Here is a 57,671-nt window from a genome sequence, read left to right as displayed (position 1 = left end):
GCCTTTCGCCCAGCCCGTCGTTCCGCCGCCCTCGTGGCCGCGGGACGGCGGGCTGGCGCGTTTCCGGGGCACCGCGCTCGCACATCCGTGCCGTACGGACCGGTAATGCGGTACGGGCGCGGAGGCCCGGCGCGATAAGGTCGGTATCCGAGCAGAAAAGACCACAGTTAGGGAGCGGTGCAGCGTGTCCGGTGGAGAGGTGGCCGGGATCCTCGTGGCCGTCTTCTGGGCCATTCTGGTGTCCTTCATCGCCCTGGTGCTGGTGCGGCTCGCGCAGACGCTCAAGGCGGCCACCAAGCTGGTCGCCGACGTCACCGAGCAGGCCGTGCCGCTCCTCGCCGACGCCTCGGCGACCGTCCGCTCCGCGCACACCCAGCTCGCCCGCGTCGACTCGATCGCCGCGGACGTCCAGGAGGTCACGGCGAACGCCTCGGCGCTCTCCTCGACCGTCTCCTCCGCCTTCGGCGGCCCGCTGGTCAAGGTCGCCGCCTTCGGCTACGGCGTCCGGCGGGCGATGGGCCGCAAGGCCGCTCCCGAGCCGAAGGGCTCCGTCTTCGTCGGCAAGGCCGTCGGCAGCCCCCTGCCGTCCGCCCGCGCCGGCCGCCGCACCCGTGGGAAGGGTTGACCCCAGGAATGTTCCGCCGCACCTTCTGGTTCACGACCGGTGTAGCAGCCGGTGTCTGGGCCACCACCAAGGTCAACCGGAAGCTCGCCAAGCTCACCCCGGAGAGCCTGGCCCTGCAGGCCGCGGACCGCGCGGTCATCGCCGGGCGCAGGGTCAAGCTCTTCGCGCTGGACGTCCGTGACGGAATGGCGCACCGGGAAGCGGCGCTCAAGGACGCGCTCGGCCTCAGCGCCGCGCCGCCCGCCCCCGAGCACCGCGCGGTCCCCGGGCAGCGCCACCTCGTCGCCCTCGACCAGCACCACACCTACAACTCGCTCACCCGGAAAGAGGACCACTGATGGAGTCGGCTGAAATCCGCAGGCGCTGGCTGCGCTTCTTCGAGGAGCGTGGGCACACCGTCGTGCCGTCGGCGTCGCTCATCGCGGACGACCCGACCCTGCTCCTGGTCCCCGCGGGCATGGTCCCCTTCAAGCCGTACTTCCTCGGCGAGGTCAAGCCGCCGTTCTCGCGCGCCACCAGCGTGCAGAAGTGTGTCCGCACGCCGGACATCGAGGAGGTCGGCAAGACCACCCGGCACGGCACGTTCTTCCAGATGTGCGGCAACTTCTCCTTCGGCGATTACTTCAAGGAAGGCGCCATCAAGCTCGCCTGGGAGCTGCTGACGACTCCCGTGGCGGACGGCGGCTTCGGCCTGGAGCCGGAGAAGCTGTGGATCACCGTCTACCTCGAGGACGACGAGGCCGAGCGCATCTGGCGTGACGTCGTCGGCGTGCCCGCCGAGCGGATCCAGCGGCTGGGCAAGAAGGACAACTACTGGTCCATGGGCGTCCCCGGCCCGTGCGGCCCCTGCTCCGAGATCAACTACGACCGGGGTCCGGAGTTCGGCGCCGAGGGCGGCCCGGCCGTCAACGACGAGCGCTACGTGGAGATCTGGAACCTGGTCTTCATGCAGTACGAGCGCGGTGCCGGCGACGGCAAGGAGGACTTCCCGATCCTCGGGGACCTGCCGTCCAAGAACATCGACACCGGTCTCGGCCTCGAGCGCCTCGCCATGATCCTGCAGGGCGTGCAGAACATGTACGAGACCGACACCCTGCGCGTCGTCATGGACAAGGCCACCGAGCTGACCGGCGTCCGCTACGGCGCCGCCAAGGGCACCGACGTCTCGCTGCGCGTGGTCGCCGACCACATGCGCACGTCCACGATGCTCATCGGCGACGGCGTCACCCCCGGCAACGAGGGCCGCGGCTACGTCCTGCGCCGCATCATGCGCCGCGCCATCCGCAACATGCGCCTGATGGGCGCCACCGGCCCCGTCGTGGCCGAGCTGCTCGACGTCGTCATCAAGACGATGGGGCAGCAGTACCCGGAGCTGGAGAGCGACCGCAAGCGCATCGAGACGGTCGCCCTCGCCGAAGAGGCCGCCTTCCTCAAGGCCCTCAAGGGCGGCACCAACATCCTCGACACCGCCGTGACCGAGACCAAGGCCGCCGGCGGCACGGTCCTCGCCGGCGAGAAGGCGTTCCTGCTCCACGACACCTGGGGCTTCCCGATCGACCTCACCCTGGAGATGGCCGCCGAACAGGGCCTGTCCGTGGACGAGGACGGCTTCCGCCGCCTGATGAAGGAGCAGCGGGAGCGAGCCAAGGCCGACGCCAAGGCCAAGAAGACCGGCCACGCCGACCTGTCCGCCTACCGCGAGGTCGCCGACACCGCGGGCGAGACCGAGTTCACCGGCTACACCCGCAACGAGAACGAGTCCACGATCGTCGGTCTCCTCGTCGACGGCCTGCCCTCGCCGGCCGCCACCGAGGGCGACGACGTCGAGGTCATCCTGGACCGCACCCCCTTCTACGCCGAGGGCGGCGGCCAGCTCGCCGACACCGGCCGCATCAAGCTCGACACCGGTGCCGTGATCGAGGTCCGCGACGTGCAGAAGCCCGTTCCGGGCGTGCACGTCCACAAGGGCGTCGTCCAGGTCGGCGAGGTCACCGTGGGCGCCTCCGCCTACGCCTCGATCGACGTCAAGCGCCGCCGCGCCATCGCCCGCGCCCACTCGGCCACGCACCTCACCCACCAGGCCCTGCGCGACGCGCTCGGCCCGACGGCCGCCCAGGCCGGCTCGGAGAACTCGCCGGGCCGCTTCCGCTTCGACTTCGGCTCGCCGGCCGCCGTTCCCGGCACGGTGCTGACCGACGTCGAGCAGCGCATCAACGAGGTCCTCTCCCGGGAGCTCGACGTGCAGGCCGAGGTGATGAGCCTGGACGAGGCCAAGAAGGCCGGAGCCATCGCCGAGTTCGGCGAGAAGTACGGCGAGCGCGTGCGCGTCGTCACCATCGGCGACTTCTCCAAGGAGCTGTGCGGCGGCACGCACGTCGGCAACACCGCCCAGCTGGGCCTGGTGAAGCTGCTGGGCGAGTCGTCCATCGGCTCGGGCGTGCGCCGTGTCGAGGCCCTGGTCGGCGTCGACGCCTACAACTTCCTGGCCAAGGAGCACACGGTCGTCGCCCAGCTCCAGGAGCTCGTCAAGGGCCGCCCGGAGGAGCTGCCGGAGAAGATCTCCGGGATGCTCGCCAAGCTCAAGGACGCCGAGAAGGAGATCGAGCGCTTCCGCGCCGAGAAGGTCCTCCAGGCCGCCGCGGGCCTGGCCGAGGGCGCCAAGGACGTGCACGGCACGGCCCTGGTCACCGGCCGCGTCCCGGACGGCACCGGCGCCGACGACCTGCGCAAGCTCGTCCTCGACGTGCGCAGCCGCATCAACGGCGGCCGCCCGGCCGTCGTGGCCCTGTTCACCGTGGCCAATGGCCGCCCGCTGACGGTCATCGCCACCAACGAGGCCGCCCGCGAGCGCGGTCTCAAGGCCGGCGACCTGGTCCGTACGGCCGCCAAGACCCTCGGCGGCGGCGGTGGCGGCAAGCCGGACGTCGCCCAGGGCGGCGGCCAGAACCCCGAGGCCGTCGACGAGGCCATGGCCGCCGTCGAGCGCCTCGTGGCCGAGGCGGCCTGACCCGTGCGCCGAGGAAGACGCATCTCCGTCGACGTCGGGGACGCCCGGATCGGGGTCGCCTCGTGCGACCCCGACGGGATCCTCGCCACCCCGGTGGAGACCGTGCCCGGCCGTGACATCCCCAAGGCCCACAAGCGGCTCGTGGAGATCGTCGCGGAGTACGAGCCGATCGAGGTCGTCGTCGGCCTGCCCCGTTCCCTCAAAGGAGGGGAGGGGCCGGCCGCGGCCAAGGTGCGCACCTTCGCCAAGGAGATGGCGCGCCGCGTGGCGCCCGTCCCGGTGCGCCTGGTCGACGAGCGCATGACGACGGTCACCGCGACGCAGGGGCTGCGCGCCTCGGGCGTCAGTTCCAAGAAGGGCCGGTCCGTGGTGGACCAGGCGGCCGCGGTCGTCATCCTGCAGAACGCCCTGGAGACCGAGAAGGTCTCCGGCAGGCCCCCGGGCGAGACCGTCGAAGTGGTCATCTGATCGCAGTACGGTAACGTTCCGCGCTGAACATGGCAGCCGTCCGGCCGCCCGTCCTCGACGGCGGCCGGACGACTGGGAACCGCGCTCCTCCCGAGCGCCCACCTGCTGCCGCTGCGCGGCTCTAGGGGATCGATGACTGAGTACGGCCGGGGCTCCGGCTCCCAACCGTGGCATCCTGACGACCCGCTGTACGGGGACCAGGGCTACAGCGGCGGACAGCAGCAGCACCCGCAGCAGTCGCAGCAGCCCCAGTACGGTCACGGCCAGCAGCAGTATGGCTGGGACCCCGCCCAGGGCGGGCAGCAGCAGTACGGGCAGCAGGGCGGCGGCACGTACGGCGGCGGGCAGTCCGACTACTACGGCGCGTCCGACGGCTATCAGCAGCAGCCGCAGCATCCCCAGCAGCCGCATCCCCAGCAGCCGCAGCATCCTCAGCACCAGGTGCCTCAGCAGCCGCACGGCCAGCAAGGGCACCAGCAGTCCCAGCAGCAGATGCATCAGACGCAACAGCAGCAGCAGGCGCAGCACGCCGGGTCGTACCAGCCGCAGCAGGAGTGGTCCGAGCCCGACGAGGAGAAGATCTCCCTCTTCGACGACCTGCCTCCCGCCACGGCCCGCCCCGGCGAGCACGACGGCGAGCCCGGCCTGCCCGGGGACGAGGACGACGACGAGCCGCGCGAGGAGCCCTCCCGCGGCCGCGACCGGCGCGGCAAGAAGCCCAAGAAGCCCAAGAAGCGCCGCAGCGGCACCGCCTGCCTGGTGGTCGCCGTGGTGCTCCTCGGCGTCGTGGGCGGTGGCGGCTACTTCGCCTACGACTACTGGCAGACCCACTTCGGCGCGGCGCCGGACTACGAGGGCCAGGGCGACGGCCAGGTCCAGGTCGAGATCCCCAAGGGGGCCAGCCTGACCGAGATGGGCCGGGTCCTGGAGAAGGCCGGCGTCGTCAAGAGCGTCGGCGCCTTCACCGACGCCGCCGCCAAGAAGGCCATCCAGCCGGGCACGTACACGCTCCACAAGCAGATGTCCGGCGCGGCGGCCGTCGAGATGATGACCAACGCCGGCAACTTCCTGACCATCGCCGAGGGCCGGCGGGCCGTCCAGGTCTACGGTGCCATCGACCAGAAGCTGGGCCTTCCGGCGGGCACCACCAAGGACGTCGCCAAGAACCAGGCGAAGAACCTCGGGCTGCCCTCGTGGGCCAACACCGACCCCAAGATCAGGGACCCGCTGGAGGGCTTCCTCTATCCCTCGCAGTACAGCGCCGGCAAGGGCACCAAGCCGGAGACCATCCTCAAGCAGATGGTCGCCCGGGCCAACGAGAACTACGCCAAGCAGGACCTGGAGGGCAAGGCGCGCGAGCTGGGCCTCAAGTCCCCGCTCCAGATGATCACCGTGGCCAGCCTGGTCAACGCCGAGGGCATGACGCACGACGACTTCCGCAAGATGGCGCGGGTCATCTACAACCGCCTCAAGCCCACGAACATCGAGACGAACGGCAAGCTCGAGTTCGACTCGACGTACAACTACACGAAGAACCAGAGCAAGCTGGACCTCAGCCCCAAGCAGCTCCGGGCGCTCGACGACCCGTACAACACGTACTTCTACAAGGGCCTGCCTCCGGGCCCCATCGGCAACCCGGGCGAACAGGCCCTCAAGGCGGCCATGGATCCGGAGCCGGGGGACTGGTACTACTTCGTCTCCATCAACGAGAAGACGACGTTCACCAAGAACCTGCAAGAGCACCAGAAGCTCGTGGACGAGTTCAACAAGAGCCGGAAGCAGTGATGAGCCACGCCCCGGAGCGCCGCCGCGCGGCCGTCCTCGGTTCCCCGATCGCCCACTCGCTCTCCCCGGTCCTGCACCGCGCCGCGTACGCGGAGCTGGGCCTGGGGGAGTGGACGTACGACCGGTTCGAGGTGGACGAGGCCGCGCTGCCGGCCTTCCTCGACAAGCTGGACGAGACCTGGGCCGGGCTGTCCCTGACCATGCCGCTCAAGCGGGCGGTGATGCCGCTGCTGGACGAGGTCAGCAGCACGGCCGCGTCGGTCGAGGCCGTCAACACCGTCGTGTTCACGGAGGACGGCCGCCGCCTCGGGGACAACACCGACATCCCCGGCATCGCCGCGGCCCTGCGCGAGCGCGGCGTGACCGGGACCGCCTCCGCCGCCGTGCTGGGTGCGGGCGCCACCGCGTCCTCCGCCCTGGCCGCCCTGGCCGGGATCTGCACGGGCGAGGTCGTCGTGTACGTGCGCAGCGCGGCCCGCGCGGCCGAGATGCGCGAGTGGGGCGAGCGGCTCGGCGTCGCCGTCCGCACCGAGGACTGGTCCCGCGCCGCCGAGGCGCTCACCGCCCCGCTGGTCGTGGCCACCACTCCCGCGGGGGCCACCGACGCCCTCGCGGAGGCCGTACCGGACCGCCCCGGCGCCCTCTTCGACGTGCTCTACGAGCCGTGGCCCACGCCCCTGGCCGCGGCCTGGTCCGCGCGCGGCGGCACGGTTCTCGGCGGCCTGGACCTCCTGGTCCACCAGGCGGTTCTCCAGGTCGAGCAGATGACCGGTCGTCCGCGGGCGCCGCTGGCCGCGATGCGCGCGGCGGGCGAGGCCGCCCTGGCCGCCCGCGGCTGACGGCACCCGTCCGGGTGACCACGACCTGACTCAGTCCGTTCCACAACGCGGACCGGAGCGCGGGCGGGACCGCGCGGCATGGGAGGATCAGAAGCGGCGGGCCGGGGCCGCGCACCCGGTCGCCGCACGATCCAAGGCGCGCGAGCATGAGGAGTCCCGTTGAGCAGGTTGCGCTGGCTGACTGCCGGTGAGTCGCATGGTCCGGCACTCGTGGCGACGCTGGAGGGCCTGCCCGCCGGTGTCCCCGTCACCACGGACATGGTGGCGGACCACCTGGCCCGCCGGCGGCTCGGCTACGGCCGCGGCGCGCGCATGAAGTTCGAGCGGGACGAGGTCACCTTCCTCGGCGGCGTGCGCCACGGCCTGACGATGGGCTCCCCGGTCGCGGTCATGGTGGGCAACACCGAGTGGCCCAAGTGGGAGAAGGTCATGGCGGCCGATCCGGTGGACCCGGAGGAGCTGGCGGCGATGGCCCGCAACGCCCCGCTGACCCGCCCCCGCCCCGGCCACGCCGACCTCGCGGGCATGCAGAAGTACGGGATCGACGAGGCCCGCCCGATCCTGGAGCGCGCCTCCGCGCGCGAGACCGCCGCCCGCGTCGCCCTCGGCGCCGTCGCCCGCTCCTACCTCAAGGAGACGACGGGCATCGAGATCGTCTCCCACGTCATCGAGCTGGCCGCGGCCAAGGCCCCGCTCGGCGTCTACCCCACGCCCTCCGACGTCGAGAAGCTCGACGCCGACCCGGTCCGCTGCCTGGACGAGGCGGCGAGCAAGGCGATGGTCGCCGAGATCGACCAGGCCCACAAGGACGGCGACACGCTCGGCGGCGTCGTCGAGGTCCTGGCCTACGGCGTCCCCGTCGGCCTGGGCTCGCACGTGCACTGGGACCGCCGCCTGGACGCCCGCCTCGCCGCCGCCCTGATGGGCATTCAGGCGATCAAGGGCGTCGAGGTCGGCGACGGCTTCGAGCTGGCCCGGGTGCCGGGCTCGCAGGCCCACGACGAGATCGTCTCCACCGAGGACGGCATCCGCCGCACCTCCGGCCGCTCCGGCGGCACCGAGGGCGGCCTGTCCACGGGCGAGCTGCTGCGCGTCCGCGCGGCCATGAAGCCGATCGCCACCGTGCCGCGCGCCCTGCGCACCGTCGACGTGGCCACCGGCGAGGCCGCCCAGGCCCACCACCAGCGCTCCGACGTCTGCGCGGTCCCGGCCGCCGGCATCGTCGCCGAGGCGATGGTCGCCCTCGTCCTGGCCGACGCGGTGGCGGAGAAGTTCGGCGGCGACAACGTCGCCGAGACCCGCCGCAACGTCCAGGGCTACCTCGAGAACCTGGCCATCAAGTGACCGCGCCCGCCGTCGTGCTGGTGGGCCCGCCGGGAGCCGGCAAGTCCACCATCGGCGCCCTGCTCGCCCAGCGGCTGGGCACCGGCTACCGCGACACCGACGCCGACATCGAGCGGACCGCCGGCAAGCCCATCCCGGAGATCTTCATCGACGAGGGCGAGCCGCACTTCCGCGAGCTGGAGCGGCAGGCGGTGCGCGCCGCCGTCGCCGGGCACCCCGGCGTGCTCTCCCTCGGCGGCGGCGCGATCATGGACGAGGGGACCCGGGCCCTCCTCGCGGGGCTGCCGGTGGTCTTCCTCGACGTCGAGCTCGCCGACGCCGTCCGGCGCGTCGGCCTCGACGCCCCGCGCCCGTTGCTCGCGGTCAACCCGCGGCAGCGCTGGCGCGAGCTGATGGAGGCCCGCCGCCCGCTCTACACCGAGGTCGCCCGCGCCACCGTCACCACCGGCGGCCGCACGCCGGACGAGGTCGCCGACGCCGTGCTGGAGGCCCTGCACCTGGCCCCGGTGCCCGGCGACCGTACACAGGACACCACGCAGTGAGGAACGCATGACCGACGCCCCCACCCGCATCCAGGTCGCCGGCAGCGCGGGCACCGACCCGTACGAGGTCCTGGTCGGGCGCCAGCTGCTGGGCGAGCTGCCCGGCCTCATCGGCCCCAAGGCCAAGCGGGTCGCCGTGCTCCACCCGGAGGCCCTCGCCGAGACCGGCCAGGCGATCCGCGAGGATCTGGCCTCCCAGGGCTACGAGGCCATCGCGATCCAGCTGCCCAACGCCGAGGAGTCCAAGACCGTCGAGGTCGCGGCCTACTGCTGGAAGGCGCTGGGCCAGACCAGCTTCACCCGCACCGACGTCATCGTCGGCGTGGGCGGCGGCGCCACCACGGACCTCGCCGGCTTCGTCGCCGCCACCTGGCTGCGCGGCGTGCGCTGGATCCCTGTGCCCACCACGGTGCTGGCCATGGTCGACGCCGCCGTCGGCGGCAAGACCGGCATCAACACCGCCGAGGGCAAGAACCTCGTCGGCGCCTTCCACCCGCCCGCCGGCGTCCTGTGCGACCTGGCCGCGCTGGACTCGCTGCCGGTCCACGACTACGTCAGCGGCCTCGCCGAGGTCATCAAGGCGGGCTTCATCGCGGATCCGGCCATCCTCGACCTCATCGAGGCCGACCCCGAGGCCGCCCGCACCCCCGCCGGGCCGCACACCGCCGAGCTGATCGAGCGCGCGATCCGGGTCAAGGCCGATGTGGTCTCCTCCGACCTCAAGGAGTCGGGCCTGCGCGAGATCCTCAACTACGGCCACACCCTCGCCCACGCCATCGAGAAGAACGAGCGCTACAACTGGCGGCACGGCGCGGCCGTCGCCGTCGGCATGGTCTTCGCCGCCGAGCTCGGCCGCATCGCCGGCCGCCTCGACGACGCGACCGCCGACCGGCACCGCGCGATCCTCACCTCCGTGGGCCTGCCCGTCACCTACCGCGGAGACCAGTGGCCCAAGCTGGTGGAGACCATGAAGGTCGACAAGAAGACCCGCGGCGACCGGCTGCGCTTCATCGTCCTGGACGGCCTGGCCAAGCCGACGGTCCTGGAGGGCCCCGACCCGGCGATGCTGCTCGCGGCGCACGCCGAGATCGCGGCGTGAGCGCCGTGCCGGAGCAGCCGCGGAAGGTCCTGGTCCTCAACGGCCCCAACCTGGGCCGGCTCGGCTCGCGCGAGCCCGACGTCTACGGCTCGACGTCCTACAAGGGCCTGGTGGAGGCGTGCGCCCGGCTCGGCGCGGAGCTCGGCTTCGCCGTGGACGTGCGGGAGACCAACGACGAGGGCGAGATGGTCCGCTGGCTGCACGAGGCGGCCGACGGCGCCCTCCCGGTCGTCATCAACCCCGGCGCCTTCACGCACTACTCGTACGCCATGCGCGACGCGGCCGCCCAGCGCACCGCGCCGCTGATCGAGGTGCACATCTCCAACCCGTACGCGCGCGAGGAGTTCCGCCACACCTCCGTGATCGCGGCCGTCGCCAGCGGCACCGTCGCGGGCTTCGGCATCGGCTCCTACCGGCTCGCGCTGCGGGCCCTGGCCGAGGAACTCGCGGGCTGACGCGGCCGTTGCCCCTGCAGGGGCAACGGGGACGGGGCTCGGGTACTCTCCCGTCTGGCCGACGCCCGGTGGCGTGAGCTGAGGGCCTCTCAGCTCACGCCACCGGGCGCCCCTGACGCCCGCGCCCTTACGAGACGGAGTGCCACCGGATGCAGTACCCCGCGGGACCGCCGCTGCCGCCGGCCCACCCCCCGATGCCGGGCACGCCCCCGCCGCCCGCCGCGCAGACCGGTCATCCCGCCGCGCAGACCGGCCATTTCGTGCTTCCGCAGGGCGCACCCGTGCCGGGCCCCGCGCCCGCCGCGCAGCCCGTCGATCCCGCCCACGCCCCGGTCGCGGTGATCCTCATCGGCCCGGCCGGCGCCGGGAAGACGACCGTGGCCCGGCACTGGGCGGACACCCGCCGCGTGCCCACCGCCCACATCAGCCTGGACGACGTCCGCGAGTGGGTGCGCTCGGGCTTCGCCGACCCGCAGTCCGGCTGGAACGACCACTCCGAGGCGCAGTACCGGCTGGCCCGCCGCACCTGCGGCTTCGCCGCCCGCAACTTCCTCGCCAACGGCATCTCCTGCATCCTCGACGACGCCGTCTTCCCCGACCGGCCCGCCGTCGGCCTCGGCGGCTGGAAGCGCCACGTGGGCCCCGGCCTGCTCCCCGTCGTCCTGCTGCCCGGCCTGGAGGTCGTCCTGGAGCGCAACGCCGAGCGCTCGGGCAACCGCCGCCTCGGCGACGATGAGGTGGCCCGGATCCACGGCAGGATGGCCGGCTGGTACGGCTCCGGCCTGCCCATCATCGACAACTCCCAGCAGGACGTCACCACCACCGCCCGCCTCCTCGACGAGGTCGTCGCCCGCTCGCTGGCCAGCCCGCCCAGCTGGTGACCGCCCGCCCGCCGGCCGGCCCCTGGCCGGGCGGGCGGGCGCCGGTGCCCGGTCGGACGCGCTGGGACGGCCGCCCGCGCCACCCCGCCGTAGGCTCAGAGACATGTCCGAGGTGTACGCGGCGCGCCGCGACCGGCTGCGCGAGCGCTGCCACGCGGCCGGCAGCGAGGCCGCCCTGGTCTCCGGGAACGCCAACGTCCGCTATCTGGCCGGCACCGCCCCGGCCGGGGCGGTCCTGCTCGTCTGCCCCGGCCGGGACGTCCTGGTGTGTCCCTGCGACCCCTGCGGCGGCGAGGCCTCCGGCCCCCGGGCCGCCGAGGACCTCCAGGTCGTCGTACTGGCCGAGGCGGACGGCGACCCGGCCGTCGCCGCCGCCGAGCACGCCGCGGCCGCGGGCAGGAGCTCGCTCGCCGTGGAGGAGCACCACCTGACGGTCTCCCGCCACCGCACCCTGCGGTCCGTCGCGCCCCGGCTGCGCCTGACCGACCTCGGCCCGGCCGTGGAGCAGCAGCGGCTCGTCAAGGACGACGAGGAGATCTCCTCCCTGCGGATCGCCGCGGAGATCGCCGACCAGGCCCTGGGGGAGCTCCTGGAGTCGATCCTGGTCGGGCGCACCGAGCGGCACCTGGCCCTGGAGCTGGAGCGCCGGCTGGTGGACCACGGCGCGACGGGCCCGGCCTTCCCCACCTCGGTGGGCGCGGGCCCGAACTCGGGGCTGGCCGGGCACCTGCCGGGCGACCGCCGGGTGGAGGAGGGAGATTTCCTCAGCGTGTGCGTGGGCGCCGACTACCGCGGCTACCGCAGCGAGATCGGCCGGACGTTCGTGATCGGCACCAGCCCGGCGGACTGGCAGATCGAGCTCTACGACCAGGTGTTCGCCGCCCAGCGGGCCGGCCGGGAGGCGCTCGCGCCGGGCACTCCGTACCGGGAAGTGGACCGCGCGGCGCGCCTGGTGCTGGAGGCCGCGGGGCACGGCGAGCGGGTCGGGCCGGGCATCGGACACGGCGTGGGACTCGAAAACGACGAGGACCCTCGGCTGACACCTTCGGCAATGGGTAAACTGGACGCTTGCGTGCCGGTCACCGTAGATCCGGGGGTACACCTCCCGGGCCGCGGCGGAGTCCGGATCGATGACACGCTCGTCGTCCGCCCCGAGGCGGACGGCGGACCCGAGCTACTCACCATCACGACCAAAGAGCTGCTCGCGCTCTAGCGGGGCGCACCGCACTTTCTGGTTCCACCAGTCCAGGAGATACCGCAACCGTGGCATCCACGAACGACCTCAAGAACGGCATGGTGCTCAAGCTCGACGGGGGCCAGCTCTGGTCCGTCGTCGAGTTCCAGCACGTCAAGCCCGGCAAGGGCCCCGCCTTCGTCCGTACGAAGCTGAAGAACGTGCTCTCCGGCAAGGTCGTCGACAAGACCTTCAACGCCGGCGTGAAGGTCGAGACGGCCACCGTCGACCGCCGCGACATGCAGTTCTCCTACATGGACGGCGAGTACTTCGTCTTCATGGACATGCAGACCTACGACCAGCTGATGGTCGACCGCAAGGCCGTGGGCGACGCCGCCAACTTCCTGCTGGAGGGCTTCACCGCCACCGTGGCCACGCACGAGGGCGAGGTGCTCTACGTCGAGCTGCCGGCCGCCGTCGAGCTGACCATCGACCACACCGACCCGGGCGTCCAGGGCGACCGCTCCACCGGTGGCACCAAGCCCGCCAAGCTGGAGACGGGCTACGAGATCCAGGTCCCGCTCTTCGTCACCACCGGCGAGAAGATCAAGGTCGACACGCGCACCGGCGATTACCTCGGCCGGGTGAACAGCTAACCGTGGCTGCCCGCAGCAAGGCCCGCAAGCGCGCCTTCCAGATCCTCTTCGAGGCCGACCAGCGCGGCGTCACCGTGCAGAACGTGCTCGCGGACTGGATCCGGCACTCGCGGTCCGACGACCGCCAGCCGCCGGTGAACGAGTACACGATGGAGCTGGTCGAGGGGTACGCGGAGCACGTCTCCCGCATCGACGAGCTGATCTCCACCTACGCGGTCGACTGGGACCTGGACCGGATGCCGGTCGTGGACCGGAACATCGTGCGGCTCGGTGCCTACGAGCTGATCTGGGAGGACGGCACTCCGGACGCGGTGGCGATCGACGAGGCGGTGCAGCTCGCCAAGGAGTTCTCCACGGACGACTCGCCGGCCTTCGTCAACGGTCTGCTCGGCCGCTTCAAGGAGCTCAAGCCGAGCCTTAGGCGCGACGAGAAGTAAGCCGCAGAACGCAAACCGCCCGGGGGCGGGAAACCGCAAGGTTTCCCGCCCCCGGGCGGTTTGCAAGGCCGGACCCTGTGTCAGGCGTCCTCGTGCTGGACCGCGCGGCGCGCGTCCGCGTCGAGCACGCCCCAGCTGATCAGCTGCTCGGTGAGCACCGAGGGCGACTGGTCGTAGATGACGGCAAGGGTCCGCAGGTCGTCCTGGCGGATCGAGAGGACCTTGCCGTTGTAGTCACCGCGCTGGCTCTGGATGGTGGCCGCGTAACGCTGGAGCGGGCCGGCCTTCTCGGCCGGCACGTGGGCCAGGCGCTCAAGGTCCAGAACCAGCTTCGGCGGCGGCTCGGCGGCGCCGCCCGGCGTGGTGCCGGGCAGCAGCTCCTGCACGGGAACCCCGTAGAAGTCGGCCAGCTCGGCCAGGCGCTGCACGGTCACGGCACGGTCGCCGCGCTCGTACGAACCCACTACGACGGCCTTCCAGCGGCCCTGGGACTTCTCCTCCACGCCGTGAAGGGAGAGGCCCTGCTGGGTGCGGATGGCGCGGAGCTTGGCCCCGAGCTGTTTGGCGTATTCGCTGGACATAAAGCTCCCCGGACGCTGTATCGACGTGCGACGGCGTCTTCTGCGACTGCCGCGTGTCTGGTAACTCACTGTGAGGTTACGCAGCGTAATCTGACTTCGTCAAGCCGAATGGTCCATACCGTCCTCCAGCAGGGGTGACGGTGAGCTCCCGGCGCCGGGCCTGGTACGGTGAGGGAGTAATTCCGACGTCCTTTAATGTCCGTCCCGTGAGGCGGAGAAGGAGGTCCGTTTCATATGGACGCCATTCCCAGCGCGCGTCCCGTGCTCGAAGCACCGGACATCGCCCGGGTTCTCACCCGTATCGCTCACGAGATCGTCGAGCGCGCCAAGGGCGCAGACGACGTCGTGCTCCTCGGCATCCCCACCCGCGGCGTCTTCCTCGCCCGCCGGCTGGCCGCCAAGCTCGAGGAGATCACCGGAGGCAAGACCCCGGTCGGCTCCCTCGACATCACCATGTACCGCGACGACCTGCGGCTCCGCCCGGCGCGCGCGCTCGCCCGCACGGAGATCCCCGGCGAGGGCATCGACGGCAGGCTCGTGATCCTCGTCGACGACGTGCTCTTCTCCGGCCGCACGATCCGCGCCGCGCTCGACGCGATGAACGACCTCGGCCGCCCCCGTGCCGTCCAGCTCGCGGTCCTCGTCGACCGCGGTCACCGCGAACTCCCCATCCGTGCCGACTACGTCGGCAAGAACCTCCCGACGTCGCTGCGGGAGACGGTCAAGGTCCACCTCACCGAGGAGGACGGCCGCGACAGCGTGCTCCTCGGCGTGGGCACGACCGCCCCGGCCGACGGGCAGTAGCACCCTCCTCCGCGGACCCGGCGAGCTGCCCGGGACCGTGCCGCCGCATGCCCGGCCCCAGCCTTCGCACACCTCCTTAACCCACGGAGAACCGGATGAAGCGCCACCTCATCTCGGCCGCCGACCTCACCCGCGACGACGCCGTCCTGATCCTCGACACCGCCGAGGAGATGGCCCGGGTCGCGGACCGGCCGATCAAGAAACTGCCCACCCTGCGCGGCCGCACCGTCGTCAACCTCTTCTTCGAGGACTCGACGCGCACCCGCATCTCCTTCGAGGCCGCCGCCAAGCGCCTGTCCGCCGACGTCATCAACTTCTCCGCCAAGGGCTCCTCGGTCTCCAAGGGCGAGTCGCTGAAGGACACCGCGCTGACCCTGGAGGCCATGGGCGCGGACGCCGTCGTCATCCGCCACCACGCCTCCGGCGCCCCCTACCGGCTGGCGAACTCCGGCTGGATCGACGGGGCCGTCGTCAACGCCGGCGACGGCACCCACGAGCACCCCACCCAGGCCCTGCTGGACGCCTTCACCATGCGCCGCCGCCTGGTCGGCCGGGACGCCGGGATCGGCCAGGACCTCTCCGGGCGCCGCATCACGATCGTCGGCGACGTGCTGCACAGCCGCGTGGCCCGCTCCAACGTCCACCTGCTGACCACCCTCGGCGCCGAGGTCACCCTCGTCGCCCCGCCCACGCTGGTGCCCGTCGGCGTCGGGAGCTGGCCCTGCGAGGTCTCCTACGACCTCGACGCCGTGCTGCCGAAGTCCGACGCCGTGATGATGCTGCGCGTGCAGCGCGAGCGCATGAACGCCGCGTTCTTCCCGACCGAGCGCGAGTACTCGCGCCGCTACGGCCTGGACGGCGACCGCATGGCGAAGATGCCCGAGCACGCCGTCGTGATGCACCCCGGCCCGATGAACCGCGGCATGGAGATCACCGCCGAGGTCGCCGACTCCGACCGCTGCACGGCCGTCGAGCAGGTCGCCAACGGCGTCAGCACGCGCATGGCCGTCCTCTACCTGCTGCTCGGCGGTTCCGAGCCCGCCGTCACCACCGCCCGCACCGAGGAGAACAACTGATGTCCAAGATCCTGATCCGTGGTGCGAAGGTCCTCGGCGGAGAGCCGCAGGACGTGCTGATCGACGGCGAGACCATCGCCGAGGTCGGAGCGGACCTGACCGCCCCCGAGGGCGCCCAGGTCATCGAGGCCGACGGCAAGATCCTGCTGCCCGGCCTGGTGGACCTCCACACCCACCTGCGCGAGCCCGGCCGCGAGGACTCCGAGACCGTCCTGACCGGCACCCGCGCCGCCGCGAGCGGCGGCTTCACCGCCGTCTTCGCCATGGCCAACACCTTCCCCGTCGCCGACACCGCCGGCGTCGTCGAGCAGGTCTGGCGCCTGGGCAAGGAGTCCGGCTACTGCGACGTGCAGCCGATCGGCGCCGTCACCGTGGGCCTGGAGGGCAAGCAGCTCTCCGAGCTCGGTGCCATGCACGACTCCGCCGCCGGCGTCACCGTCTTCTCCGACGACGGCAAGTGCGTCGACGACGCCGTGATCATGCGCCGTGCCCTGGAGTACGTGAAGGCCTTCGGCGGCGTCGTCGCCCAGCACGCCCAGGAGCCCCGGCTCACCGAGGGTGCCCAGATGAACGAGGGCATCGTCTCCGCCGAGCTCGGCCTGGGCGGCTGGCCCGCCGTCGCCGAGGAGTCGATCATCGCCCGCGACGTCCTGCTCGCCGAGCACGTCGGCTCCCGGGTGCACATCTGCCACCTGTCCACGGCCGGCTCCGTCGAGATCGTCCGCTGGGCCAAGTCCCGCGGCATCGACGTCACCGCCGAGGTCACCCCGCACCACCTGCTCCTGACCGACGAGCTCGTCCGCTCGTACAACCCGGTCTACAAGGTGAACCCGCCGCTGCGCACCGAGCGCGACGTCCTGGCGCTGCGCGAGGCCCTGGCCGACGGCACGATCGACATCGTCGCCACCGACCACGCCCCGCACCCGCACGAGGACAAGGACTGCGAGTGGGCCGCGGCCGCCATGGGCATGGTGGGCCTGGAGACCGCGCTGTCCGTCGTCCAGCAGACGATGGTCGAGACCGGGCTGCTGGACTGGGCCGGCGTCGCCGAGCGCATGTCCTTCAAGCCCGCCCGCATCGGCAGCCTCGAAGGCCACGGCCGCCCGATCGCCGCCGGTGAGCCCGCCAACCTCACCCTGGTCGATTCCGCTTACCGTGGTGTCGTGGACCCCGCGGGCTTCGCCTCCCGCAGCCGCAACACCCCCTACGAGGGCCGCGAGCTGCCGGGTCGCGTCACCCACACCTTCCTGCGGGGCCGGGCAACGGTCGTGGACGGGAAACTCGCGTGACATCAGCACCATCTGCACTGATCAACCTGGCGGCCGAGCAGAAGTCTGCCGACGTCACCGACTGGGCCGCGCGCATGGGCTGGGTCGTGGGGCTGCTGCTCTTCATCGCGCTGCTCTACTGGCTGATGCGCGAGGGCTGGAAGTGGCGCGGCACGCTCCAGGGCGACCTGCCCGAGCTCCCCGCCGCCCCCGCTGACCAGGGCGAGCCCACCCTGACGATGACGGGCCGCTACCACGGCTCCACCACGGCCGGCCAGTGGCTCGACCGCATCGTCGCCCGCGGCCTCGGCACCCGCAGCCGCGCCGAGCTCACCCTGACGGAGCAGGGCGTCACCGTCCTGCGCCCGGGCGCCCAGGACTTCTTCATCCCCGCCGACCGGGTGCGCGGCGCCCGGCTCGACAAGGGCATCGCCGGCAAGGTCCTCACCGAGGGCGGCCTGCTGGTGATCACCTGGGTGCACGGGGACCGCGAGATCGATTCCGGTTTCCGCTCCGACCAGGCGGCCGAGCACGCAGCCTGGGCCGAGGCCCTCACCCACCTGCACCACCTGAACAGCGACACGGAAGGCGCACGATGACGACCTCCACTAGGGGGACTGCCAAGATCCCCGCCGTACTCGTCCTGGAGGACGGCCGGGTCTTCCGCGGCCGGGCCTACGGGGCCGTGGGGGAGACCTTCGGCGAGGCCGTGTTCTCCACCGGCATGACCGGCTACCAGGAGACCCTGACCGACCCCTCGTACCACCGCCAGGTCGTGGTGATGACCGCCCCGCACGTGGGCAACACCGGCGTCAACGACGAGGACCCCGAGTCCGCGCGCATCTGGGTCGCCGGCTACGTGGTGCGCGACCCCGCCCGCATCCCGTCCAACTGGCGCTCGCGCCGCTCCCTGGACGAGGAGCTGGCCAAGCAGGGCGTCGTCGGCATCTGCGGCATCGACACCCGCGCCCTCACCCGCCACCTGCGCGAGCGCGGCGCCATGCGCGTCGGCATCTTCTCCGGGCACTCCCTGCCCGACGAGGGCACCATGCTCGCCGAGGTGCGCCAGGCCCCCGAGATGACGGGCGCCGACCTCTCCGCCGAGGTCGCCACCAAGGAGACCTACGTGGTCCCCGCGATCGGCGAGAAGCGCTTCACCGTCGCCGCGATCGACCTGGGCATCAAGGGCATGACCCCGCACCGGATGGCCGAGCGCGGCATCGAGGTGCACGTCCTGCCCGCCACGGCCACCGCCGAGGACGTCTACGCCGTCAAGCCCGACGGCGTGTTCTTCTCCAACGGCCCGGGCGACCCGAGCACCGCCGACCACCCCGTCGCCGTCATGCGCGAGGTCCTCTCCCGCAAGACGCCGCTGTTCGGCATCTGCTTCGGCAACCAGATCCTCGGCCGCGCGCTCGGCTTCGGCACGTACAAGCTGAAGTACGGCCACCGCGGCATCAACCAGCCCGTGCAGGACCGCACGACCGGCAAGGTCGAGGTCACCGCGCACAACCACGGCTTCGCCGTCGACGCCCCGCTCGACCGGGCGACCGACACGCCGTACGGCCGGGTGGAGGTCTCCCACGTGTGTCTGAACGACGACGTGGTGGAAGGCCTCCAGCTGCTCGACCAGCCGGCATTCAGCGTCCAGTACCACCCCGAGGCAGCCGCAGGCCCGCACGACGCCGCGTACCTGTTCGACCGCTTCGTCTCCCTGATGGAGGGCCAGCGTGCCTAAGCGCACCGACATCCAGTCCGTTCTGGTCATCGGCTCCGGCCCGATCGTCATCGGCCAGGCCGCGGAGTTCGACTACTCCGGCACCCAGGCCTGCCGCGTGCTGAAGTCCGAGGGCCTGCGGGTCATCCTCGTCAACTCCAACCCGGCCACGATCATGACCGACCCGGAGATCGCCGACGCCACGTACGTCGAGCCGATCACCCCCGAGTTCGTCGAGAAGATCATCGCCAAGGAGCGCCCCGACGCCCTCCTGCCCACCCTCGGCGGCCAGACCGCGCTCAACACCGCGATCTCCATGCACGAGAACGGCGTGCTGGAGAAGTACGGCGTGGAGCTCATCGGCGCCAACGTCGAGGCGATCCACAAGGGCGAGGACCGCGACCTGTTCAAGGGCGTCGTCGAGGCCGTCCGCGCCAAGATCGGCCACGGCGAGTCCGCCCGCTCGGTCATCTGCCACACCATGGACGAGGTCCTCGCGGGCGTCGAGACGCTCGGCGGCTACCCCGTCGTCGTCCGCCCCTCCTTCACCATGGGCGGCGCCGGCTCCGGCTTCGCCCACGACGAGGAGGAGCTGCGCCGCATCGCCGGCCAGGGCCTCACGCTCTCCCCGACCACCGAGGTGCTCCTGGAGGAGTCCATCCTCGGCTGGAAGGAGTACGAGCTGGAGCTGATGCGCGACAAGAACGACAACGTCGTGGTCGTCTGCTCCATCGAGAACTTCGACCCCATGGGTGTGCACACCGGTGACTCCATCACCGTCGCCCCGGCGATGACGCTCACCGACCGCGAGTACCAGATCCTCCGCGACGTCGGCATCGCGATCATCCGCGAGGTCGGCGTCGACACCGGCGGCTGCAACATCCAGTTCGCGGTCAACCCCGAGGACGGCCGGGTCATCGTCATCGAGATGAACCCGCGCGTCTCGCGCTCCTCCGCGCTCGCCTCCAAGGCCACCGGCTTCCCGATCGCCAAGATCGCCGCCAGGCTCGCCGTCGGCTACACGCTGGACGAGATCCCCAACGACATCACCGAGAAGACCCCGGCGTCCTTCGAGCCCACGCTCGACTACGTCGTGGTCAAGGCGCCCCGCTTCGCCTTCGAGAAGTTCCCGGCCGCCGACGCCACCCTCACCACCACCATGAAGTCGGTGGGCGAGGCCATGGCCATCGGCCGCAACTTCACCGAGGCGCTGCAGAAGGCCCTGCGCTCGCTGGAGAAGAAGGGCTCGCAGTTCGACTTCGTCTCCTCGCCCGGCGACAAGGCGGAGCTGCTGGCGAAGGCCGTCGTCCCCACGGACGGCCGCATCAACACGGTCATGGCGGCCATCCGCGCCGGGGCCACCGCCGAGGAGGTCTTCGACGCCACGAAGATCGACCCGTGGTTCGTCGACCAGCTCTTCCTGATCCACGAGATCGCTACCGAGATCGCCGACGCCGTCCGGCTGGAGCCCGAGCTGCTGGCCGAGGCCAAGCGGCACGGCTTCTCCGACGCCCAGATCGGTGAGATCCGCGGCCTGCCCGAGGCCGTCGTCCGCGAGGTCCGGCACGCCCTCGGCGTCCGCCCGGCCTACAAGACGGTCGACACCTGCGCCGCCGAGTTCGCCGCGAAGACCCCGTACTTCTACTCCTCCTACGACGAGGAGACCGAGGTCGCCCGCCGCGAGAAGCCCGCGGTGATCATCCTGGGGTCGGGCCCGAACCGCATCGGCCAGGGCATCGAGTTCGACTACTCCTGCGTCCACGCCTCGTTCGCGCTCAGCGCCGCGGGCTACGAGACCGTGATGGTCAACTGCAACCCCGAGACCGTCTCCACCGACTACGACACCTCCGACCGGCTCTACTTCGAGCCGCTCACCCTGGAGGACGTCCTGGAGATCGTCCACGCTGAGCAGGAGGCCGGCCCCGTCGCGGGCGTCGTCGTCCAGCTCGGCGGCCAGACCCCGCTGGGCCTCGCCCAGGCGCTCAAGGACAACGGCGTGCCGATCGTCGGCACCTCGCCCGAGGCCATCGACCTCGCCGAGGAGCGCGGCGCCTTCGGCCGCGTGCTCACCGAGGCCGGCCTGCCCGCGCCCAAGTACGGCACCGCCTTCTCCTTCGAGGAGGCCAAGGGCATCGCCGCCGAGATCGGCTACCCGGTCATGGTCCGCCCGTCCTACGTGCTCGGCGGCCGCGGTATGGAGATCGTCTACGACGACCCCTCCCTCGGCGAGTACCTGGAGCGCCACGCAGGGCTGATCTCCGAGCACCCGGTCCTCATCGACCGCTTCCTCGACGACGCCATCGAGATCGACGTCGACGCGCTCTACGACGGCCACGAGCTCTACCTGGGCGGCGTCATGGAGCACATCGAGGAGGCCGGCATCCACTCCGGCGACTCCGCCTGCGCCCTGCCCCCGATCACCCTCGGCGGCTTCGACATCAAGCGGCTGCGCGCCTCCACCGAGGCCATCGCCAAGGGCGTCGGCGTCCGCGGCCTGATCAACATCCAGTTCGCCATGGCCGGGGACATCCTCTACGTCCTGGAGGCCAACCCGCGCGCCTCCCGCACGGTCCCCTTCACCTCGAAGGCGACCGCCGTGCCGCTCGCCAAGGCCGCCGCCCGGATCTCGCTGGGCGCGACCATCGCCGAGCTGCGCGCCGAGGGCATGCTGCCCAAGGAGGGCGACGGCGGCACGCTGCCGCTGGACGCGCCGATCTCCGTCAAGGAGGCCGTGATGCCGTGGTCGCGCTTCCGCGACGCCTCCGGCCGCGGCGTGGACACCGTCCTCGGCCCGGAGATGCGCTCCACCGGCGAGGTCATGGGCATCGACTCCGTCTTCGGCACGGCCTACGCGAAGTCGCAGGCCGGCGCCTACGGCGCGCTGCCCACCAAGGGCCGGGCGTTCGTCTCGGTGGCCAACCGCGACAAGCGCTCGATGATCTTCCCGGCGCGCGAGCTGGTCGCCCACGGCTTCGAGCTGCTGGCCACCTCCGGCACCGCCGAGGTGCTGCGGCGCAACGGCATCAACGCCACCGCCGTGCGCAAGCAGAGCGAGGGCGAGGGCCCGAACGGCGAGAAGACGATCGTCCAGCTCATCCACGACGGCCAGGTCGACCTGATCGTCAACACCCCGTACGGCACCGGCGGCCGCCTCGACGGCTACGAGATCCGTACGGCCGCGGTCGCCCGCGCGGTGCCGTGCCTGACCACGGTCCAGGCCCTCGCGGCCGCCGTCCAGGGCATCGAGGCGCTCACCCGCGGTGACGTGGGGGTGCGCTCCCTCCAGGAGCACGCGGAGCACCTGACCGCGGCGCGCGAGGCCTAAGAGTGCCGGGCCGAGGGGGACACCGGAAGGTGTCCCCCTCGGCATGCGACCCGTCCGCCCCTCTCGCCCCGGAAGGCCCGCCATGTACCGCCTCTTCTTCGACCTGATCTTCAAGCGCATGGACCCCGAGAAGGCCCACCACCTGGCCTTCGCCTGGATCCGTGCCGCGGCCCGCGTGCCGGTCCTGCGCACCTTCGTCGCGGCCGTCCTCGCGCCCCGCCACAAGGAGCTGCGCACCGAGGCGCTCGGCCTGCGCATGCACGGCCCCTTCGGGCTCGCCGCCGGCTTCGACAAGAACGCCGCCGCCATCGACGGCATGAGCATGCTCGGCTTCGACCACGTCGAGATCGGCACGGTCACCGCGCAGCCGCAGCCCGGCAACCCCAAGAAGCGCCTCTTCCGCCTCGTGGCGGACCGCGCGCTGATCAACCGCATGGGCTTCAACAACGACGGTTCGGCGGCCGTGGCGGAGCGCCTGGCGGCCCGCAAGGAGGTCTTCAGGACCACCGTGGGCGTCAACATCGGCAAGACCAAGGTCGTGCCGGAGGAGGAGGCCGTCGCCGACTACGTCACCTCCACCGAGCGCCTCGCCGCCCACGCCGACTATCTCGTCGTCAACGTCTCCTCGCCCAACACGCCCGGCCTGCGCAACCTCCAGGCCACGGAGGCGCTGCGCCCGCTGCTCGCCGCCGTCCGCGAGGCCGCCGACCGCACGGTCACCTCGCGCCGCGTGCCGCTGCTGGTGAAGATCGCCCCCGACCTCGCCGACGAGGACGTCGACGCCGTCGCCGACCTGGCCGTCGAGCTCGGCCTGGACGGCATCATCGCCACCAACACGACGATCGCCCGCGAGGGGCTCGGTCTGCGCACCCCGAAGCGCACCGTCGAGGCCATCGGCGCCGGCGGCCTGTCCGGCGCCCCGCTCAAGGCCCGCTCGCTGGAGGTCCTGAGCCGCCTGTACGCCCGCGTGGGCGACCGGATCACCCTCGTCGGTGTCGGGGGCATCGAGACCGCCGACGACGCCTGGGAGCGCATCCTGGCGGGCGCGACGCTGATCCAGGGCTACAGCGCGTTCATCTACGAGGGCCCGTTCTGGTGCCGCAAGATCCACCAGGGCCTGGCCGCAAAGCTCGCGGCAAGCCCGTACAAGACCCTCGCCGAGGCGGTGGGCGCCGCTACTCGCTGACCGCGGCTGGTTGTGGGCAGTCGTTCCGCAGGGCGGAACGGGTGGGCACAACCCGACGACGGCCCGCACCCGACCCGGAAAGGGAAACCCATGACTACCGAAACCTTCGGCGCGCGTCTGCGCCGTGCCATGGACCAGCGCGGCCCCCTCTGCGTCGGCATCGACCCCCACGCCTCCCTCCTCGCCGACTGGGGCCTCCCCGACACCATCGACGGCCTGGAGCGCTTCACCCGCACCGTCGTGGAGGCGCTCGCCGACCGCGTAGCCGTCCTCAAGCCCCAGTCCGCCTTCTTCGAGCGCTTCGGCTCCCGCGGCATCGCCGTCCTGGAGCAGGCCGTCGCCGACTCCCGCGAGGCCGGCGCGCTGGTCCTGATGGACGCCAAGCGCGGCGACATCGGCTCCACGATGGCCGCCTACGCCGCCACCTACCTCGACCCCGCCTCCCCGCTCTTCTCCGACGCCGTGACCGTGAGCCCCTACCTCGGCTACGGATCGCTGCGCCCGGCGCTGGAGCTGGCGCGCGAGAGCGGCACCGGCGTGTTCGTCCTGGCGCTCACCTCGAACCCGGAGGGCGCCGAGGTGCAGCACGCCGTGCGCGCCGACGGCGCGAGCGTCGCCGCGACCATGCTGGACCACCTGCGGGCCGAGAACGCGGACGCCGCGCCCATGGGCTCCTTCGGCGCGGTCGTCGGCGCCACCCTGGGCGGCAGCCTCGGCGCGGCCCGCGCGGATCTGGACATCAACGGCCCGCTGCTCGCGCCCGGCATCGGCGCCCAGGGCGCGACCGCGGCCGACCTGCCGAAGGTCTTCGGCGCGGCCGTGCGCGACGTGGTGCCGAACGTGAGCCGCGGCGTGCTCCGGCACGGGCCGGACGCCACGGCGCTGCGGGCGAGCGCCGAGCGGTTCGCCGCCGAGGTGCGGGAGGCCGTGAGCGCCGCGGACCCGGCGGCGGGGTAGCCGCCGGGGGCCCGCCGCGCGGCCGGTGGTGCCGGCGTCCGCCGCGGAAGCGTCAAAATTGTTGGTCTATATGTCCGGAAAAGTCCTGGTCGAGCGAGTCTGACCAGGACTTTTCGCTTGTTCTCGCTGACTGGAGCGGAATCGGCCGCTAGTCTCCGACGAGAGCGAACGTGCAAGCGCGTTGCTCGTTGCTCATCCAGGTGTGGGCCTACTAGGTTCCTCACCGGTCCGTTATCCGACAGTTCGATATCCGAGGTGACGTAGGCGTGGCTCTTCCGCCCCTTACCCCTGAACAGCGCGCTGCCGCGCTCGAAAAGGCCGCCGCGGCTCGCCGGGAGCGCGCCGAGGTCAAGAATCGGCTCAAGCACTCCGGAGCCTCGCTGCACGATGTCATCGCGCAGGGCCAGACGAACGAAGTGATCGGCAAGATGAAGGTCAGCGCACTCCTGGAGAGCCTGCCGGGCGTGGGCAAGGTCCGCGCCAAGCAGATCATGGAGCGGCTCGGGATCTCCGAGAGCCGTCGTGTGCGCGGGCTCGGCTCGAACCAGATCGCATCCTTGGAGCGTGAGTTCGGCGGCAAGGCCGCCTGACGTTCCCAGGCACTCCCGCGAACCGGGATAATCGCTGCATGAGTACTGCAGTCTCCCGGGGGACGTCCCCCGTATCCCCGGCCAGACAACCGCGGCTGACCGTGCTCTCCGGCCCATCCGGGGTCGGCAAGAGCACGGTCGTCGCCCATATGCGCAAGGCGCACCCCGAGGTGTGGCTCTCGGTCTCGGCCACCACCCGCAAGCCGCGCCCCGGCGAGCAGGACGGTGTCCAGTACTTCTTCGTGGACGACGAGGAGTTCGACAAGCTCATCGCCAACGGTGAGCTGCTGGAGTGGGCCGAGTTCGCCGGCAACCGCTACGGCACGCCGCGCCGGGCGGTCCTCGACCGCCTGGAGGCCGGTGAGCCGGTGCTGCTGGAGATCGACCTCCAGGGCGCCCGGCAGGTCCGCGAGACCATGCCGGACGCTCAGCTGGTCTTCCTGGCGCCGCCGAGCTGGGACGAGCTGGTCCGCCGGCTCACCGGCCGGGGCACCGAGTCCCCCGAGGTGATCGAGCGCCGCCTCGCGGCGGCCAAGGTCGAGCTCGCCGCCGAGTCGGAGTTCGACGTCACGCTGGTCAACACCTCCGTCGAGGACGTTGCGCGTGAGCTGCTAGCCTTGCTCCGTTGACCATCTTTCTTCACCCCCCTTCGGAAGGCAGAGAGTGTCCTCTTCCATCACCGCGCCCGAGGGCATCATCAACCCGCCGATTGATGAGCTGCTCGAGGCCACCGACTCGAAGTACAGCCTGGTGATCTACGCCGCCAAGCGCGCCCGTCAGATCAACGCGTACTACTCGCAGCTCGGCGAGGGCCTGCTGGAGTACGTCGGCCCGCTGGTGGACACCCACGTCCACGAGAAGCCGCTCTCCATCGCGCTCCGCGAGATCAACGCGGGCCTGCTGACCTCCGAGGCCATCGAGGCCCCGGCTCAGTAAGCACGGCACATTCGTCATCACGGGTCCGGCAGCACGGCTGCCGGGCCTTTGGTGTGTCATGGGAGCTGTACGCAAACCGATGGATCGCAACCGATGGATGGGGAGACAGCGCGCGATGGACAAGCCCAAGGTCGTCCTGGGGGTCAGCGGCGGGATCGCCGCGTACAAGGCGTGCGAGCTGCTGCGCCGGCTCACCGAGTCCGGCCATGACGTCCGCGTGGTGCCGACGGCCTCGGCCCTGCACTTCGTCGGCGAGGCGACCTGGTCGGCGCTGTCCGGCCACCCCGCCGGCACCGAGGTCTGGGAGAGCGTCCACGAGGTGCCGCACGTGCGCATCGGCCAGGAGGCCCGGCTCGTCGTGGTCGCGCCCGCCACGGCCGACATGCTGGCCAAGGCCGCCCACGGCCTCGCCGACGACCTGCTGACCAACACGCTGCTCACCGCCCGCTGCCCGGTCGTCTTCGCGCCCGCCATGCACACCGAGATGTGGGAGAACCCGGCCACCCAGGAGAACGTGGCGACGCTGCGCCGCCGCGGCGCGATCGTCATCGAGCCCGCCGTCGGCCGCCTCACCGGTGTCGACACGGGCAAGGGCCGGCTCCCCGACCCCGAGGAGATCTTCGAGGTCTGCCGCCGGGTGCTGGCCCGCGGTGCCGCGGCCCCGGTCGCCGACCTCGCCGGCCGGCACGTGGTCATCAGCGCCGGCGGCACCCGCGAGCCGCTCGACCCCGTCCGCTTCCTCGGCAACCGCTCCTCCGGCAAGCAGGGGTACGCCCTGGCCCGTACCGCCGTCGCGCGCGGCGCCCGGGTCACGCTCGTCGCCGCCAACAGCGAGCTGGCCGACCCGGCCGGTGCCGACGTCATACGGGTGGGCACGGCCGTCCAGCTGCGGGAGGCCGTTCTGAAGGCCGCCGAGGACGCGGACGCCGTCGTCATGGCCGCCGCGGTGGCCGATTTTCGTCCCTCGCATTATGCCGAGGGCAAAATCAAGAAGCGGGACGGCGAGGAGCCTGCGCCCGTCGAGCTCATCCGGAACCCCGACGTCCTCGCCGAGCTCTCGGCGAGCCGGCCGCGCCCCGGGCAGATCGTCGTGGGCTTCGCCGCGGAGACCGACGACGTCCTCGCCAACGGTCGCGCCAAGCTCGCCCGCAAGGGCTGTGACCTGCTGGTTGTCAATGAGGTGGGGGAGCGTAAGACCTTCGGTTCGGAGGCGAACGAGGCCGTCGTCCTGGCCCCTGACGGCTCCGAGACCCCGGTTCCCTACGGCCCCAAGGACGACCTTGCGGACACCGTCTGGGACCTCGTCGTACGGCGCTTCGCCTGAGCTTTCCGCGCGCCGGAGCGCGCGGGTGTCGCAGGTCACCAGGCCGGTGATACGAGACAGGATGCCCCAACCACGAGAACGCCGGATAAACTGACCGTGGACCCAGCGCCGAGCGCAGCTCTCGGCCGGGTCCGTCAATGATCAGCCAGCAGCCGCTGCAACCCCAGGGAGCGATGTGTCCCGCCGCCTGTTCACCTCGGAGTCCGTGACCGAGGGTCACCCCGACAAGATCGCTGACCAGATCAGCGACACCATCCTCGACGCTCTGCTGAGCGAGGACCCCACGTCTCGTGTCGCCGTTGAGACCCTCATCACCACGGGCCTCGTCCACGTCGCCGGTGAGGTGACGACCAAGGCCTACGCGCCGATCGCCCAGCTCGTGCGCGGCAAGATCCTCGAGATCGGTTACGACTCGTCCAAGAAGGGCTTCGACGGCGCCTCGTGCGGCGTCTCGGTCTCCATCGGCGCCCAGTCGCCGGACATCGCCCAGGGCGTCGACGCCGCCTACGAGGCCCGTGTCGAGGGCGATGAGGACGAGCTCGACAAGCAGGGCGCGGGCGACCAGGGCCTGATGTTCGGCTACGCCTGTGACGAGACGCCGAACCTGATGCCGCTGCCGATCGAGCTGGCGCACCGCCTTTCGCGCCGCCTGTCGGAGGTCCGCAAGAACGGCACCATCCCCTACCTGCGCCCCGACGGCAAGACGCAGGTCACCATCGAGTACGACGGCAACAAGGCCGTCCGCCTCGACACCGTCGTCGTCTCCTCGCAGCACGCGAGCGACATCGACCTCGACTCGCTGCTCGCGCCGGACATCCGCGAGTTCGTCGTGGAGCACGTCCTCAAGGAGCTCGTCGAGGACGGCATCAAGCTGGACACCGACGGCTACCGCCTCCTGGTGAACCCGACCGGCCGCTTCGAGATCGGCGGCCCCATGGGCGACGCCGGCCTCACCGGCCGCAAGATCATCATCGACACGTACGGCGGCATGGCCCGCCACGGCGGCGGCGCCTTCTCCGGCAAGGACCCGTCCAAGGTCGACCGCTCCGCCGCGTACGCGATGCGCTGGGTCGCCAAGAACGTCGTGGCGGCCGGTCTGGCCTCGCGCTGCGAGGTCCAGGTCGCCTATGCGATCGGCAAGGCCGAGCCGGTGGGCCTGTTCGTCGAGACCTTCGGCACGAACACCATCGACACCGACAAGATCGAGAACGCCATCGCCGAGGTCTTCGACCTCCGCCCGGCCGCGATCATCCGCGACCTCGACCTGCTCCGCCCGATCTACGCGCAGACCGCCGCGTACGGCCACTTCGGCCGCGAGCTCCCCGACTTCACGTGGGAGCGCACGGACCGCGTGGAGGCCCTGAAGAAGGCCGCGGGCCTGTAAGCACCGGTTCAGGCATTCCACAGGTGCCCGGCATCCCTTCGGGGTGCCGGGCACCTGTGCACCGGCCCGCCCCTGTCAGGGGGCGGGAGGCTGCTCCGCGGGGCCGAAGGGTGGCGGGGGTTCGTCCTCCGGGCCCGGGTCCGATTGCGTATCGAAGCGCTGCCGGATCGCCTGGGCGGTCTCATGGCGCGCGGCCCCTTGCGCGGCGTCGGCCACTCGGTCCACGAACAGCGCCCGCTCGGGATCGTCCTCGGCGAAGCCCATCACGAGCAGCATCCGGTCGAGTAGGTCGGTAGCGCTCACCTCGCCGTCGCCCTCCTCTTCTTCCTCGGGCCACGGCACCAGATGCCGGAACGGTTCCGGGACGTCCTGGTTGTTGGCCGCGGACGACAGCTGAGCCAGGAGGCCGATGTCCTTGACGGTCGTGTCGATGCGGTCGTCGTTCCTCGCCAGCCACCAGACCACTGCGCTGCCGGTGTCCTTGAGCACGTCGCCGCCTAGATAGGCGCGTTTGTTCCGTTCGTACCTTCGTTCGTGTTCCCAGACCGCTTCGTCCTTACGGACTCCGGAGAGCTTGGCGAGCCGTTCCCGGTCCTGCTCCGGCAGCGTGAGTTCGACGCTCTCGGCCATGGCGTACACGCGGCCGGACGGGTCCGGCAGCATGGTCCCCAGCTCTCCGTTCAGCTCATGCTGGACAAGTGTGCTCCGCCCGGGAGCCCGCTGGGTGGTGATCATGCGGGCCCGGGCCAGGACGGCGTCGATGGCGAGGGCGCCGGGATTGACGACCGGGGCGTCCGACGGGGCATCGACGGGGTGCCACCGCACGATGGCCGAGAGGATGAAGTCGTAGTCGGGGGTGTTGCTGGGCAGGGCCACGCGCATGATGCGCTGCTCCCGGCGCTCCAGCGGCGGAATCGGCAGGTCGGGTTCAAGCGTCAGTTCCCTCGGTAAAGGGTTCTTTCTGCGGCTGGAGATCCATGCGAATGCCGCCGGCCCCGCCGTCAGGGCGGCGGCAGCGGTGAGCCAGGCCCACAGGGGCCAGCCCAGGCACTTGCCTGCGATCACCAGCAGCAGTGCGCAGATGACGGTCAGGAAGAGAGTCACCGTCTTGTGGCCAGAGCTCATCGTGCGTTTCTCCCGTTGGGTGTCGCAGACTGGTCAGCCGCTCCGTAGTCCCTGAGCGGCATCGATCATGTGGAGCAGTCGTTGCGCTGTGCTCGCCCGCCGCGCCCGCTCCTCGGAGGCGGGCGCGGCGCGTGACCAGTCGCGTCCGGTCAGGTACAGGCGGCTCAGGAGAGCGCTCGATTTGTCTGCTGCCTCGACCAGAACCCGCAGGAGAAGGTCGCCGTGGTCCCCGTCGTTCGTCGCGGCGGACAACCAGCGCCCCACGAGGGATGTCCAGGTGTGAGGCGGATGTTTCCGGAAGAGCGAGTTCCAGCAGCCGGTCAGGTGGTGCCGTACACCGGGCTCGGTCAGGAGGGCGTGGGCGCGGGTACCGGAATTCGTGAGCAGATAAGGGTCTGCGGTTACGAGGAACAGATCCCGGTCAGCGGCCGAGTGAGTGTGTTCCAGTGCGCGGGCGAGCCGGTCGAGGAGCCGCCGCTGGGCACGGTGGTCAGCACGGACGAGCTGGACGAGGGCGTCATGGGCGATGCCGGGGGAGACCTCCTGGCGGCTCAGGTAGTGGAGGCGGACCATGGCCTGGTCGGGGTGGCGGACGGCCATGACTTCGCTGCAGACCTCGACCAGGACGGTGAAGAGCCCCTCGGAGAGGCGGCGCTCGAGCGCCCAGTAGTAGATCTTCTGCCGGAACGAGCTCCCCCACTCCTTTGACGTCAGGCCGTGTTCCAGCGCCTGGGCAGCCGCGCGCAGCCGTACGCCGTCCTTCGGTGAAGTGGTCCAGTGCTCCACCAGGGAGATCAAATCCCCCGACCGCTTGGTGCGCAGGCACTGCGCGGCGAATCGCTCGACGAGGCCGTCGCGGTCCTCCATGGTCAGGTCCGGCAGGCCGACGGCCTTCTCCACCCATGTCCGGAGACGGGGACGAAGACCGGGCATGGTCGTCCAGAAATGGGTTCGGACCGCCTCCGGCCAGCCGAGCTTTCGGAAGCGCACCTTGCCGTCGGCACCGGTGGTCGCGTCGATGGATTTGAAGCGCTGGGCGAGGTCGTCCTGCTCTAGTAGGGGAGCCTCTTCCGGCGGATGCTGCATGGTGTGCAGCAATTGCTCGGCCCCGAGGTGGACCGCGTCGGCGTGCGCTCCGTCCAGCATGGCGGTGGTCAGGAGCAGAGCCCGTTGGGGGCCCTCCCGGAGGGAGGCGACGTGATCGGCGACTTTCTGGTCCTGGTTCGTCACCGCACGGAACGCCTGCCCGCACCACTGCTCGAAGCCGTCCGACCCCTGGGCGGACGCTTTCGCACGCAGGATGTAGTGCGCGAGGGCGGCCACGTCGCGCAGGGGCGGCGTCCGGTCCAGGTAGGAGAGCACGATTTCCGGCAGGTGGCTGCCGGCCTCGGTGCCGCTCCCGTCCAGCCGGAGATAGCGCCTCAGCAGGGCTGTGGCTGGTGGCCGTCGGAGGTCTGCACAAAGGCGCTGGAGTCCATTGCTGTGCTGGTGGGCCAGGGGGTAGGGCGGAACGACCGCCAAGTGGGCCGCGTTCCTCCGGAGCGTGTCCTGGAAGGGTCCGAGTTCCGCCTGGACAGCGGTCCAGAGCTTCGCCCCGCCGGCCGAGAGGTCCAGGAGCAGGCGATCGCCTTGACCCACCAGGTCCGCGGGGAGAAGCGGGCCTGTCTCCTGTGGATCCGGGACCAGCTCCTGGAACGCGCCGCCCTTCTCGGCGAGCTCGTACAGCAGCATGTGGGCTGCGACGTTCCTTCCGCTGCCGGGCGGTGCGCACAGCATCACGATCCCGTTGCTGAGGAGTAGTTCGCGTGCTCTGCCCAGCCCGAATGGAGGGACGAACCGCTGGCGTAACCAGCGGACGTGGCTCTCCGCCACCGCACGGGGGGTCTGGCCCCGGGAGTTGGTCAGGAAGGAGAGGTTGTACTGGTCACCAGGGCCGGTGTGGACGGGGCCCTGAACTCCTTCGAGGAAGGTTCGGAGCCGGTCGTTCACCTGGCGTCGTCCTCACGGTCGGCCTTTCCACCGAAGCGGTGGTTGATGCCGCCGTTCACGTCGCCCGTCACGTACGTTGCACCATCACCCGAGACGGGGCCGGAGAAGTGCTGCGATTCGACGTACTGGTTCCCGTTGCCCGTGTGGACGGGACCTCGTGCGCCGTAGAAGGACGTCCCTACGGTGCCGTTGAAGTCCCGCGTCTGGACCGCCGTGCCCTGAGTGCCACCGCTGATGGAGTTATCGGCTCCGTCCGGCGTGCCGTCCTCGCGCTCGCGCGCATAACGGTCGGCCGCGCCCAGTTCCGGCACCAGTTCGGCCAGCGTGTCGCCGATGCGGGCGAGGTCCGCGTCCGCGTTCTGGTGGTCCAGCCGCAGCGACTGGAGATCGGCGAGGTGGGCAAGTTCCTCGGGTAATGCGTCGGCCGACAGCCGGTCCACCGTACGGCCGTCCAGAACGGGGAGGACGGGAATGCCCATCTCGCAGGCCTCCAGGAGCTCCCTGCGCACCCAGTCGTCGTGGTTGCGCAGCCGGGGATGAGCGGCCCACTGGGATCCGATGACAGCGAGCAGGATCGAGCTCCGACGCACGGCCCTCAGGAGGGCCGGCGGGAACGGCTCGCTCGGCTTGATGGTCTTGGAGGCGCGGAAGATCCTCTCGCTCCCGAAGCGGTCGGACAGCCGTGTTTCGATCAGGGTTGCGCTCTTCTCGCCGTCGCCGGTGCGGTAATTGATGAAGACATCGGGCATGGTGGTTCTCCTCCTCGGGTTCAGACGGATCTATCGGGTCCGGACGGCACGCAGGGCAGCAGTGAGCTCGGGGGCGAGCACACGCACCGACCCGTTCCGTGAGTGGCGGGCGAGCGTGCGCTCCAGGCGGCCGAGATCGGTTGCGACGGTCGCCGAACCGACGGAGACCGTGGTCCCCAGCAAGGGCCCGGCCACGTCACAAGCCCGGTCGACGTCACCGGCCGCGGCGTGGGCGAGGGCTTGGCGCAGCCCGTAGCGAGTGCGGGAGCGCAGGGCGCCGGCGGGTAGTCCGGCGACTTGTTCGTCCAAGCTCTCGGCGGCCTGCCGCGGTCGTCCCAGGTCGTACAGGCACCATCCGGTCACCATGGCGACCGGGTCGGTCAGGCTCGTGGTGCCGAGGACGGGCGAAACCTTGTCGGGGGAGGGGACAGCGAGGAGCCCGCGGGCGCGGTCCAAGCACCGCATGCACGCGTCGTAATCCCCGGCCAGTGCATGGCCCTGCGCCTCCCGCTGGGAGGCCAGTCCCGTGATACGGGGAGGCAGCCCGCCTGTCTGGGCCTGCTGGGCCAGGGCTACCGTCTCGGCACCGTCGCCCCGGTACAGGGTGATCAAGGCCCGGCGTACCAGGGCGTACGCGGCCAGGTCGTGGTCACCGCCTGCGGCAGCCATGTCGACGGCGCGCTGAGTCCACCACAGGGCGGATGTGTCGTCCCCCGTCTCCTGGACCAGCCAGCCGATGTATTCGGCGTAGCGGGAGGCGAGCCTCAGCAGGCCGTCGCGCGTCCGGGGGCCGGAGCGCTGCGCCAGGCTCCTCAACGTATGGGTCTGCGCGATCAGGGTCGGCAGCAGGACCTCGGGGCCTGCCGCCTGACCGAGCTTCCGGTACTGGGCGAAGAGGGACGCGTACGCCTCCAGCACAGTGGTGCCCTTGAGGTCCTCGGCCGGCCGTGGGCCGCCGAGCCCCAGCCGGACCACGGAGGCGGCGGCCCCTGCGACGACGTCCCGCCGTGGCAGGGGCCGGAACCAACTCGCTCCGTCCGGGGATAAATGCATCGACCACACCTCGTCATCCGTCGTGCTGCTCGTCTGCGCGGGCGGTGTCACGGACGCCCGCCCGGGCACCAGGGACACCAGTGCGCCACCGGCCTCCAACGCGGCGTCGCAGAGACGTGCCAGCTCCGGGCTCGGACGTTGCTGACCGCGTTCGACCTTGCTCAAATGGCCTTTGCTGAAGTGCACGCGTTGTGCCAGGGACTCGAGAGTCATGCCTGCGGCCAGGCGCATTCCGCGAAGCTCCGGGCCGAAGCGAGTCGGCTGCTCGAACACACGAACCTCCCCCACCGGTCGTCCCGGCAGCCGACGGGAAGCCGCCAGTCAGATTGCGATCCGCTGCCACGGACGAACAAGGCGGATGCCGAAGTTTCCTGTTTCCTCTTTGCGGCCCCGGCGGCAGGTAACAGCAACATCTCCGGGCTGTCGACAAGGCCTCGGCGGCCCTGCGCGCGGCCGGGGGCCGCTCCGTACGCCATCGGCGTTGTCAGTGGGGTCTGGTAGGACTGTGGCTGTGAGCAGCGAGAACGGGCGGAGCGGCGGAGCCCCGGAGCACGGGGAGCAGCTTGCGCTCATCCGGGAGAGCGTGCGCGAGGCGAAGGCCAAGGCGCCCAAGGCCAAGCCGCGCACGTGGCGGGGTGCGCCGCTGGCCAAGACGCTGCCCGTCGCGCGCGTGCTCGTCGACAAGGGCCCCGTGCACCTGGACCGGCTGTGGGACTACGCCGTGCCCGAGGAGCTCGACGCCGACGCCCGGCCGGGCGTGCGGGTGCGGGTGCGCTTCGGGGCCGGGACGCGCAATGTGCGCGGGGGGCGCCGGGAAGGCGGCGGCCTGCTCGACGGGTACATCGTGGACCGCGTGGCCGAGTCCGACTACCAGGGGCCGCTCGCCGCGATCGCGCAGGTGCTCTCTCCGGAGCCGGTGCTCAGTCCCGCGCTCTACGAGCTCTGCCGGGCGGTCGCCGACCGGTATGCCGGTTCGCTCGCCGACGTGCTCCAGCTGGCCGTACCGCCCCGGCACGCCCGTATCGAGGCCGAGCCGTCGCCCGAGCCGCTGCCGCCGCCGGGAGTGCCGGAGCCCGGGAGCTGGGCGCGGTATCCCACCGGGACGGCGTTCCTCGACGCCGTGGCCCGGGGGGACACCCCGCGGGCCGTGTGGACGGCCCTGCCCGGCCCGCACTGGCCGCGGGAGCTCGCGCGGGCCGCGGCGGCGGCGCTGTCGTCCGGGCGCGGTGCGCTGGTCGTCGTGCCGGACGGGCGGGCCGCGGCGCGCGTCGACGCCGCCCTCGGGGAGCTTCTGGGGGAGGGCCGGCATGTGCTGCTGACGGCCGAGCTCGGGCCCGAGGAGCGGTACCGCCGCTGGCTCGCGGTCAGCCGGGGCTCGGTGCGGGCCGTGGTCGGCACGCGGGCGGCGATGTTCGCGCCCGTGCGGGACCTCGGGCTCGTCGCCGTCTGGGATGACGGGGACTCCAGCCACAGTGCGCAGAACGCTCCGCATCCGCACTCCCGCGAGGTGCTCGTGCAGCGTGCGGTGCACGAGAAGGCCGCGTTCCTGCTCGGGGGCTTCGGCTGCACGGTGGAGGCCGCCCAGCTCGTGAACACGGGCTGGGCCCTGCCGCTCGCCGCCGCCCGCGAGATCGTGCGGGCCGTCGCCCCCGCCGTGCGGACCGTCGGCGACGTCGACGATTCGCGTGACGCGGCGGCGCGGGCCGCGAGGCTGCCCAGTCACGCTTGGCAGGCCGCCCGCGAGGGGCTCAAGCACGGGCCGGTGCTGGTTCAGGTGCCGCGGCGCGGCTACGTGCCCCGCCTGGGCTGCGAGAGGTGCCGCGAGCCCGCCCGGTGCGGGCACTGCGCCGGGCCGCTGGAGGCCGGCGACGCCGACGGCGCGCTGCGGTGCGGCTGGTGCGGGCAGGACGCGCCCCCGGGCTGGCACTGCGCGGAGTGCGGCGGCTCGCGGCTGCGGGCCCGGGTCGTGGGCGCGGGGCGCACCGCGGAGGAGCTCGGCCGGGCGTTCCCGTCCGTGCCCGTACGGACCTCCGGGCGCGATCACATCCTCGATACGGTGCCCGACCGGCCCGCGATCGTGGTCTCCACCCCCGGGGCGGAACCCGTCGCCGAGGGCGGTTACGCCGCTGCTCTGCTGCTCGACGGCTGGGCGCTGCTCGGCTTCCCCGACCTGCGGGCGGGGGAGGAGGCGCTGCGGCGCTGGCTGTCCGCGGCGGCGCTCGTGCGCGGGCAGGAGGACGGCGGGGTCGTCGTCGTGGTCGCGGAGCCCACGCTGCGGCCCGTGCAGGCGCTCGTGCGGTGGGATCCCGCCGGGCACGCGATGCGGGAGCTCGCCGACCGGGCCGAGCTCGGCTTCCCGCCGGTGTCCCGGATGGCGTCCGTCTCCGGGCCGCCGGGGGATGTCGCCGATCTGCTCGCGGCGGCGGAGCTTCCGGAGGATGCGGAGGTGCTCGGGCCGGTGCCCCTGCCCGTGACGGCCCCGGGCCGCCCGCGGCGGCCCGGCGATCCACCGCCGGGGGAGCGGTGGGACCGTGCCCTCCTCCGCGTCCGCCCCGGCCGCGGCGCGGCCTTGGCCGCGGCCCTCAAGACGGCCCAGGCAACGCGCCTCGCCCGCCGCGACGGCGAGCCGGTCCGGCTGCGGGTCGATCCCCCGGACATCGGCTGACGGGTCGCCTCCGGCGGGGGCGGTGCGGTTTTGCTTCCGCCGCTGCGGCGGGGACTCAAGCGGTCTCCGGGCTGCGTCCTTTGAATCCGCCGCGACGGTGCTCAGCCCGTTGTGGCGGGAGGGAAGTGTCCGGCACGGGGGCGTGGGCTTGCGGGGCCGGCTTTCTTGGGTCCGCCGCGACGGTGCTCGGCCCCCGCGGCGGGTTCCGGCGGTGCCGTAGCGACCCGGGGTGGGCTCGGCACCGCCGGTGGCGTTGTGCTTGGTTGCTCGCCGTTGCGGCGGGAGCGTGGTGCCCGGCGGGGCGTATGCGGCTGCGCTGCCGGGGCTCTTGGGTCCGCCGCGACAGTGACCCGCCCCGCAGCGGAAGTGACGTGCCCGGCACCGCGCATGCCCGGTTCGCCGCCCGCAGGGCTAACCGTTGCGCGGGCCCGGGAAGGCCGGGGGGCGTTCTTCGCGGTGGGCCGGGGGCGGGGTCTGGCCCGGGACCGTGCGGGCCGCCGGGACGACCGGCACCGGCGACGGCTCCGCCGTCCGGACCGCCTCCGGGGCCTCCGCGGACGCGGCCCCGTTCGTACGGCGCGCGCCGTAACGCCGGTGTACTGCCTGCTTGGTGACCCCGAGCGCCGAGCCCACCGCGTCCCACGAGAAGCCCAGCGAGCGGTCGAAGTCGACCGCGGCCGTCACCAGGGTCTCGACGCTGTCCCGCAGCTCCTGCGCCAGCCGTACCGTCGGCGCGGGAGCCCGCCCGTAGACGACGAAGCCGGCCGAGGGGCCGGTGCGCCGGGGGCGGTAGACATTGCCCAGCTGAGCGGTGAGGGTGCGCAGGGCGTCCACCTGCCTGCGCACCCGCTCGATGTCCCGGACCAACAGATGCAGGCTGGCCCGTGCCTGGGCGTCGTGGGTTGCGTGGTCGGCCATGAAGAAGCCTCTCGGACCGGCGGGGTAAAAGGACGGAAAATGACGAGAGTTGACGCGACGGCCGACGAGCGACGGAAGAGTCCCGCGGCGGCGGCGCCATTCGGTCAATCTCTCTTGACCACAACGCGCCATGGGCCACCGGGTCACGGTATGGGGGCGCACATCCGCCGGAATGAGGCGCGTGACTGTCCGTACGCCCCCCGGGCCAAAGGCCCCTTAGACTGGTGGGCCGTTCCGCTCGGCGCTCGAGGAGAGGTAGTTCGCCACCCATGAGGCTCGTCTTCGCCGGCACCCCCGAGGTCGCCGTTCCCGCCCTCGACGCCCTGCTCGCTTCCGACCGCCACGAGGTCGTCGCCGTCGTCACCCGGCCCGACGCCCCCGCGGGCCGCGGCCGCCGCCTGGTCGCGAGCCCCGTCGCCGAGCGCGCGGAGGAGGCCGGCATCGAGGTGCTCAAGCCGGCGCGCCCGCGCGATGAGGACTTCCTCGCCCGGCTGCGTGAGATCGCCCCGGACTGCTGCCCGGTCGTCGCCTACGGCGCGCTGCTGCCGAAGGCCGCCCTGGACATCCCCGCCCACGGCTGGGTCAACCTGCACTTCTCCCTGCTGCCGGCGTGGCGCGGCGCGGCGCCCGTGCAGCACGCGATCCTCGCGGGCGACGAGATGACCGGTGCCTCCACCTTCCTGATCGAGGAGGGCCTGGACTCGGGCCCGGTCTTCGGCGTGGTCACCGAGCACGTGCGGCCCACCGACACCAGCGGCGACCTGCTCACCCGGCTCGCGTTCGCCGGCTCCGGGCTGCTCGCCGCGACCATGGACGGCATCGAGGACGGCACGCTGAAGGCCGTTCCGCAGCCCGCCGAGGGCGTCTCCCTCGCCCCGAAGATCAACGTCGAGGACGCCCGGATCGACTGGTCGGCCCCGGCGCTCCGCGTGGACCGCGTGGTCCGCGGCTGCGCTCCGGCGCCGGGCGCCTGGACGCTCTTCCGTGGCGAGCGCCTGAAGGTCATGTCCGTGGCGCCCGCTCCCGGCCGGGCGGACCTCGCCCCCGGCGAGATCGGCGCCGCCAAGAACTCCGTGCACGTCGGTACGGGTTCCCACGCGGTCGAGCTCCAGTGGGTCCAGCCGCAGGGCAAGAAGCCGATGAAGGCCGCCGACTGGGCCCGCGGCGTCCGCATCGCCGCGGGCGAGCGGCTCGGCGCGGCCTGAGGGCGGCGCGGAGCGCAGGGCGCAAGCGGAGCACAGGGTAGGGCGCAGCACAGAGCGTAAGGCGGAGCGCAGAGGGCAGAGCGTAGGCTGGACACCTTCGCCACCACAGCCCCGGAGCACCTTTCGTGAACGACCGTCCCGCCCGCCGTCCCGCAAAGCCCTACCGCCGGCCCAAGAAGGACCCGGTGCGGATCCTCGCCTTCGAGGCGCTGCGGGCGGTCGACGAGCGGGACGCGTACGCGAACCTGGTCCTGCCGCCGCTGCTGCGCAAGGCCCGCGAGAAGGGCGACTTCGAGGCGCGCGACGCCGCGCTCGCCACGGAGCTGGTCTACGGCACGCTGCGCCGCCAGGGGACGTACGACGCGATCATCGCGGCGTGCGTCGACCGGCCGCTGCGCGAGGTGGACCCCCCGGTCCTGGACGTCCTCTCCCTCGGCGCCCACCAGCTGCTCGGCACGCGCATCCCGCCGCACGCGGCGGTCTCCGCCAGCGTCGAGCTGGCGCGCGTCGTGCTCGGCGACGGGCGGGCGAAGTTCGTGAACGCCGTGCTGCGGAAGATCACCGCGCACGACCTGGAGGGCTGGCTGGAGAAGGTCGCCCCGCCGTACGAGGACGACCCCGAAGAGCACCTCGCCGTGGTGCACGCGCACCCGCGCTGGATCGTCTCCGCCCTGTGGGACGCCCTCGGCGGCGGCCGCGCCGGCATCGAGGACCTGCTGGAGGCGGACAACGAGCGGCCGGAGGTCACGCTGGTCGCCCGGCCGGGCCGCTCGACCCCGGAAGAACTGCTGGCGGCCGTCGGCGAGGACTCCGCGCTGCCGGGCCGCTGGTCGCCGTACGCCGTGCGGCTCGCCGAGGGCGGCGAGCCGGGGGCGCTCGACGCCGTACGAGAAGGCCGGGCCGGCGTTCAGGACGAGGGCAGCCAGCTGGTCGCGCTCGCCCTCGCCTCCGTGCCGGTGGAGGGGCCGGACACCCGCTGGCTCGACGGCTGCGCCGGCCCCGGCGGCAAGGCGGCGCTCCTGGGCGCGCTGGCCGCCGAGCGGGGGGCTGCGCTGCTGGCCTCCGAGAAGCAGCCGCACCGGGCCCGCCTGGTCGGGCGGGCGCTCGCCGGGAACCCCGGCCCGTACCAGGTCATCGCCGCGGACGGCACGCGGCCGCCGTGGCGCGAGGGCGTCTTCGACCGGGTCCTCGTCGACGTGCCCTGCACCGGTCTCGGCGCCCTGCGGCGCCGCCCCGAGGCCCGCTGGCGCCGCCGCCCGGAGGACGTGCCGGGCTTCGCCCCGCTCCAGCGCGACCTGCTGCGGGAGGCGCTGCGCGCCGTGCGGGTCGGCGGCGTCGTCGGCTACGCGACGTGCTCGCCGCACCCGGCGGAGACGAAGGCCGTCGTGGACGACGTGCTCAAGCGGGACGGCGTGAGCGCGGAGTGGATCGACGCGCGCCCGCACATGCAGGGCGTCCCGGCCCTGGGCGAGGGCCCGGACGTCCAGCTGTGGCCCCACCTGCACGGCACGGACGCGATGTACTTGGCGCTGCTCCGGCGTACGGCGTAGCGACGCGGGCCGGTGCCCGCGCGCCGTTGCGGCGGGAGGTGAGGGCGCGGCACGCCCTCGTCTCCCCCCTCGTTGGGGAGGCCCCCGCACAACTGAGCGCAGGGGGCATGGCACGCTTAAGGCATGGCCGTGCAGATCAACCCCAGCATCCTGTCCGCCGACTTCGCCCGCCTCGCCGACGAGGCCGAGGCCGTCAAGGGCGCCGACTGGCTCCACGTCGACGTCATGGACAACCACTTCGTCCCCAACCTCACCCTCGGCGTGCCGATCGTCGAGTCGCTGAGCCGGGCCACGGACACCCCGCTGGACTGCCACCTGATGATCGAGGACCCGGACCGCTGGGCTCCGCAGTACGTGGAGGCCGGTGCCGGGTCGGTGACCTTCCACGCGGAGGCCGCCGCCGCGCCGGTGCGCCTCGCGCGGGAGATCCGGGCGAAGGGCGCCCGCGCGTCGATGGCGCTGAAGCCGGCGACGCCGATCGAGCCGTACGAGGACCTGCTGCCCGAGCTGGACATGCTGCTGATCATGACGGTCGAGCCCGGCTTCGGCGGCCAGGCGTTCCTGGACATCATGCTGCCCAAGATCCGCCGCACCCGGGAGCTCATCTCGAAGCACGGCCTCCAGATGTGGCTGCAGGTCGACGGCGGGGTCTCGGCGGAGACGATCGAGCGGTGCGCGGAGGCCGGCGCGGACGTGTTCGTGGCCGGATCCGCCGTTTACGGTACGGAGGACCCGGCGGCTGCCGTACGGGGCCTGCGCGCCCAGGCGGAGCGCGTTGCCGCCGGTGCGGCCCAGGCCTGCGGGCACTGAGCGGGCTGCCGCGCTCGCCCGAAATGCTGAGCGCGAAGGTCAGGGTCTGATCAAGGACCGCCGTTTCTGACAGGATGACGGTGGAGTCCAAGCTCGAACAGTGTGAGAACAGTGAGGAGACGGTGGTGTCGACGGGCCGTTCAGCCACGCCGATGGGGCCCGCCGAGCTGGTGCAGGCGGCGGCCATGGCCCGCCGCTTCTACCTCGAGGGCAAATCGAAGATCCAGATCGCCGAGGAGTTCGGCGTGAGCCGCTTCAAGGTCGCCCGGGTGCTGGAGACGGCGCTCGAACGCGATCTCGTGCGGATCGAGATCCGGGTCCCCGCCGAGCTGGACGCGGAGCGCTCCGACGCGCTGCGCGCCCGCTACGGCCTGCGCCACGCGGTGGTCGTCGAGTCGCCCGCCGACGCCGCGGACGACGCGCCCGACCCCGAGAACCTCGGCGAGGTGGCTGCGGACCTGCTCGGCGAGCTGGTGCACGAGGGCGATGTGCTGGGCCTGGCCTGGGGCCGCTCGACCATTCACATGGCCGCGGCGCTGCACCGGCTGCCGCCGTGCACCGTCGTCCAGCTCACCGGCGTCTACGACGCGGGCACGGCCGAGCGCGGCTCGGTCGAGGCCGTGCGGCGCGCCGCGCAGGTCTCCGGCGGCGAGGCGCACCCGATCTACGCGCCGATGCTGCTGCCGGACCCCGCCACGGCCGCCGCGCTGCGCGGCCAGACGGGCATCGCCCGCGCCTTCGACTACTTCGACAAGGTGACGGTCGCGGCGGTCTCGATCGGCTCGTGGGCGCCGGGCATCTCGACCGTCTACGACATGCTGACGGAGGAGGAGCGGGCCCACTACGCGTCCCTGGGCGCCGCCGCGGAGATGTCCGCGCACCTCTTCGACGCCGAGGGCCGCCGGATCGGCCGTGACCTGGGCGAGCGCTGCATCACGGTCGAGGCGGACCGGCTGCGCCGGATACCGGAGGTCGTCGCGATCGCGGGCGGCCGGCGCAAGGCGGCGGCGATCGGCGCGGTGCTGCGGTCCGGGCTGGTCACGAGCCTGGTCACGGACACCACGGCCGCCGACTACCTCCTCAGCGAAACGGGCCCGGGCCCCCGCCCGGCCCTCGACCGGGCGGACCCGGACGGTTCGTGACGGCGGGGAACGCCGTCACCCCACGCCACGACGTAAAAGCAGGCAAGCCGGGCGCCTCGGGCGAAGCCACAGAGCTCGTCCGGGGCGCTTGGCCGAAGTCACAGAATGCGACGCCAGTTCGCCACGACGCCCCGCAATCGTGGATGATGGGTCCAGGAACCTCAGCCCGATCCGGCCTCGGCCCGGTCTGACTCCCCACCCGCTCCGTACGTAAAATCGCAGGTGAGAGAGCCAGTATGCGTTTCCTTAATGACCAGAAGCCGCCGTACGACCTCACGTACGACGATGTGTTCATGGTGCCGAGCCGCTCCGCGGTCGGCTCCCGCCAGGCGGTGGACCTCTCCGCCCAGGACGGGACCGGGACCACCATCCCCCTCGTCGTCGCCAACATGACCGCGATCGCCGGCCGCCGCATGGCGGAGACCGTCGCGCGCCGCGGCGGCATCGTCGTCATCCCGCAGGACATCCCGATCGAGGTCGTCACCGACGTCATCTCCTGGGTCAAGAGCCGCCACCTCGTGCTCGACACCCCGATCGTCCTCAGCCCCGCCCAGACCGTCGCCGACGCGCTGTCCCTGCTGCCCAAGCGGGCCCACGGCGCCGGCGTCGTCGTCGACGCGGACCGCCGCCCCCTCGGCGTGGTCACCGAGCACGACCTGACCGGCGTGGACCGCTTCACCCAGCTGTCCGAGGTCATGTCGAAGGAGCTGCTGCTCCTCGACGCCGACATGGACCCGCGCGAGGCCTTCAACCAGCTCGACGCCGCCCACCGCAAGCTCGCCCCCGCGGTCGACAAGGACGGCCGCCTGGCCGGCATCCTCACCCGCAAGGGCGCCCTGCGCGCCACGCTCTACACCCCCGCCACCGACGCGGACGGCAAGCTGCGCATCGCCGCCGCCGTCGGCATCAACGGCGACGTGGCGGGCAAGGCCAAGGCCCTGCTGGAGGCCGGCGCCGACACGATCGTCGTCGACACCGCGCACGGTCACCAGGAGTCGATGATCGCCGCGATCAAGGCCGTCCGCGGCCTCGACCCGCAGGTCCCGATCGTCGCGGGCAACATCGTCGCCGCCGAGGGCGTGCGCGACCTCATCGAGGCCGGCGCGGACATCATCAAGGTCGGCGTGGGCCCGGGCGCCATGTGCACCACCCGCATGATGACCGGCGTGGGCCGCCCGCAGTTCTCCGCCGTCCTGGAGTGCGCCGCCGAGGCGAAGAAGTACGGCAAGCACGTGTGGGCCGACGGCGGCGTCCGTCACCCGCGCGACGTGGCGATGGCCCTGGCCGCCGGCGCGTCCAACGTGATGATCGGCTCCTGGTTCGCCGGTACCTACGAGTCCCCGGGCGACCTCCAGCAGACCGCCGACGGCCGCTCCTACAAGGAGTCCTTCGGCATGGCCTCCGCGCGCGCCGTGCAGAACCGCACCTCCACCGAGTCCGCCTACGACCGTGCCCGCAAGGGCCTGTTCGAGGAGGGCATCTCCACCTCGCGCATGTTCCTCGACCCGGCCCGCCCGGGCGTCGAGGACCTGATCGACTCGATCATCGCGGGCGTCCGCTCCTCCTGCACCTACGCGGGCGCCGGCTCCCTGGCCGAGTTCGCCGAGCGTGCCGTCGTCGGCGTCCAGAGCGCCGCCGGCTACGCCGAGGGCAAGCCGCTGCACGCCAGCTGGCAGTAGTCCGCACCCTGGAAGGGGCGTGATCCGGTTCGCCGGGTCGCGCCCCTTTTTCGTTGCCCATGTACCGATTCATAACGCGACGTGCAACGATCGCCCGCTCTGGACCCCCGGACGCAATGATCAGCCGGGCATACGCAAGAATGGTGCATTACGAGCGCGGGCCCTGACCTCGTAGGGTCTGCGCAGAACGTGGAGTGGCGGGTACCGCTTGCTCGGCGGTACCCCCTCGCTACGGGTTTGCTCTGTCATGCCCCAGCGCACCCCGGGTGCCGCCGTGGGCCGCCGCTTCCTGACCGGCATCCCCCGACCGGCAGGTCATGAACGGAGCAACCCCGTGTTGGACCAAGGCACCGCGCCCCCCGTCACCGGTGACAAGCGGCCCTCCCCGCCGCCCGCCACCGGCCTCGGCGCCCGCCTGATGCGCCGCAAGCCCGTCGAGCGCCTGGTCGCCGAGGGCGGCCAGGGCGAGGGCGGCACCCTGCGCCGCTCGCTCGGCATGTGGCAGCTGACCATGATCAGCATCGGCGCCACCCTCGGCACCGGCATCTTCGTCGTGCTCGGCTCGGCCGTCCCCGACGCCGGCCCCGCCGTCGTGATCTCCTTCGTGCTCGCCGGCGTCACGGCCCTGTTCTCGGCCCTGTCCTACGCCGAGCTGGCCGGCACCATCCCGGTCTCCGGATCCTCGTACTCCTACGCCTACGCCACCCTCGGCGAGATCATCGCCTGGGTCTGCGGCTGGTGCCTGATCCTGGAGTACGGCGTCTCCGTCGCGGCCGTGGCCGTCGGCTGGGGCCAGTACCTCAACGAGCTCCTCGACGGCACGATCGGCGTCACCATCCCGGACGCGCTGGCCAACCCGCCCGGTACGGACGGCGGCATCTTCAACCTGCCCGCCCTGCTCGTCGTGCTGCTGTGCATGGCCTTCCTGATCGGCGGCGCCAAGGAGAGCGCCCGCGCCAACACGATCATGGTCGGCGTGAAGATCGTGGCGCTGCTGCTCTTCTGCGCCGTGGCCTTCACCGGCATCCGCGCCGGCAACTACACGCCCTTCATGCCGCTCGGCCTCGGCGGCGTCAGCGCCGCGGGTGCCACGCTCTTCTTCTCCTACATCGGCTTCGACGCCGCCTCCACCGCCGGTGAGGAGGCCAAGAACCCGAAGAAGGACCTCCCCAAGGCGATCATGCTGTCGCTGCTGATCGTCACGGTGCTCTACGTGCTGGTCGCGGCCGTCGCGGTCGGCGCCATGCCGTGGGGCGAGTTCAAGGGCTCCGAGGCCGCGCTCGCCGGGATCATGAAGGACGTCACCGGCATGAGCTTCTGGGCGGTGCTGCTGGCCGCCGGTGCCGTCATCGCCATCGCCAGCGTCGTCCTCACCGTCCTGTACGGCCAGACCCGCATCCTCTTCGCGATGTCCCGCGACGGCCTGGTCCCCAAGGCCTTCTCCAAGGTCAACCGCAAGGGCGTGCCGCTGGCGAACACCGTCATCGTCTCGCTGTTCTGCGGTGCCCTGGCCGCCGCGGTCCCGCTCGGCAAGCTCGCCGACGCCACCAGCATCGGCACGCTCTTCGCCTTCGCCCTGGTGAACGTCGCCGTCATCGTGCTGCGCTTCACCCGCCCCGACATGCACCGCAGCTTCCGGGTGCCGCTCTCGGGCGTGCGCTTCCGGGTGGCCGGCGTGCAGGTGCCGCTCGGCCTGGTCTTCCCGGTCCTGGGCTTCGCGATGTGCCTCTACATGATGCTCAGCCTCGACGCCATCACGTGGGAGGTCTTCGGCGGCTGGATGCTCGTCGGCCTGGTGGTCTACTTCGTCTACGGGATGCGGCGCTCGCGGCTGGCCACGGGTGAGGTGGCCGTGGCCGCTGCCGGGGCCGTCCCGGCGGCGGAGGCCGCCACGAAGGCCGCTTCGAAGACCGGTCCGAAGACCGGCGCCAAGGCCGGTGTGAAGGCCGGAGCCAGGACCGGCGCGAAGGCCGGGGCCAAGACCGGCACGAAGGCCGCCGCTCCGGCGGAGAAGGCCGCGGCGGCCAAGAAGGCCGCTGGGGCCGGGAAGGCGTCCGGCTCCGCGGGCACGCCCGGCCCGAAGGCCGCCGGCAAGGGCCGCCCGAAGCCGCAGAAGAAGGCGCGCGGCAAGCAGGCCCAGGCGAAGACCGGCGAGGAGAAGTAACTCCTTCCCCGGCGACTCAGTGAAACCGCACCACCGCTCCCGGCCGTCCGGGGGCGGTGGTGCTGCGTTCGGGTCGGGGACACGGCCGGGGACGTGATCTACTGCTCGTAGCAGCAGATGGTTACCCGTAGAAATGTGATCCACCCGCCGTGCGATTGAATGAGCTCGACGAACGCATCGTGCATGCCCTGGCCGAGGACGCCAGGCGCTCCTACGCCGACATCGGCGCCGAGGTCGGCCTGTCCGCGCCGGCCGTGAAACGGCGCGTGGACCGGCTGCGCGCCGAGGGCGCCATCACCGGTTTCACCGTCCGTGTGGACCCCGCGGCGCTCGGCTGGGAGACGGAAGGTTTCATCGAGATCTACTGCCGCCGGAACACCTCCCCCGAGGCGATCCACCGCGGCCTGTCGCGCTACCCCGAGGTGGCCTCCGCGTCCACGGTCACCGGCGAGGCGGACGCCCTCGTGCAGGTCTTCGCCTCCGACATGCGCCACTTCGAGCGCGTGCTGGAGCGCATCGCGGGGGAGCCGTTCGTCGAGCGCACCAAGTCGGTGCTGGTCCTCTCCCCTCTGCTCCGCCGCTTCAGCTCCGGCGCGCCTTCCTAGCCGGAGGCGCCACCCGGCTCGTGACGGGCCCGGTCCTTCATCCTCCGCCGCGACGGCGATCAAGTCCCCACCACACGCTCCGGCGGTGCCGAACCCGCCCCCGCGGGGGTCCTGCCTACCCCCCGGTAGGCGCCACGCAACGAATCGCGCCGAAACCGCGGAAAGGCGCAACGAATCGCTCACCCTCGCGCAACGGACGCGCCTTGTCCGGTCATGACGGCGGCCCGTACCGTCAAGGCGTCTTAACGCACGCCCCGCAGGGGCACCCGCGCCACCCCCGTCCGACAGGTGAAGTGAGGCCGCATGACGCCGTCGCGTATCGCGCTGTACCAGGGCCCCGCCGGCGTCCCCTCCTCCACCTCGGACAGCCTCGCCGCCCTCGACGACGCCGCCCGCCGGGCCGCCGCCGCAGGAGCCCGGCTGCTGCTCACCAACGAGCTGTTCCTCACCGGCTACGCCCTCGGCGCCGCCGTCGCCGACCGCGCCGAGACGGCCGACGGCCCCGGCGCCCGCGCCGTGGCGCGGATCGCCGCCGAGCACGGCCTGGCCGTCGCCTACGGCTACCCCGAGCGCGACGCGGACGACCCGGACACGCTCTACAACGCGCTCCAGCTCGTCGCCCCCGACGGCGCCCGCCTCGCGAACTACCGCAAGACCCACCTCTTCGGCGCGTACGAGACCGCCCACTTCCGGCCCGGCACCGACCCCGTCGTGCAGGCGGACTTCGCGGGCCTCCGCCTCGGCCTGCTGATCTGCTACGACGTCGAGTTCCCCGAGACCGTACGGGCCCACGCCCTGGCCGGCACCGAGCTGCTGCTCGCGCCCACCGCGCTGATGCGCCCGTACGAGATCGTGCCGCAGAGCGTGATCCCGGTGCGCGCCTGGGAGAGCCAGCTGTACATCGCCTACGCCAACCGCTGCGGTGACGAAGGGGAGTTCTCCTTCGCCGGCCTCAGCTGCCTCGCCACCCCCGACGGGACCGTCCGGGCGCGGGCCGGCCACGGCGAGGACCTGATCACCGCCGACGTGGACCCGGCGCTGCTGAAGGCCTCGCGCGCCGAGAACACCTACCTGAGCGACCGACGGCCGGAGCTGTACACCTCGCTCGTCTGACCCCCACCCCGCACCGCCCCGCCCCGCGCCGCCCCAGAGCCGCAACCCCCACTTCCGCAGGAGAGTTCAGCCGATGACGTCCATGGTGCCCAACGCCGCCCACGACGAGCCGTCGGAGCCGGTCCTGCCGCCGATCACGATGGTCGGCCCGGACTTCCCGTTCCCCTACGACGACTTCCTCGCCCACCCGGCCGGGATCGGTCAGATACCGGCGACCGAGCACGGCACCGAGGTCGCCGTCATCGGCGGCGGCCTGTCGGGCATCATCGCGGCCTACGAGCTGATGAAGATGGGCCTCAAGCCCGTCGTCTACGAGGCCGACAAGATCGGCGGCCGGCTGCGCACCGTCGGCTTCGAGGGCTGTGACCCCTCGCTGACCGCCGAGATGGGCGCGATGCGCTTCCCGCCGAGCTCCACGGCGCTGCAGTACTACATCGACCTGGCCGGCCTGGAGACCAAGCCGTTCCCCAACCCGCTGGCGCCCGACACCCCGTCGACCGTCGTCGACCTCAAGGGCGAGTCGCACTACGCGAAGACCATCGACGACCTGCCGCCGGTCTACCGCGAGGTCGCCGACGCGTGGAACGCCTGCCTGGAGGAGGGCGCGGACTTCTCCGACATGAACCGCGCCCTGCGCGAGCGCGACGTGCCGCGCATCCGGGAGATCTGGGCGAAGCTGGTCGAGAAGCTCGACAACCAGACCTTCTACGGCTTCCTGTGCGAGTCGGAGGCGTTCAAGTCCTTCCGGCACCGCGAGATCTTCGGCCAGGTCGGCTTCGGCACGGGCGGCTGGGACACCGACTTCCCCAACTCCATCCTGGAGATCCTGCGCGTCGTCTACACCGAGGCGGACGACCACCACCGCGGCATCGTCGGCGGCAGCCAGCAGCTCCCGGAGCGGCTGTGGGAGCGCGAGCCGCAGAAGATCGTCCACTGGGCGCCCGGCACCTCGCTGTCCTCGCTGCACGGCGGCGACCCGCGCCCGGCCGTGACCCGCCTGCACCGCACGGCCGGCAACGGCATCACGGTCACCGACGCGACCGGCGACATCCGTACGTACAAGGCGGCGGTCTTCACCGCCCAGTCGTGGATGCTGCTGTCGAAGATCGCCTGCGACGACTCGCTGTTCCCCATCGACCACTGGACGGCGATGGAGCGCACGCACTACATGGAGTCCTCCAAGCTGTTCGTGCCGGTCGACCGGCCGTTCTGGCTGGACAAGGACGAGGAGACCGGCCGGGACGTCATGTCGATGACGCTGACCGACCGGATGACGCGCGGCACCTACCTCCTGGACGACGGGCCCGACAAGCCGGCCGTCATCTGCCTCTCGTACACCTGGTGCGACGACAGCCTCAAGTGGCTGCCGCTGTCCGCGAACGAGCGCCTTGAGGTCATGCTGAAGTCGCTCGGCGAGATCTACCCCAAGGTCGACATCCGGAAGCACATCATCGGCAACCCGGTCACCGTCTCCTGGGAGAACGAGCCCTACTTCATGGGCGCGTTCAAGGCGAACCTGCCCGGCCACTACCGCTACCAGCGGCGCCTGTTCACGCACTTCATGCAGGACCGCCTGCCGGAGGACAAGCGCGGGCTCTTCCTCGCCGGCGACGACATCTCCTGGACGGCGGGCTGGGCCGAGGGCGCCGTGCAGACCGCGCTCAACGCCGTGTGGGGCGTCATGCACCAGTTCGGCGGCGAGACCGACCCGGCGAACCCGGGCCCCGGCGACCGCTACGACGAGCTCGCGCCGGTCGAGCTCCCGGAGGACTGAGCCCCTTCCTCCAGGGCCTCGGAGGCTTCCCCGGCCTCCGCGGCCTCCCCGGACCGAGGACCCCCGGCCCCCCAGCCGGGGGTCCTCACCCCAGGGGCGTGAGCAGGCAGCGCCCCACCAGCCCGACGCTCGCGTCGACCCGCTCGGTCAGCTCCTCCGCCACGTCGGGCAGCCCGCGCACCGCCCACAGTGCGCGGAAGGACGCCCACGCCCCGCGCCGCGCCGCCTGCAGGGACCACGAACCCACCAGGTGCGTCAGCGGATCGGCGACGTCCAGCAGATCCGGGCCGGGCATGAGGTCCTCCCGGATCCGCTCCTCCATGGCGACCAGCAGGCCGCCCACCCGGTCGAAGTCCGCCTCCAGTGCGTATGGCTGGAGGCGCAGCGCCCGGCACGTGTCGACGAGGGCCAGCGCGAGGTCGTGCCCGATGTGGGCGTTGATGCCCGCGAGGGCGAACTGCAGCGGCCGGACGGCCGGATGGCCGCGCAGCTGGAACAGCGGCCGCCAGCACGCGGGCGGCCGGCGGCCCGCCGCCACGTGGTCGACGGCGGCCAGATAGCGCGCCGCGAACCGCACGGCGAGCTCCGTGGCCGCCGCTCCCTCCCGGAACCCTCCGGCCTCCGCCTGCTCCCCGACCCGCTGCGTGACCGACAGATACACGCGGTTGAAGACATGCACCCCGTCCCGCGGGGGGAGCGCTCCGTCCAGCATCCGCATCTGCGCCAGCACGTCCTCGATCCCGGCCGGCGCCGCGGGCTTCGCCCAAGTCAGCGTCATGCACACAGAGTGACACGCGAATACGCAGAGTAGGGAGGCGGGTGCGGTAGTTGACCGGAACGGATGAACGGGCAGGGCCTCCCGGCATATGCCCCGCCGGCGTAAGCGCGCAGGTCCGCGAAGCCGTACCCCCGCGCCCGCGCACCCGCGACGATCCGCGGAAGCGCGAGCGCGTCGAGCACCGGCCCGCCGTCCTTGCTGCCCACGTGCATCTGGATCACCGCTCCCGGCCTCAGCGCGTCCAGGGCCCGCCGCACCGCCTCGTCCACCGTCATGCCGCGCGAGGCGCCGAGGTAGCCCTTGGTGTCGGCCGTGAACTCGAGGTCCGCGAAGCCCAGTGCGTTGACCGCCGCGATCCCGCGGGGCGTGGTCGCGCTGTAGGGGAAGCGGAAGAACGGCAGCGGCTCCGTACGCCCCGCCGCGCGGATCGCCCGGTCCGCCCGCAGCACCTCCGCGGCCGTCTCCTCGGGGTCCAGCCGGTCGAAGTGCGGGTGGCTGTACGAATGATTGCCGAGCCCGAACCCCTGCGCGGCCATCGCCCGCACCGCCCCCGGATGCCGCTCGGCGAACCGCCCGGTCGGGAAGAACGCCGCCGGCACCCCTTCCCGCCGGAGCGTCGCCAGGACGTCGCCGATCCCGGCCTCGTCCCACGCCGCGTTGAACGTCAGCGCGACGAGCGGCCGGGACTCCGGCAGGAGCCTGACCTCCTTGCCGAAGAGCTCGCTCACGGGGCGCGGTTGCGCCCCGTGAGCCGGGCGCGACGGCACCCCCGCAAGCATCCCCAGAAGAGCCGAAAGGAGCGCCGCAAGGGCGAGCGGCCCGCGCGGAACCGGTCCGGTGAAAGGTCTCATACCGGCTCAACGCGGGCACGGCCCGAGGCGATACGGCGCCCGACCGGCGGTCCTTCAGCCCGCCATGGCCTCCGCCTCCTGCTCCTCCGGGACGCGCGGGTCCGCCAGCCGGGAGCGCGGAGCCACCGACGGCACCGGAGCGCGGCGGTGCGCCGGGTCGCGGACCTCGCCCACCAGCTTCTCCAGCACGTCCTCCAGCGCCACCAGGCCCAGCACCCGCCCCGACGCGTCCGTGACCGCCGCCAGATGGGAGGCGGCCCGGCGCATCACGGTCAGGGCGTCGTCCAGCGGCAGCTCGGCCCGGACGGTCTCGACCCGCCGCCAGACCCGCTGCGGCACCGCGCGCTCGCGGTCCTCCAGGTCCAGGACGTCCTTGACGTGCAGGTAGCCCATGACGGCGCCGCCCGCCGCGCACACCGGGAAGCGGGAGTAGCCGGTCCGCACCGTCAGCTCCTCGATCTGCCGGGGCGTGACGGACGGGTCGACCGTGACCAGCGACGCCGGGTCGAGGAGCACGTCGGTGACCAGGCGGCTGCCCAGCCCCAGCGCGTCCTCCAGGCGCTGCTGCTCGGCCCGCTCCAGCAGGCCCGCCTGGCGCGAGTCCGCCACCAGGTGCGTCAGCTGCTCACTGGTGAAGACGGCCTCCACCTCGTCCTTGGGCTCGACGCGGAAGAGCCGCAGCACGCCGTGCGCGCACGCGCCCAGCAGCCGCGTGACCGGCCTGCACACCCGGGCGAACGCCACCAGCCCCGGCCCCAGCCACAGCGCCGCCCGGTCGGGCGCCGACATGGCCAGGTTCTTCGGCACCATCTCGCCGATCACCAGGTGCAGGAAGACCACGACCGCGAGCGCGATGACGTACCCCAGCGGGTGGATGAGCCCGGCGGGCATCCGCACCGCCTCGAAGACCGGCTCCAGCAGCGCCGCCACCGTCGGCTCGGCGACCGCGCCGAGCGTCAGGGAGCAGACCGTGATGCCGAACTGGGCGGCGGCCATCATCTGCGGCAGGCTCTCCAGGCCGGTCAGGACCGTACGCGCCCGCCCCGAGCCCGCGGCCGCCTTCGGCTCGATCTGGCTGCGGCGCACGGACACCAGCGCGAACTCGGCGCCCACGAAGAAGCCGTTGGCGAGCACCAGCAGCGCGGCGAAGAGGAGTTGCAGCACGCTCATCGCGCCTCCCCCCTGCCCGCGAGGGCGCGCGCGAAGCGCACCCGCTCGGCCCGGTGGTGGGCGACCCGGCGCACCGAGATCCGCCACCCGGGCAGCTCGGCGGCGTCGCCCGCCGCCGGGATGCGGCCCAGCAGGTCCGCGACGAGACCGGCGACCGTCTCGTACGGCCCGTCCGGCGCCTCCAGGCCTATGCGGCGCAGGGCGTCGACCCGGCAGCCGCCGTCGGCCTCCCACGCCGCCCGCCCGTCCTCGCAGGCCACGGGGGCCAGTTCGGGCCGGTCGGCGTCCTCGTGGTCGTGCTCGTCACGGACCTCGCCGACGAGCTCCTCGACGATGTCCTCCAGGGTCACCACGCCCGCCGTGCCGCCGTACTCGTCGACGACCACGGCTATCGGCTGCTCGCTGCGCAGCTGCTCCAGCAGCGGCTGCACCGGCAGCGTCTCCGGCACCAGCACCGGCGGCACGGAGATCCGCCCGACCGGCGTGCGCAGCCGCTCGCCGGACGGGACCGCGAGGGCGGCCTTGAGGTGGACCATGCCGACGATGTCGTCCAGGCGCTCCCGGTAGACCGGGAAGCGCGAGAGCCCCGTGGCACGGGTGAGGTTGAGGACGTCCTCGGCGGTCGCCGAGGACTGCAGCGCGCTGACCTTCACGCGGGGCGTCATCACGTGCTGCGCGGTGAGGTCGCCGAGGGAGAGGGTGCGGACGAACAGGTCCGCGGTGTCCTGCTCCAGGGCGCCGGCGCGCGCCGAGTGCCGGGCCAGGGAGACGAGTTCGCCGGGGGTGCGGGCGGAGGCCAGCTCCTCGGCGGGCTCGACGCCGAGTGCCCGGACGAGCCGGTTGGCGACCGCGTTCAGCAGGGTGATCACGGGCCGGAAGAAGTGGGCGAAGGCGTGCTGCGGCCCGGCGACGAACCGCGCGACCTGCAAGGGCCGGGAGACCGCCCAGTTCTTGGGCACCAGCTCCCCGATGACCATCTGCACCGCGGACGCCACCAGCATGCCGGTCACGACCGCCGCGCCGGGCGCGGCCCCCGCGGGCAGCCCGGCCGCGGCCAGCGGCCCGGTGAGCAGCCGGCCCAGGGCCGGCTCGGCCAGCATGCCGACGACCAAGGAGGTGATGGTGATGCCGAGTTGGGTCCCGGAGAGCTGGAAGGAGAGCTCGCGCAGGGAGGCGGCGACGGTGCGGGCCCGGCGGTCGCCGCCGGCCGCGGCCCGTTCGGCCTCCGGCTTCTCGACGGTCACCAGACCGAACTCGGCGGCGACGAAGAAGCCGTTCGCCAGGATGAGGAGGAGCGCTGCCGCGAGCAGCAGCAGGGACACGGTGATGCTCATGCCGCCGCCTCCACGATGCGGGCGGCGGCGCGGGTACTACAGGACGATCCGTCCATTGCCGGAGGGAGTCACTCCTCGGGTCGCAGGTGTCCCGCGGGCCGTGCGGGTGCCACGGCCGGTTCCTCGTGCGGGACGGGGCACGTGTGTGCCCGTGGGCACCAGAGTAATCAAGGAACCGCGCCCACCGCCGGGCCTGCCTGCCGGCGATCAGGTGGCGATCAGGTGATCAGGTGGCGGAGCTGCCCGTGCCGTGCTCCTCCACCAGGGCCCGCAGCGCCCGGGCGTCGGCGACGGCCCGGTCCTTGGCGATGCCGGGCTGGATGCCCATGGCCGGCAGGGTCGTGCCGTCGGACAGGTCCAGATGGACCCAGGCGTCGCCCGGGCGCAGGGTGACCCGGACGATCTGGGCCCACTCCAGCCGCCGCTTGGTGGTCAGGTTCACCACCGTGACCCCGTCCTGCGCGGCGACGACCTTGGGCCGGCTGAGCAGCGCGAGGAACGCGAAGACCAGCAGGCCGGTGCCGATGAAGGAGGCCCGGTCCCCGGCCGTCGCCGTGTCGAGCAGGAAGGACACCGCCGTGAGCACGACGAGCAGGGCGGTGCCCAGGCCCATCAGCACGACCCGGGTGCGGGTCGGGCGGAAGGTGACCGGGAGCCCGGGCAGGCCGGACGGGGATACGGGCGTGGACACGTCGCTGGTGGCTCTCGCTGGGTGGGGAGGGGCCGGGCCGGTCAGAGGCGGCAGGCGTGGATGTTGGTGGTGAGGATGGCGCGGGCGCCCAGCTCGTACAGCTCGTCCATGATGCGCTGGGCGTCGCTGGACGGGACCATCGAGCGGACCGCGACCCAGCCCTCGTGGTGCAGCGGGGAGACGGTCGGCGACTCCAGGCCGGGGGTCAGCGCGACGGCGCGCTCCACGTGCTCGACGCGGATGTCGTAGTCCATCATCACGTAGCGGCGGGCGACGAGGACGCCCTGCATGCGGCGGAGGAACTGCTGGACCTTCGGGTCGCCGGCCGGCGCGCCGGAGCGGCGGATGACGACGGCCTCGGACTCCAGGATCGGCTCGCCGATGATCTCCAGGCCGGCGTTGCGCAGGGTGGTGCCGGTCTCCACGACATCCGCGATGATCTCGGCGACGCCGAGCTGGATGGCCGTCTCGACCGCGCCGTCGAGGTGGACGACGGAGGCGTCCACGCCGTTGTCGGCGAGGTGCTTGGTGACCAGGCCGGAGAACGAGGTGGCGACCGTCATGCCGCCGAACTCGCTGACGTCCTCGGCCGTGCCCGGGCGGGTCGCGTAGCGGAAGGTGGAGCCGGCGAAGCCGAGCTGCATGATCTCCTCGGCCTGCGAGCCCGAGTCCAGCAGCAGGTCACGGCCGGTGATGCCGATGTCGAGCTTGCCGGAGCCCACGTAGACGGCGATGTCGCGGGGGCGGAGGAAGAAGAACTCGACGTCGTTGGCCGAGTCGACCAGCACGAGCTCCCTGCGGTCCTTGCGCTGGCGGTAGCCGGCCTCATGGAGCATCGCCGACGCAGGCTCGGAGAGAGAACCCTTGTTGGGAACGGCGATGCGCAGCATGAGGTCGGTTTCCTTTGTGCGTGAGGCTGGTGCGGGGGATGTGCAGGGTGGTGCGGTAATGCAGCGGTGATGCAGTGGTGCTGATCAGAGGTGGGCGTAGACGTCGTCCAGCGAGATCCCGCGGGCGACCATCATCACCTGAACGTGGTACAGCAGCTGGGAGATCTCCTCGGCGGTGGCGTCGGCGCCCTCGTACTCGGCGGCCATCCACACCTCGGCGGCCTCTTCGACCACCTTCTTGCCGATGGCATGGACGCCCTTGCCCACCAGCTCGGCGGTGCGGGAGACGGCGGGATCGCCGGTGGCCTTCTGCTGGAGCTCGGCGAAGAGCTCCTCGAACGTCTTCTTGGACATGGTGCGTCCTACCCTACGGGGTCCGCCCCCGCCGTCAGTGCCAGGGCTCGGACACCGAGCGCAGAAGCACCGCGGTGGCGACCGCGGCGGTGACCGCCTCGTGGCCCTTGTCCTCGTTCGAGCCCTCCAGGCCGGCCCGGTCCAGGGCCTGTTCGTCGTCGTCACACGTGAGGACGCCGAAGCCCACCGGCACCCCGGTGTCCACGGACACCTGGGTGAGGCCCTGGGTGACGCCCTGGCACACGTAGTCGAAGTGGGGCGTACCGCCGCGGATGACGACGCCGAGGGCGACGATCGCGTGGTAGCCGCGGCCCGCGAGGACCTTCGCGGCGACGGGGAGCTCCCAGCTGCCGGGCACCCGCAGCAGCGTCGGCTCGTCGATGCCGAGGTCGTGCAGCGCGCGCAGGGCGCCGTCGACCAGGCCGTCCATGACCTTCTCGTGCCACTGCGCGGCGATCACGGCCACCCGCAGGTCCTGGCAGTTCTTCACACTCAGCTCGGGGGCGCCCTTGCCGCTCACTCTTCCACTCTCCTCGTTCGGTGTGTTCCGGTACCGGTCACTGGTTGGTGTCGCAGGCGGAGGCGTGCGCGCCGTCCAGCCAGGGCAGGTCGTGGCCCATGCGGTCCCGCTTCGTGCGCAGGTACCGCAGATTGTGCTCCCCGGCCTGGACGGGCACGGGCTCCCGGCCGGTGACGGTCAGCCCGTGGCGCGCCAGGGCCTCGCTCTTGCCGGGGTTGTTGGTCATCAGCCGCAGCGAGCGGATGCCCAGGTCGGCGAGGATCTCCGCGCCCGCCGCGTAGTCCCGGCCGTCCGCGGGCAGGCCCAGCTCCAGGTTGGCGTCCAGCGTGTCGCGGCCGTCCTCCTGGAGCTCGTAGGCGCGCAGCTTGGGCAGCAGGCCGATGCCGCGGCCCTCGTGCCCGCGCAGGTAGAGGACGACGCCGCCCTCGGCGGCGATGCGCTCCATCGACGCCTGGAGCTGCGGGCCGCAGTCGCAGCGCAGCGAGCCGAACACGTCGCCCGTCAGGCACTCGGAGTGGACGCGCACCAGCACGTCCTCGCCGTCGCCGAGGTCGCCCGCCACCAGGGCGATGTGCTCGACGCCGTCGGCCGCCGAGCGGTAGCCGTGGGCGCGGAAGTCGCCGAAGGCGGTGGGCAGCCGCGTCACGGCCTCGCGGCGCACGCCGGGCACCGCGGGGGCCCCGGGCGCCTCGGCGGCCGACGCCTCCACGGCGCGGCGGTGGGCGATCAGGTCCTCGATGGAGATGATCGACAGGCCGTGCTTGCGGGCGAACGGGACCAGCTCCGGCAGCCGCAGCATCGCGCCGTCCTCGCCGGCGATCTCCACGATCGCGGCCGCGGGCCGCAGCCCCGCCAGCCGGGCCAGGTCGACCCCGGCCTCGGTGTGGCCGTTGCGGACCAGGACGCCGCCGGGCTTGGCGCGCAGCGGGAAGACGTGCCCCGGGCGGACGAAGTCGCCCGGGACGGCGGCCGGGTCGGCGAGCAGCCGGATGGTGACCGCCCGGTCCGCGGCCGAGATGCCCGTGTCCGTGCCGTGCGCGCGGGACGCGTCGACGGAGACGGTGAAGGCGGTGCGCATGGACTCGGTGTTGTCCGCGACCATCTGCGGCAGGTCGAGCCGGTCGACGTCGTCCTCCTCCAGCGGTACGCAGATCAGCCCGCGGCACTCGCTCATCATGAAGGCGACGATCTCGGCGGTGACCTTCTCCGCGGCGACGACGAGGTCGCCCTCGTTCTCGCGGTTCTCGTCGTCCACGACGACGACGGGCCGGCCGGCGGCGATGTCGGCGACGGCACGCTCGACGGGGTCGAGGACGAGCTCACCGACCGGGGCGAAGGCATCAAGGACGGTCATACCCCTACTCCTTTGTTCTCCCCCAGGCTTCGCCCGGGGGCACCCCCACCGCCCGGGCGGCGCAGAGGTGCGGGTTTCGTTGTCGGCTGCAGCCCGGCGGCCGCCCGTGCGTCGCTCACGAGAGTGCTCCTTCCAGTGCGGCAGCGCCCGTACGGGAACGCAGCCACCAGTCGCGCATGCCCCACAGGACGAGGGCGAGGTAGAAGACGTAGACCAGGCCGGAGAAGGCGAGGCCGCTGCTGAAGGCGAGCGGGACGCCCACGACGTCGACCAGCAGCCAGGCCACCCAGAACTCGATCAGCCCGCGGGCCTGGGCCACCATCGCGGCGAGCGTGCCGACGAAGATGTACGCGTCCGGCCAGGGGTTCCAGGACAGCTCCGGCAGGGCCGTGAACAGGCCGCCCACGGCGAGGGTGCCGAGCGCCGTGCCGCCCAGCAGCGCCGCGCGCTCGCGCCAGGTGGCGAAGCGGACGGCGATGGAGCCGTCCTGCGCCTCCTGCTTGCCGCGGTGCCACTGCCGCCAGCCCCACACGGCCACGCCGATGACGAGGAGCTGCTTGCCGACCCCGCCGCTGAGGTGCGCGGAGGCGTAGGCCGCGACGAGGACGACGCCCGAGAGGAACTGCACGGGCCAGGTCCATATGGAGCGCCGCCAGCCGAGGGCGAGGGCGGCGAGCCCGATGCTGTTGCCGATCAGGTCGGACCAGATGACGTGCTGCCCGAAGGCG

52 protein-coding genes and 1 pseudogene (1 of these 53 running past the window's edge) are annotated in these 57,671 nt (G+C 72.2%); 37 read left to right on the top strand and 16 right to left on the bottom strand.

Annotated elements, in window-relative coordinates:
* The first annotated feature begins 184 nt into the window (after window positions 1-184).
* From PS271_RS03485 to nusB, 14 genes are all read left to right on the top strand, one after another.
* A complete protein-coding gene (locus tag PS271_RS03485; RefSeq protein ID WP_241999953.1) occupies window positions 185-625 on the top strand; it encodes a DUF948 domain-containing protein in 441 nt (146 codons plus the stop codon).
* A gap of 8 nt (window positions 626-633) precedes the next feature.
* On the top strand, window positions 634-963 hold the full coding sequence (locus tag PS271_RS03480) for a DUF6167 family protein (protein ID WP_120758271.1): 330 nt from the start codon (window positions 634-636) through the stop codon (window positions 961-963).
* A complete protein-coding gene (alaS, locus tag PS271_RS03475) occupies window positions 963-3,632 on the top strand; it encodes an alanine--tRNA ligase (RefSeq protein WP_398379989.1) in 2,670 nt (889 codons plus the stop codon). The genes PS271_RS03480 and alaS overlap by 1 nt, the downstream gene beginning before the upstream one ends.
* Before the next feature lie 3 nt (window positions 3,633-3,635).
* Complete coding sequence (gene ruvX / locus PS271_RS03470) at window positions 3,636-4,100, top strand: Holliday junction resolvase RuvX (RefSeq protein WP_043188057.1); 465 nt, start codon at window positions 3,636-3,638, stop codon at window positions 4,098-4,100.
* 132 nt (window positions 4,101-4,232) lie between these two features.
* Window positions 4,233-5,885 (top strand): endolytic transglycosylase MltG, encoded by a 1,653-nt coding sequence (mltG, locus tag PS271_RS03465; RefSeq protein ID WP_398379987.1) that lies wholly within the window; start codon window positions 4,233-4,235, stop codon window positions 5,883-5,885.
* On the top strand, window positions 5,885-6,724 hold the full coding sequence (locus tag PS271_RS03460) for a shikimate dehydrogenase (protein ID WP_398379985.1): 840 nt from the start codon (window positions 5,885-5,887) through the stop codon (window positions 6,722-6,724). Before mltG ends, PS271_RS03460 begins: the two co-directional genes overlap by 1 nt.
* Window positions 6,725-6,883: 159 nt before the next feature.
* A complete protein-coding gene (gene aroC, locus PS271_RS03455; RefSeq protein ID WP_235481956.1) occupies window positions 6,884-8,068 on the top strand; it encodes a chorismate synthase in 1,185 nt (394 codons plus the stop codon).
* Window positions 8,065-8,610 carry a shikimate kinase gene (locus PS271_RS03450; protein ID WP_398379982.1) on the top strand — a complete coding sequence of 182 codons (546 nt, stop codon included), beginning with the start codon at window positions 8,065-8,067 and terminating at the stop codon, window positions 8,608-8,610. The genes aroC and PS271_RS03450 overlap by 4 nt, the downstream gene beginning before the upstream one ends.
* A gap of 7 nt (window positions 8,611-8,617) precedes the next feature.
* Entirely contained in the window at window positions 8,618-9,709 is a 1,092-nt protein-coding gene (aroB, locus tag PS271_RS03445) for a 3-dehydroquinate synthase (protein WP_398379980.1), read from the top strand.
* Window positions 9,706-10,164 (top strand): type II 3-dehydroquinate dehydratase, encoded by a 459-nt coding sequence (gene aroQ, locus PS271_RS03440; protein WP_398379978.1) that lies wholly within the window; start codon window positions 9,706-9,708, stop codon window positions 10,162-10,164. Before aroB ends, aroQ begins: the two co-directional genes overlap by 4 nt.
* A gap of 149 nt (window positions 10,165-10,313) precedes the next feature.
* Entirely contained in the window at window positions 10,314-11,045 is a 732-nt protein-coding gene (locus PS271_RS03435) for an AAA family ATPase (protein ID WP_398379976.1), read from the top strand.
* 103 nt (window positions 11,046-11,148) lie between these two features.
* The gene (locus tag PS271_RS03430) at window positions 11,149-12,258 is read left to right on the top strand and encodes an aminopeptidase P family protein (protein WP_398379974.1); all 1,110 of its coding nucleotides are present in this window, start codon (window positions 11,149-11,151) and stop codon (window positions 12,256-12,258) included.
* A 50-nt stretch (window positions 12,259-12,308) separates the two neighbouring features.
* On the top strand, window positions 12,309-12,875 hold the full coding sequence (gene efp / locus PS271_RS03425) for an elongation factor P (RefSeq protein WP_398379972.1): 567 nt from the start codon (window positions 12,309-12,311) through the stop codon (window positions 12,873-12,875).
* Window positions 12,876-12,877: 2 nt separating this feature from the next.
* Window positions 12,878-13,312: a transcription antitermination factor NusB gene (nusB, locus tag PS271_RS03420; RefSeq protein ID WP_398379970.1), complete on the top strand. Its 435-nt coding sequence runs from the start codon at window positions 12,878-12,880 to the stop codon at window positions 13,310-13,312.
* Window positions 13,313-13,392: 80 nt separating this feature from the next.
* On the opposite strand, the gene bldD is transcribed toward nusB, so the two are convergent.
* Window positions 13,393-13,893, bottom strand: a complete 501-nt coding sequence (gene bldD, locus PS271_RS03415; RefSeq protein WP_004948690.1) for a transcriptional regulator BldD — start codon at window positions 13,891-13,893, stop codon at window positions 13,393-13,395.
* A gap of 234 nt (window positions 13,894-14,127) precedes the next feature.
* Between bldD and pyrR the strand changes: the two genes are divergently transcribed.
* The 13 genes from pyrR (at window position 14,128) to metK (ending at window position 28,460) form a co-directional block, all read left to right on the top strand.
* On the top strand, window positions 14,128-14,697 hold the full coding sequence (pyrR, locus tag PS271_RS03410; RefSeq protein WP_356276932.1) for a bifunctional pyr operon transcriptional regulator/uracil phosphoribosyltransferase PyrR: 570 nt from the start codon (window positions 14,128-14,130) through the stop codon (window positions 14,695-14,697).
* Window positions 14,698-14,792: 95 nt separating this feature from the next.
* Window positions 14,793-15,773 carry an aspartate carbamoyltransferase catalytic subunit gene (locus PS271_RS03405; protein WP_398379968.1) on the top strand — a complete coding sequence of 327 codons (981 nt, stop codon included), beginning with the start codon at window positions 14,793-14,795 and terminating at the stop codon, window positions 15,771-15,773.
* Complete coding sequence (locus PS271_RS03400; protein ID WP_398379966.1) at window positions 15,773-17,062, top strand: dihydroorotase; 1,290 nt, start codon at window positions 15,773-15,775, stop codon at window positions 17,060-17,062. The genes PS271_RS03405 and PS271_RS03400 overlap by 1 nt, the downstream gene beginning before the upstream one ends.
* Before the next feature lie 74 nt (window positions 17,063-17,136).
* Complete coding sequence (locus PS271_RS03395) at window positions 17,137-17,640, top strand: PH-like domain-containing protein (RefSeq protein WP_398386657.1); 504 nt, start codon at window positions 17,137-17,139, stop codon at window positions 17,638-17,640.
* Window positions 17,637-18,779 (top strand): glutamine-hydrolyzing carbamoyl-phosphate synthase small subunit, encoded by a 1,143-nt coding sequence (gene carA, locus PS271_RS03390; protein WP_398379964.1) that lies wholly within the window; start codon window positions 17,637-17,639, stop codon window positions 18,777-18,779. The genes PS271_RS03395 and carA overlap by 4 nt, the downstream gene beginning before the upstream one ends.
* The gene (gene carB / locus PS271_RS03385) at window positions 18,772-22,083 is read left to right on the top strand and encodes a carbamoyl-phosphate synthase large subunit (protein ID WP_398379962.1); all 3,312 of its coding nucleotides are present in this window, start codon (window positions 18,772-18,774) and stop codon (window positions 22,081-22,083) included. The genes carA and carB overlap by 8 nt, the downstream gene beginning before the upstream one ends.
* 82 nt (window positions 22,084-22,165) lie before the next feature.
* Entirely contained in the window at window positions 22,166-23,269 is a 1,104-nt protein-coding gene (locus PS271_RS03380; protein WP_398379960.1) for a quinone-dependent dihydroorotate dehydrogenase, read from the top strand.
* Window positions 23,270-23,359: 90 nt separating this feature from the next.
* The gene (gene pyrF, locus PS271_RS03375; protein WP_398379958.1) at window positions 23,360-24,226 is read left to right on the top strand and encodes an orotidine-5'-phosphate decarboxylase; all 867 of its coding nucleotides are present in this window, start codon (window positions 23,360-23,362) and stop codon (window positions 24,224-24,226) included.
* A gap of 266 nt (window positions 24,227-24,492) precedes the next feature.
* Complete coding sequence (locus PS271_RS03370) at window positions 24,493-24,816, top strand: integration host factor (RefSeq protein ID WP_030365336.1); 324 nt, start codon at window positions 24,493-24,495, stop codon at window positions 24,814-24,816.
* A 38-nt stretch (window positions 24,817-24,854) separates the two neighbouring features.
* Window positions 24,855-25,445 (top strand): guanylate kinase, encoded by a 591-nt coding sequence (gene gmk, locus PS271_RS03365; protein ID WP_398379956.1) that lies wholly within the window; start codon window positions 24,855-24,857, stop codon window positions 25,443-25,445.
* Window positions 25,446-25,479: 34 nt separating this feature from the next.
* Complete coding sequence (rpoZ, locus tag PS271_RS03360) at window positions 25,480-25,752, top strand: DNA-directed RNA polymerase subunit omega (protein WP_004948662.1); 273 nt, start codon at window positions 25,480-25,482, stop codon at window positions 25,750-25,752.
* A 115-nt stretch (window positions 25,753-25,867) separates the two neighbouring features.
* Window positions 25,868-27,076, top strand: coding sequence for a bifunctional phosphopantothenoylcysteine decarboxylase/phosphopantothenate--cysteine ligase CoaBC (gene coaBC / locus PS271_RS03355; RefSeq protein WP_228775224.1), 1,209 nt, complete (start codon window positions 25,868-25,870; stop codon window positions 27,074-27,076).
* A 175-nt stretch (window positions 27,077-27,251) separates the two neighbouring features.
* Entirely contained in the window at window positions 27,252-28,460 is a 1,209-nt protein-coding gene (gene metK / locus PS271_RS03350) for a methionine adenosyltransferase (RefSeq protein ID WP_398379954.1), read from the top strand.
* Between the two features lie 75 nt (window positions 28,461-28,535).
* Here the strand turns inward: metK and PS271_RS03345 are convergent, their stop codons facing one another.
* From PS271_RS03345 to PS271_RS03330, 4 genes are read right to left on the bottom strand one after another with little or no spacing between them, the layout of a single operon-like run.
* Entirely contained in the window at window positions 28,536-29,585 is a 1,050-nt protein-coding gene (locus tag PS271_RS03345) for a hypothetical protein (protein WP_398379953.1), read from the bottom strand.
* Window positions 29,586-29,618: 33 nt separating this feature from the next.
* Complete coding sequence (locus tag PS271_RS03340; protein WP_398379951.1) at window positions 29,619-31,574, bottom strand: hypothetical protein; 1,956 nt, start codon at window positions 31,572-31,574, stop codon at window positions 29,619-29,621.
* Window positions 31,571-32,323: a toll/interleukin-1 receptor domain-containing protein gene (locus PS271_RS03335; protein ID WP_398379949.1), complete on the bottom strand. Its 753-nt coding sequence runs from the start codon at window positions 32,321-32,323 to the stop codon at window positions 31,571-31,573. Before PS271_RS03335 ends, PS271_RS03340 begins: the two co-directional genes overlap by 4 nt.
* 30 nt (window positions 32,324-32,353) lie before the next feature.
* The gene (locus PS271_RS03330; protein WP_398379947.1) at window positions 32,354-33,649 is read right to left on the bottom strand and encodes a helix-turn-helix domain-containing protein; all 1,296 of its coding nucleotides are present in this window, start codon (window positions 33,647-33,649) and stop codon (window positions 32,354-32,356) included.
* Window positions 33,650-33,887: 238 nt separating this feature from the next.
* On the opposite strand from PS271_RS03330, the gene PS271_RS03325 reads away from it, so the two are divergent.
* Window positions 33,888-36,041, top strand: a complete 2,154-nt coding sequence (locus PS271_RS03325; protein WP_398379945.1) for a primosomal protein N' — start codon at window positions 33,888-33,890, stop codon at window positions 36,039-36,041.
* 411 nt (window positions 36,042-36,452) lie between these two features.
* On the opposite strand, the gene PS271_RS03320 is transcribed toward PS271_RS03325, so the two are convergent.
* On the bottom strand, window positions 36,453-36,959 hold the full coding sequence (locus PS271_RS03320) for a hypothetical protein (protein WP_120758248.1): 507 nt from the start codon (window positions 36,957-36,959) through the stop codon (window positions 36,453-36,455).
* A gap of 269 nt (window positions 36,960-37,228) precedes the next feature.
* On the opposite strand from PS271_RS03320, the gene fmt reads away from it, so the two are divergent.
* From fmt to PS271_RS03275, 9 genes and pseudogenes are all read left to right on the top strand, one after another.
* Entirely contained in the window at window positions 37,229-38,164 is a 936-nt protein-coding gene (fmt, locus tag PS271_RS03315; RefSeq protein ID WP_398379942.1) for a methionyl-tRNA formyltransferase, read from the top strand.
* Between the two features lie 125 nt (window positions 38,165-38,289).
* Window positions 38,290-39,714 carry an RsmB/NOP family class I SAM-dependent RNA methyltransferase gene (locus tag PS271_RS03310; protein ID WP_398379940.1) on the top strand — a complete coding sequence of 475 codons (1,425 nt, stop codon included), beginning with the start codon at window positions 38,290-38,292 and terminating at the stop codon, window positions 39,712-39,714.
* A gap of 123 nt (window positions 39,715-39,837) precedes the next feature.
* Window positions 39,838-40,524 (top strand): ribulose-phosphate 3-epimerase, encoded by a 687-nt coding sequence (gene rpe / locus PS271_RS03305; RefSeq protein ID WP_398379938.1) that lies wholly within the window; start codon window positions 39,838-39,840, stop codon window positions 40,522-40,524.
* Window positions 40,525-40,676: 152 nt separating this feature from the next.
* On the top strand, window positions 40,677-41,666 hold the full coding sequence (locus tag PS271_RS03300; protein WP_194962059.1) for a sugar-binding transcriptional regulator: 990 nt from the start codon (window positions 40,677-40,679) through the stop codon (window positions 41,664-41,666).
* A 236-nt stretch (window positions 41,667-41,902) separates the two neighbouring features.
* Entirely contained in the window at window positions 41,903-43,345 is a 1,443-nt protein-coding gene (locus tag PS271_RS03295) for a GuaB1 family IMP dehydrogenase-related protein (protein ID WP_398379936.1), read from the top strand.
* Window positions 43,346-43,679: 334 nt separating this feature from the next.
* A pseudogene (locus PS271_RS03290) lies at window positions 43,680-45,191 on the top strand (amino acid permease); the annotation flags it as partial.
* 467 nt (window positions 45,192-45,658) lie between these two features.
* Complete coding sequence (locus PS271_RS03285) at window positions 45,659-46,114, top strand: Lrp/AsnC family transcriptional regulator (protein WP_030365350.1); 456 nt, start codon at window positions 45,659-45,661, stop codon at window positions 46,112-46,114.
* 303 nt (window positions 46,115-46,417) lie between these two features.
* Complete coding sequence (locus PS271_RS03280) at window positions 46,418-47,227, top strand: carbon-nitrogen hydrolase family protein (RefSeq protein WP_398379934.1); 810 nt, start codon at window positions 46,418-46,420, stop codon at window positions 47,225-47,227.
* A gap of 73 nt (window positions 47,228-47,300) precedes the next feature.
* Window positions 47,301-49,001 (top strand): flavin monoamine oxidase family protein, encoded by a 1,701-nt coding sequence (locus PS271_RS03275; protein ID WP_398379933.1) that lies wholly within the window; start codon window positions 47,301-47,303, stop codon window positions 48,999-49,001.
* A gap of 85 nt (window positions 49,002-49,086) precedes the next feature.
* On the opposite strand, the gene PS271_RS03270 is transcribed toward PS271_RS03275, so the two are convergent.
* The 10 genes from PS271_RS03270 to PS271_RS03225 form a co-directional block, all read right to left on the bottom strand.
* The gene (locus tag PS271_RS03270; protein ID WP_398379931.1) at window positions 49,087-49,779 is read right to left on the bottom strand and encodes a DUF5995 family protein; all 693 of its coding nucleotides are present in this window, start codon (window positions 49,777-49,779) and stop codon (window positions 49,087-49,089) included.
* Window positions 49,776-50,507, bottom strand: coding sequence for a polysaccharide deacetylase family protein (locus tag PS271_RS03265; RefSeq protein WP_398379929.1), 732 nt, complete (start codon window positions 50,505-50,507; stop codon window positions 49,776-49,778). The genes PS271_RS03270 and PS271_RS03265 overlap by 4 nt, the downstream gene beginning before the upstream one ends.
* Window positions 50,508-50,684: 177 nt before the next feature.
* On the bottom strand, window positions 50,685-51,800 hold the full coding sequence (locus PS271_RS03260; protein ID WP_398379927.1) for a hemolysin family protein: 1,116 nt from the start codon (window positions 51,798-51,800) through the stop codon (window positions 50,685-50,687).
* Entirely contained in the window at window positions 51,797-53,134 is a 1,338-nt protein-coding gene (locus tag PS271_RS03255) for a hemolysin family protein (RefSeq protein ID WP_398379925.1), read from the bottom strand. Before PS271_RS03255 ends, PS271_RS03260 begins: the two co-directional genes overlap by 4 nt.
* A gap of 226 nt (window positions 53,135-53,360) precedes the next feature.
* On the bottom strand, window positions 53,361-53,825 hold the full coding sequence (locus PS271_RS03250) for a PH domain-containing protein (RefSeq protein ID WP_398379923.1): 465 nt from the start codon (window positions 53,823-53,825) through the stop codon (window positions 53,361-53,363).
* A 41-nt stretch (window positions 53,826-53,866) separates the two neighbouring features.
* Window positions 53,867-54,715, bottom strand: a complete 849-nt coding sequence (gene hisG / locus PS271_RS03245; protein ID WP_120758238.1) for an ATP phosphoribosyltransferase — start codon at window positions 54,713-54,715, stop codon at window positions 53,867-53,869.
* Between the two features lie 84 nt (window positions 54,716-54,799).
* Window positions 54,800-55,069: a phosphoribosyl-ATP diphosphatase gene (locus PS271_RS03240; protein ID WP_106675003.1), complete on the bottom strand. Its 270-nt coding sequence runs from the start codon at window positions 55,067-55,069 to the stop codon at window positions 54,800-54,802.
* A gap of 34 nt (window positions 55,070-55,103) precedes the next feature.
* Window positions 55,104-55,589 carry a 6,7-dimethyl-8-ribityllumazine synthase gene (gene ribH / locus PS271_RS03235; RefSeq protein ID WP_398379920.1) on the bottom strand — a complete coding sequence of 162 codons (486 nt, stop codon included), beginning with the start codon at window positions 55,587-55,589 and terminating at the stop codon, window positions 55,104-55,106.
* Between the two features lie 37 nt (window positions 55,590-55,626).
* Window positions 55,627-56,943, bottom strand: coding sequence for a bifunctional 3,4-dihydroxy-2-butanone-4-phosphate synthase/GTP cyclohydrolase II (locus PS271_RS03230; protein ID WP_398379918.1), 1,317 nt, complete (start codon window positions 56,941-56,943; stop codon window positions 55,627-55,629).
* Between the two features lie 115 nt (window positions 56,944-57,058).
* On the bottom strand, window positions 57,059-57,671 hold the 3' portion of the coding sequence (locus PS271_RS03225) for a nicotinamide mononucleotide transporter family protein (protein WP_398379917.1). Its footprint extends 38 nt past the window's final position; only the last 613 of its 651 coding nucleotides appear in the window; its start codon lies beyond the right edge, outside the window — the gene reads right to left on this strand; the stop codon is at window positions 57,059-57,061.

It is taken from the genome of Streptomyces sp. SCA2-17, from assembly GCF_044336695.1.
The sequence above is the reverse complement of the archived record's forward strand: the minus strand, read 5'-3'. Positions and strand labels throughout refer to the sequence as shown.

Bases quoted from the DNA above. Each gene is read 5' to 3' on its own strand.
- PS271_RS03435 (WP_398379976.1), top strand. From the start codon at position 10,314: ATGCAGTACCCCGCGGGACCGCCGCTGCCGCCGGCCCACCCCCCGATG.
- PS271_RS03345 (WP_398379953.1), bottom strand. From the start codon at position 29,585: ATGAGCTCTGGCCACAAGACGGTGACTCTCTTCCTGACCGTCATCTGC.
- PS271_RS03280 (WP_398379934.1), top strand. From the start codon at position 46,418: ATGACGCCGTCGCGTATCGCGCTGTACCAGGGCCCCGCCGGCGTCCCC.
- PS271_RS03460 (WP_398379985.1), top strand. From the start codon at position 5,885: ATGAGCCACGCCCCGGAGCGCCGCCGCGCGGCCGTCCTCGGTTCCCCG.
- aroB (WP_398379980.1), top strand. From the start codon at position 8,618: ATGACCGACGCCCCCACCCGCATCCAGGTCGCCGGCAGCGCGGGCACC.
- gmk (WP_398379956.1), top strand. From the start codon at position 24,855: ATGAGTACTGCAGTCTCCCGGGGGACGTCCCCCGTATCCCCGGCCAGA.
- fmt (WP_398379942.1), top strand. From the start codon at position 37,229: ATGAGGCTCGTCTTCGCCGGCACCCCCGAGGTCGCCGTTCCCGCCCTC.
- mltG (WP_398379987.1), top strand. From the start codon at position 4,233: ATGACTGAGTACGGCCGGGGCTCCGGCTCCCAACCGTGGCATCCTGAC.
- bldD (WP_004948690.1), bottom strand. From the start codon at position 13,893: ATGTCCAGCGAATACGCCAAACAGCTCGGGGCCAAGCTCCGCGCCATC.
- PS271_RS03405 (WP_398379968.1), top strand. From the start codon at position 14,793: ATGAAGCGCCACCTCATCTCGGCCGCCGACCTCACCCGCGACGACGCC.
- PS271_RS03300 (WP_194962059.1), top strand. From the start codon at position 40,677: ATGGGGCCCGCCGAGCTGGTGCAGGCGGCGGCCATGGCCCGCCGCTTC.
- PS271_RS03395 (WP_398386657.1), top strand. From the start codon at position 17,137: ATGGGCTGGGTCGTGGGGCTGCTGCTCTTCATCGCGCTGCTCTACTGG.
- PS271_RS03380 (WP_398379960.1), top strand. From the start codon at position 22,166: ATGTACCGCCTCTTCTTCGACCTGATCTTCAAGCGCATGGACCCCGAG.
- PS271_RS03240 (WP_106675003.1), bottom strand. From the start codon at position 55,069: ATGTCCAAGAAGACGTTCGAGGAGCTCTTCGCCGAGCTCCAGCAGAAG.
- PS271_RS03295 (WP_398379936.1), top strand. From the start codon at position 41,903: ATGCGTTTCCTTAATGACCAGAAGCCGCCGTACGACCTCACGTACGAC.
- coaBC (WP_228775224.1), top strand. From the start codon at position 25,868: ATGGACAAGCCCAAGGTCGTCCTGGGGGTCAGCGGCGGGATCGCCGCG.
- PS271_RS03275 (WP_398379933.1), top strand. From the start codon at position 47,301: ATGACGTCCATGGTGCCCAACGCCGCCCACGACGAGCCGTCGGAGCCG.
- PS271_RS03335 (WP_398379949.1), bottom strand. From the start codon at position 32,323: ATGCCCGATGTCTTCATCAATTACCGCACCGGCGACGGCGAGAAGAGC.
- pyrR (WP_356276932.1), top strand. From the start codon at position 14,128: ATGGACGCCATTCCCAGCGCGCGTCCCGTGCTCGAAGCACCGGACATC.
- PS271_RS03480 (WP_120758271.1), top strand. From the start codon at position 634: ATGTTCCGCCGCACCTTCTGGTTCACGACCGGTGTAGCAGCCGGTGTC.
- carA (WP_398379964.1), top strand. From the start codon at position 17,637: ATGACGACCTCCACTAGGGGGACTGCCAAGATCCCCGCCGTACTCGTC.
- PS271_RS03320 (WP_120758248.1), bottom strand. From the start codon at position 36,959: ATGGCCGACCACGCAACCCACGACGCCCAGGCACGGGCCAGCCTGCAT.
- alaS (WP_398379989.1), top strand. From the start codon at position 963: ATGGAGTCGGCTGAAATCCGCAGGCGCTGGCTGCGCTTCTTCGAGGAG.
- PS271_RS03230 (WP_398379918.1), bottom strand. From the start codon at position 56,943: ATGACCGTCCTTGATGCCTTCGCCCCGGTCGGTGAGCTCGTCCTCGAC.
- PS271_RS03400 (WP_398379966.1), top strand. From the start codon at position 15,773: ATGTCCAAGATCCTGATCCGTGGTGCGAAGGTCCTCGGCGGAGAGCCG.
- PS271_RS03270 (WP_398379931.1), bottom strand. From the start codon at position 49,779: ATGACGCTGACTTGGGCGAAGCCCGCGGCGCCGGCCGGGATCGAGGAC.
- PS271_RS03430 (WP_398379974.1), top strand. From the start codon at position 11,149: ATGTCCGAGGTGTACGCGGCGCGCCGCGACCGGCTGCGCGAGCGCTGC.
- rpe (WP_398379938.1), top strand. From the start codon at position 39,838: ATGGCCGTGCAGATCAACCCCAGCATCCTGTCCGCCGACTTCGCCCGC.
- hisG (WP_120758238.1), bottom strand. From the start codon at position 54,715: ATGCTGCGCATCGCCGTTCCCAACAAGGGTTCTCTCTCCGAGCCTGCG.
- PS271_RS03260 (WP_398379927.1), bottom strand. From the start codon at position 51,800: ATGAGCGTGCTGCAACTCCTCTTCGCCGCGCTGCTGGTGCTCGCCAAC.
- PS271_RS03255 (WP_398379925.1), bottom strand. From the start codon at position 53,134: ATGAGCATCACCGTGTCCCTGCTGCTGCTCGCGGCAGCGCTCCTCCTC.
- pyrF (WP_398379958.1), top strand. From the start codon at position 23,360: ATGACTACCGAAACCTTCGGCGCGCGTCTGCGCCGTGCCATGGACCAG.